This window comes from Pseudomonas sp. JE3303 (assembly GCF_056312565.1).
Genome location: NZ_JBWGIF010000019.1, coordinates 1 through 51622 on the forward strand (window position 1 = coordinate 1; position 51622 = coordinate 51622).

Here is a 51622-nt window from a genome sequence, read left to right on the forward strand (position 1 = left end):
CCGAACTCAGCAGTGAAACGATGCATCGCCGATGGTAGTGTGGGGTTTCCCCATGTGAGAGTAGGTCATCGTCAAGATTCATTTCGCAAAACCCCTATCTGCGCGAGCAGGTAGGGGTTTTGTCTTTGCGGGCGGCTCATAGCTGTTGGTCGATTCCCACAATCGGCCTCAGAACACTAGAATAGAGCCTCGCATCCATTCAGAATCCTTCTATGCCCAACCCTGTCGAACCTCGAACGCTCGCCGATCGGCCACTGGATGACCTGGTCGCCTGTCACGAGTGCGACCTGCTGATGAGCAAGCCGACGCTGCGCAATGACGAGAAAGCCCACTGCCCTCGTTGTGGCTACGAGCTGTTCGCTCATCGTCACAACGTCGTCAATCGCAGCCTGGCCCTGGTGCTCACTGCATTGCTGCTCTACGTGCCGGCCAATTTCCTGCCCATCATGCAACTGCATTTGCTTGGCCAGAGCGCTGACGACACGGTGTGGAGTGGGGTAGTCGGACTCTACAACGCCGGCATGCAGAGTGTTTCCCTGGTGGTCTTCCTTTGCAGCATGGCCATTCCCTTGCTCAAGCTGCTGTGTCAGTTGGCAGTGCTGCTGAGCATCCGCCTGGGCGTAGGGCGCAGCCTCGGCCTCCTGCTCTATCGGATTTATCATCATTTGCGCGATTGGGGCATGCTTGAGGTCTACCTCATGGGCGTGCTGGTGGCGATCGTCAAGCTCGCCGACATGGCCGAGCTCAGCTTGGGCCTTGGCCTTTTGTGTTTTATCAGTCTGTTGCTGGTCCAGGTCTGGCTGGAAGTGGTGATGTCGCCACACCAGATCTGGGTCGCCTTGTCGGGAGAAGATGCGCATGCGGGCGATTGATGCGGGCATTCTGGTCTGCAATGAATGCCATGAACTGAATCGCCAGGAGCCCGAAAGCCGTTCGCAGAGCTGCACCCGCTGTGGCGCGATCGTGCATGGACGCCGGCCGAACAGCATCCTGCGCACATGGGCACTGCTGATTACCGCATCGATTCTCTACATACCGGCCAACGTATTGCCGATCATGACCGTGAGCAGCCTGGGGCAAGGCACCCCGGACACCATCATGTCCGGGGTCATCAGCCTGATGCAGCACGGCATGCTGCCAATCGCGGCGGTGGTGTTCGTCGCCAGTATCCTCGTCCCCACCTTCAAGCTCGTGGGGATCGGCCTGCTGCTGTATTCGGTGCAGCGCCACCAACCGCTGTCCGCGCGCCAGCGGATCTGGATGTATCGGTTCATCGAATTCATCGGGCGCTGGTCGATGCTCGACATCTTTGTCATCGCCATTCTGGTGGCCGTGGTGAATTTCGGCCGGATCGCCAATGTCGAAGCCAATCTGGGCGCTGTCGCATTTGCCAGTGTGGTCATCCTGACCATGTTTGCTGCATTAACTTTTGATCCCCGACTGATCTGGGATAACACGGAGTCGGACGACGACAATGAGTGATTTGCCTAAGGCCAAAACCCGCCCAGCATCCAATTGGTCGGCCATCTGGATTCTTCCCCTGATCGCTCTGATCATCGGCGGTTGGCTGGGCTGGCAGGCCTATCGGGCTGCTGGCGTGAGTATCGAAGTGCGTTTTGAAAGTGGTGAAGGCATCGTCGCCAACAAGACCGAGGTTTTCTACAAAGGCATGTCGGTGGGCAAGGTCAAGAGCCTGGTGCTCGATGCCGAGGGCAGCACCACTGGTGTCATCGCCACCATCGAGATGAACAAGGAAGCCGAACCCCATCTCAATACCGGGACGCGCTTCTGGCTGGTCAAGCCCAGCGTCACGCTCGCCGGTATCACCGGGCTCGAGACATTGGTGTCAGGCAACTACATTGCCGTGAGCCCGGGGGAGGGCGAACCAACCCAGCGCTTCACCGCACTTGCCGTCGCCCCGCCATTGTCCGACAGTACCCCGGGGCTGCATCTGACGCTCAAGGCAGATCGTCTCGGCTCGCTGAACCGCGACAGCCCAGTGTTCTACAAGCAGATCCAGGTAGGCCGGGTGAAGAGCTATCGACTGTCCGAAGACCAGGATACCGTCGAGGTCAAAGTGTTCATCGAGCCTGCCTACGCCAAGCTGGTGCGCAAGCACACGCGATTCTGGAACGCCAGTGGCGTCAGCATCGATGCGAGCCTGTCAGGGGTGAAGGTGCGCAGCGAATCGTTGTCGAGCATCGTTGCCGGGGGTATCGCCTTCGCCACCCCCGAGCATCGCAAGGACAGCCCTGCTACCGATCCAAGCCTGCCGTTCCGTCTTTATGAAGACTTCGATGCGGCGCAGGCGGGCATCCGCATCAGGGTCAAGCTGACTGACTTCGAAGGCCTGCAGGCTGGGCGTACGCCAGTGCTCTACAAGGGCATCCAGATCGGCTCGTTGAAAACCCTGAAGATAGACAGCGACCTCAGCAGCGCCATGGCCGAGATCACGCTTGATCCGCTGGCCGAGGACTACCTCGTCGACGGTACCCAGTTCTGGGTGGTCAAGCCATCCATCTCGCTGGCTGGCATTACCGGTCTGGAAGCCCTGGTGAAAGGTAACTACATCGCTATCAGGCCGGGTGACAAGGGTGCCTTGCCTCGGCGCGAGTTCGAGGCGCGGGCCAAGGCGCCGCCTCTGGACCTGAAGTCACCGGGTCTGCACCTGGTGCTGTCCGGCGAAAACCTGGGTTCGTTGGATGTGGGCAGCCCTGTGCTCTACCGCCAGGTCAGGGTGGGTAGCGTGCAAAGCTACCAGTTCGCCAAGAACAGCAAGCGTATCCTCATCGGGGTGCATATCGAGCCGGAGTACGCCAACCTGGTTAACGGCTCCACGCGGTTCTGGAACGCCAGCGGAATAACCCTGACAGGCGGGCTGTCGGGTATCCAGGTCAAGAGTGAATCCCTGCAGAGCCTCATGGCCGGGGGCATCGCGTTCGAGACGCCCGAGCAGAATGTCGCCCTGAAACGGCGTATTCCTCGTTTCCGTTTGCATGAAAGTCAGGATGCAGCGAATCGTACCGGCACGTCCATCACCATTCGCGTAGACCGTGCTGACGGACTCAAGCCGGGAACACCCATCCGCTTCAGGGGGCTGGATGTCGGCCAGGTCGAAAGCGTGGACCTGACTCAGGACCTGCAAGGCGTACTGCTGCGTGCCCGCATCACTGAAGTGCCGGAGCGCATCACTCGCCAAGGCACGCGCTTCTGGGTGGTCAAGCCAGCCCTGGGCCTGGTGCGTACCGAGAACCTTGAGACGCTGGTGACTGGACAGTACCTCGAAGTGCAGCCCGCAGCCCGGAGTGGGGGAGTGCAACGTGAGTTCACCGCCCTGAACCAGGCGCCAGAGCTCAAGGAAGAACCCGTCGGCTTGCCGCTCACGCTGAGTGCGCCACGCCGGGGCTCGATCAAGCCTGGAGTGCCCGTGACCTACCGCGAAGTGGCGGTCGGCAAGGTAACCGGCTTCGAGCTGGGACAGACCGCGGACCGTGTACTCATCCACGTGCTCATCGAGCCACGCTACGCAACGTTGGTTCGCGGGGGCAGTCGCTTCTGGACCAGCAGCGGCTTCGGCTTCGATTTCGGGTTGTTCAAGGGCGCTTCGGTGCGTACCGAATCACTCGAGACCTTGATTGAAGGTGGTATTGCGTTCGCTACGCCTGATGGCGAGAAGATGGGTAACCCTGCCCGGCCGCAGCAGACGTTTGCCCTGTTCGACAAGCCGGAAGAGGAGTGGCTGATCTGGGCGCCGAAGATTTCGATCGCACAGTAAGGCGATGACTGCGGGCCCTTGAATCCGGGGCCTGCAGTCAAGGTTGTCTGTTCAGCAAGAGACTGTTTTTCCCGATAGCAAATCGCAGGCAATAAAAAACCGACCCTAAGGTCGGTTTTTTAACAAGCGTGTCGCTTAGGCAGCTGCAGTTTCTTTCAGCGCCTTGATGTGGCCATTCAGACGGCCTTTATGGCGAGCAGCCTTGTTCTTGTGGATGATGCCTTTATCGGCCATACGGTCGATAACTGGCACAGCCAGGATGTAAGCAGCTTGCGCTTTTTCGGCGTCTTTTGCGTCAATGGCCTTGACTACGTTTTTGATGTAGGTACGGACCATGGAACGCAGGCTGGCGTTGTGGCTGCGACGCTTCTCAGCCTGTTTTGCACGTTTCTTGGCGGAAGGTGAGTTGGCCACCGTCGAGCTCCTTGAAAGACTTTTGGATAAATAGCGAACAAAATAGGCCGCGAATCATGCCGATCAGTAGACCGGTTGTCAAGGCCAGCTGCAGAGATCTGCCGAGTGGTCCTGATGCAGAGTGGAAAGATTCCTTTCTGCGCCGTGACCTGTACACTCGGGAGTTTTGGCTCCCCTGCAATGAGCGGGAGAGTATCGCATACTCGGGCGCTGCCTGGCAGCGCTCTCTGTCTTCAGGCTGAAACTTTTCCATGAACCTGCTCAAATCCCTGGCCGCAGTCAGCTCTATCACAATGATTTCCAGGGTTCTGGGCTTTGTTCGGGACACGATCCTTGCACGGATTTTCGGTGCCGGAGTCGCCACCGACGCCTTTTTCATCGCGTTCAAGTTGCCAAACCTGCTGCGCCGCATCTTTGCAGAGGGTGCTTTTTCCCAGGCCTTCGTGCCGATCCTGGCCGAGTACAAGACCCAGCAGGGCGAGGAAGCGACCCGCACATTCATTGCGTATGTCAGCGGGTTGCTGACCCTGGTGCTGGCGGTGGTCACCGCGCTGGGCATCCTGGCCGCCCCCTGGGTGGTATGGGTCACGGCGCCAGGGTTTGTCGACGATGCAGAGAAGTACCAGCTGACCACCGACCTGCTGCGGGTGACCTTCCCCTATATATTACTGATCTCGCTGTCGTCGCTGGTGGGCGCCATCCTCAATACCTGGAACCGTTTCTCGGTCCCTGCGTTCACGCCGACCTTGCTCAACGTGGCGATGATCGGCTTCGCGGTATTCCTCACGCCCTACTTCGACCCGCCCATCATGGCGCTCGGCTGGGGCGTGCTGGCCGGCGGCCTGGCGCAGCTGCTGTACCAGCTGCCACACCTGAAGAAGATCGGCATGCTCGTGCTGCCACGCCTGAACCTGCGCGATACCGGTGTGTGGCGTGTGCTCAAGCAGATGCTGCCGGCCATCCTCGGGGTGTCGGTCAGCCAGATCTCGCTGATCATCAACACCATCTTCGCCTCGTTCCTGGTGGCGGGCTCGGTGTCCTGGATGTACTACGCCGATCGCTTGATGGAGCTGCCCTCCGGGGTGCTGGGCGTGGCCCTGGGCACTATTCTGCTGCCAACCCTGGCCAAGACCTATGCCAACCGCGACCGGCATGAGTATTCGCGGATTCTCGACTGGGGCCTGCGCCTATGTTTCCTGCTGGTGCTGCCGTGTACCCTGGCCCTTGGGATTCTTGCCGAGCCGCTGACCGTCGCGCTGTTCCAGTACGGCAAGTTCACCGCCTTCGATGCCGCCATGACCCAGCGCGCGTTGATCGCCTATTCGGTGGGTCTGCTGGCGATCATCCTGGTCAAGGTACTGGCACCGGGTTTCTACGCACAGCAGAACATCCGCACGCCGGTGAAGATCGCCATCTTCACGCTGATCTCCACGCAGTTGCTCAACCTGGTGCTGGTCGGCCCGTTGCAGCACGCAGGCCTGGCCCTGGCCATCAGCATTGGCGCCTGCCTCAATGCCGGCCTGCTGTACTGGAAACTGCGCCAGCAGCAGCTGTTCCAGCCCCAGCCGGGCTGGGGCCTGTTCCTGCTCAAGCTGGTACTGGCCGTCACCCTGATGTCGGCAGTGCTGCTGGCGGGCATGCATTACCTGCCAGCCTGGGAGGAGGGCGGCATGCTTGAGCGTTTCATGCGCCTGGGTGCCTTGATCCTGGCCGGCGTGGTGACCTATTTCGGATGCCTGTTCCTGTGCGGTCTGCGCCCACGGCATTTTGCGCGCAAGGCCCTGCACTGAGGCGAGTGCGGGGTCAGGCGTCGGTTTTTCGCATTCCACACGCCGCTGTGGTGCTGCTGCCTGTCGTCAGCGCCCGGGTGTGGTTATAATCGACCACTTTATGAGCAAGAAGCGCGTTATGCAGCTGGTTCGAGGTCTTCACAACCTGCGCCCCGAGCATCGGGGCTGTGTCGCCACCATTGGCAACTTCGACGGGGTTCACCATGGCCACCAGGCAATCCTGGCGCGTCTGCGCGAGCGTGCGCGGGAGCTCGGGGTGCCCACCTGCGTCGTCATCTTCGAGCCGCAGCCGCGCGAGTACTTCGCACCGGACACCGCGCCGGCCCGTCTTGCACGCCTGCGCGACAAGATCGACCTGCTCGCCGCCGAAGGCATCGACCGGGTGCTGTGCCTGGCCTTCAACCAGCGGCTGAGCAAGCTGAGCGCCCGGGCGTTCGTCGAAGCCATCCTGGTCAAGGGCCTGGGTGTGCGTCACCTTGAGGTCGGCGATGATTTCCGCTTTGGCTGCGACCGCGCGGGCGACTTCGCCTACCTCGTCGAGGCTGGACGCGAGCACGGCTTCAGTGTCGAAGCCGCGCGCACCGTCGAAGAGGACGGCCTGCGAGTCAGCAGCACCGAAGTGCGCAAGGCCCTGGCCGCCGGTGACTTCGCCCTGGCCGCGCACCTGCTGGGCCGTCCGTACCAGATCAGCGGCCGGGTGCTGCACGGTCAGAAGCTCGCCCGTCAGCTGGGCACGCCGACCGCCAACATCCAGCTCAAGCGCCGCCGCGTGCCGCTCAGCGGGGTCTACCTGACCAGCGCCGAGATCGACGGCAAGGTCTGGCCGGGCGTTGCCAACATCGGGGTCAGGCCCACCGTCGCAGGTGACGGGCGGCCACACCTCGAAATACATCTCCTGGATTTCGCCGGCGATCTTTATGGCCGGCGCCTGACGGTGGACTTCCACCAGAAGCTGCGTGAAGAGCAGCGTTTCGCCTCTCTGGAGGCGCTAAAGTCGGCGATCGATGCGGATATCGCCGCCGCACGTGCCCATTGGCACGCTCAACCGCTAACGAAGAGCCTGAAATGACCGACTACAAAGCCACGCTTAACCTTCCGGACACCGCCTTCCCCATGAAGGCCGGCCTGCCTCAGCGCGAACCGCAGATTCTGCAGCGCTGGGACAGCATTGGCCTGTACCAGAAGCTGCGCGAGATTGGCAAGGATCGTCCGAAGTTCGTACTGCACGACGGCCCGCCCTATGCCAACGGCAAGATTCACATCGGTCATGCGCTGAACAAGATCCTCAAGGACATGATTGTCCGTTCCAAGACCTTGTCCGGTTTCGACGCGCCTTACGTTCCGGGTTGGGACTGCCACGGCCTGCCGATCGAGCACAAGGTCGAAGTGACCCACGGCAAGCACCTGAGCCCCGACCAGACCCGCGAGCTCTGCCGCGCCTACGCCGCCGAGCAGATCGAAGGGCAGAAGACCGAGTTCATCCGCCTGGGCGTACTGGGTGACTGGGACAACCCGTACAAGACCATGGAATTCGCCAACGAGGCCGGTGAAATCCGCGCCCTGGCCGAGATGGTCAAGCAGGGCTTCGTGTTCAAGGGCCTGAAGCCGGTCAACTGGTGCTTCGATTGTGGATCGGCCCTGGCCGAGGCCGAGGTCGAGTACGCCGACAAGAAATCCCAGACCATCGACGTCGCCTTCCCGATCGCCGATGCCGACAAGCTGGCCGCCGCCTTCGGCCTGGCCAGCCTGTCCAAGCCAGCCTCGATCGTGATCTGGACCACCACCCCGTGGACCATCCCGGCCAACCAGGCGCTCAACGTGCACCCTGAGTTCGCCTATGCCCTGGTCGACACCGGCGAAAAACTGCTGGTAATCGCCGAAGAGCTGGTCGAGTCGTGCCTGCAGCGCTACGGCCTGGAAGGTTCGGTCGTGGCCACCGCACCGGGTTCGGCACTGGAGCTGATCAATTTCCGTCATCCGTTCTACGATCGCCTGTCGCCGGTGTACCTGGCCGACTACGTCGAGCTGGGCGCGGGTACCGGGGTCGTTCACTCGGCGCCTGCCTATGGCGAAGACGACTTCGTGACCTGCAAGCGCTACGGCATGGTCAACGACGACATCCTGACCCCGGTGCAGAGCAACGGTGTGTACGTGCCGTCGCTGGAGTTCTTCGGCGGCCAGTTCATCTGGAAAGCCAACCCGGCCATCGTCGAGAAGCTGGGCGAAGTCGGTGCTCTGCTGCACACCGAGACCATCAGCCACAGCTACATGCACTGCTGGCGCCACAAGACCCCCCTGATCTACCGCGCCACCGCGCAGTGGTTCGTCGGCATGGACAAGCAGCCGAGCACCGGCGAGCCCCTGCGCGAGCGTGCGCTCAAGGCCATCGAAGAGACCAGGTTCGTACCGGCCTGGGGCCAGGCGCGCCTGCACTCGATGATCGCCAACCGTCCTGACTGGTGCATCTCGCGCCAGCGCAACTGGGGCGTGCCGATCCCGTTCTTCCTGAACAAGCAGACCGGCGAGCTGCATCCGCGCACCGTCGAGCTGATGGACGAAGTGGCCAAGCGCGTCGAACTCGAGGGCATCGAAGCCTGGTTCAAGCTGGACGCCGCCGAGCTGCTGGGTGATGAAGCCGCCGAGTACGACAAGATCACCGACACCCTGGACGTGTGGTTCGACTCCGGTACCACCCACTGGCACGTGCTGCGCGGCTCCCACGATATCGGCCACGCCACCGGCCCGCGTGCCGACCTGTACCTGGAAGGTTCCGACCAGCACCGTGGCTGGTTCCATTCCTCGTTGCTGACCGGTTGCGCGATCGACAACCACGCGCCGTACCGCGAGTTGCTCACCCACGGCTTCACCGTGGACGAGAACGGCCGCAAGATGTCCAAGTCGCTGGGCAACACCATCGAGCCGCAGAAGGTCAATGACACCCTGGGTGCCGACATCCTGCGCCTGTGGGTCTCGGCCACCGACTACTCGGGCGAGATGGCCGTGTCCGAGCAGATCCTGCAGCGTAGCGCCGACGCCTACCGGCGTATCCGCAACACCGCGCGCTTCCTGCTTTCCAACCTGTCGGGCTTCGACCCGGCCCGCGACCTGCTGCCGGCCGAAGACATGCTGGCGCTCGACCGCTGGGCGGTCGACCGTGCGCTGCTGCTGCAACGCGAGCTCGAAGAGCACTACAGCGAATACCGGTTCTGGAACGTGTACTCCAAGATCCACAACTTCTGCGTGCAGGAGCTGGGCGGCTTCTACCTCGACATCATCAAGGACCGCCAGTACACCACCGGCGTCAACAGTGTCGCGCGCCGCTCGTGCCAGACCGCGCTGTACCACATCAGCGAGGCACTGGTGCGCTGGATCGCACCGATCCTGGCCTTCACCGCCGACGAGCTGTGGCAGTACCTGCCGGGCGAGCGCAACGAGTCGGTCATGCTCAACACCTGGTACCAGGGCCTGACCGAGCTGCCGGAAGGCATCGAGCTCGACCGCGCCTACTGGGACCGCGTGATGGCCGTCAAGGCTGCGGTCAACAAGGAACTGGAGAACCAGCGCGCGGCCAAGGCCATCGGTGGCAACCTGCAGGCCGAAGTGACCCTGTTCGCCGACGACGCCCTGAGCGCCGACCTCGACAAGCTGGGCGACGAGTTGCGCTTCGTGCTCATCACCTCTGCCGCCAGCGTGGTGCCGTTCGTCCAGGCGCCTGCCGAAGCCGTGGTGACCGAGGTCGAAGGCCTCAAGCTCCAGGTGGTCAAGTCGGGTCATGCCAAGTGCGGCCGTTGCTGGCACTTCCGCGCCGATGTCGGCGCCAATCCGGAGCATCCGGAAATCTGCACCCGTTGCGCTGAAAACATCAGCGGCCAGGGCGAGGTGCGCCACTATGCCTAACCCCGCTGCCGGGCGCTTCGGGCGCCTTGCCTGGCTCTGGCTGAGCGTGCTGGTACTGGTCCTCGACCAGGCCAGCAAGCTCTACTTCAACAGCAACCTGAGCATGTACCAGCAGATCGTGGTCATCCCCGACTACTTCAGCTGGACGCTGGCCTACAATACCGGGGCTGCGTTCAGCTTCCTGGCCGACAGCTCCGGCTGGCAGCGCTGGTTGTTCGCGATGATCGCCCTGGTGGTCAGCGCGGTGCTGGTGGTATGGCTCAAGCGCCTGGGACGTAACGAGACCTGGCTGGCCGTCGCCCTGGCCCTGGTGCTGGGCGGCGCGCTGGGCAACCTGTACGACCGCGTCGTGCTGGGCCATGTCGTCGACTTCATCCTGGTCCACTGGCAGAACCGCCATCACTTCCCGGCCTTCAACCTGGCCGACAGCGCTATCACTGTCGGCGCAATAATGCTGGCGCTGGATATGTTCAAGAGCAAGAAGTCCGAGGAAGCCGTCAATGACTGATACCCGCATTGGCCAGAACACCGAAGTGACACTGCACTTCGCGCTGCACCTGGAAAACGGCGACACCGTCGACAGCACCTTCGACAAGGCCCCGGCTGTGTTCAAGGTCGGCGACGGCAACCTGCTGCCTGGTTTCGAGGCTGCCTTGTTCGGCTTCAAGGCCGGCGACAAGCGCACCGTGACCGTGGCGCCTGAAAACGCCTTCGGCCAGCCCAATCCGCAGAACGTCCAGGTCATGCCGCGCACGCAGTTCACCGACATGGAGCTGTCCGAGGGCCTGCTGGTGATCTTCAACGACGCCGCCAATGCCGAGCTGCCTGGCGTGGTGAAAGCGTTCGACGACGCCCAGGTGACCATCGACTTCAATCACCCACTGGCTGGCAAGATCCTGAGCTTCGAGGTGGAAATCCTCGAGGTCAGGGCGTTGTAGGCCTGGAGCCGAGCATGCAAATCAAACTCGCCAACCCCCGCGGCTTCTGCGCAGGGGTGGACCGGGCGATCGAAATCGTCAACCGGGCGCTGGAAGTCTTCGGCCCGCCGATCTACGTGCGCCACGAAGTGGTGCACAACAAGTTCGTGGTCGAAGACCTTCGCGCCCGCGGCGCCATCTTCGTCGAGGAACTTGACCAGGTGCCGGATGACGTCATCGTCATCTTCAGCGCCCACGGCGTGTCCCAGGCCGTGCGCCAGGAAGCGGCCGGCCGTGGCCTGAAGGTGTTCGACGCGACCTGCCCGCTGGTGACCAAGGTGCATATCGAAGTGGCCAAGTACAGCCGCGACGGCAAGGAGTGCATCCTCATCGGTCACGCCGGCCACCCGGAGGTCGAGGGCACGATGGGGCAGTACGACGCCAGCAATGGCGGCTCCATCTACCTGGTCGAGGACGAGAAGGATGTCGCCACCTTGCAGGTGCGTGATCCGGACCGCCTGGCCTTCGTGACCCAGACCACCCTGTCGATGGATGACACCAGCCGTGTCATCGACGCCCTGCGCGCGCGCTTCCCGAATATCGGCGGCCCACGCAAGGACGACATCTGCTACGCCACCCAGAACCGCCAGGACGCCGTCAAGCAACTGGCCGACGAGTGCGACGTGGTGCTGGTCGTCGGCAGCCCCAACAGCTCCAACTCCAACCGCCTGCGTGAGCTGGCCGAGCGCATGGCGACTCCGGCCTACCTCATCGACGGTGCCGAAGACCTGCAGCGCAGCTGGTTCGACGGTGTCGAGCGGATCGGCATCACTGCCGGTGCCTCGGCGCCGGAAGTGCTGGTGCGCGGGGTCATCGCGCAGCTTCGCGAGTGGGGCGCGACGGGGGCCGAGGAGCTCGACGGGCGCGAGGAGAACATCACCTTTTCCATGCCCAAGGAGCTGCGGGTCCGCTCGCTGATCTGAGGCCATGCCTGCGCAACCGGCGTGCACCTGCACGCCCTCGCGCAGGCTGATCCTCCCGCTGGGCGCCACGACTATCCGGTAGTGGCTGTCTCCCTCCAGGCCACAGACGTGCAGCGTCCCGTTCTGGACACCGCCGCGCGCGGGGAAGGGGAGGCCCAGGCCGTTGAACCTGACCTGTCTGGCAACGGGCTGATTGCCGACGATGGTCAGCCGCCGCGAATGCCGTTTCTCCCGCAGCAACTGCTGCTCCCCTGCCAGCAGGATGCGCCAGCCTGCCCCCCAGTCCTCCTGCAGCGCTTCCACCACGACCACCCGGTTTTGCAGGACCGCATGGCTGCGCGCAATGCGCAGTGCCTGGGCGAGGTCTTGGGCGGCTGTTCGCTGTTGTAGCTCCATGCTCATGAGCGTGTAGGACGGTATTCCTATCAGTGTCAGCAGGCCCATCAGGGCCAATCCCGACATCAGCTGTATCAGTGTTGCTCCCTGTTGCCACACCGTGCATTCCTCCTGGGAAGTGCTTCGCTATAGCTTCCGTAGCCATGGACATGAGGTCCAGTCGGCAGGAAGGGCGGTTGCCCATGGAAAAATCGCAGGAGGCGCCATGAACTCGATCCGCCAGCGTGGAATGACGCTGCTTGAAGTGCTGATGACCCTGGTGGTGCTTTCGCTGGGGGTGTTTTCAACCGCAGCGCTGCAGGTGCGGGCGCTGCAGATGACCGACGAGGCCGGGCGCAGTAGCCAGGCAGCCTGGCGATCCAGCAGCGCCTTCGAGCGCACGCTGGCGCCTGCCCGATGAAGAACCAGCAGGGCTTTGGCCTGCTGGAGGTCAGTCTGTCATTGGCCCTGGGGCTGCTGTTGCTGGTAGCCGGTGGGCAGGTACTGGTATCCGCCTACCCGTCGTGGCAGCTGCAGCATGCCTCGGCGCGCTTGCAGGAGGACGCCCGCCTGGTGCTGCAGCGTCTCGCCCATGACCTGCGCATGACCGGCATGTTTGGCTGTCTCCGGCTCGAAAACGATGATTATCGTGCGCCAGGGGCTGCACAGGCCTTCGCCCGGCCGTTGCGCATCGTCCAGGACAGCGATGGACGCCTGCTGAGCCTCGAGCTGGTGGGCGGACAGTTGGCGGGGGATAGCGGCAGGCCGGACTGGGTTCTGGTGAGCGATTGCAGCACCTGGGCCCAGGTGCGTGACAAGGATCACGTACCCGGCCCCCATGAGCTTGCCTTTCCGATTCGCCGCCAGGTGTATCGGCTGGAGGGGGACCGGCTGCTGCTGGCGGGCGGAGGGCGTACCGCCGCGCTCATCGAGCAGGTGCGCGATATGCGGGTGTCGCGCGAGCGGCTGGGGGAGCACGAACGGTTGAACGTGCAACTGACCTTGTTCGACCCGCTGCAGCGTATCGAGCAGCGGTATGACATGGGTATTAGCCTGCGCAACCGGTTGCCAGGTCCGTGAGCAGGCAGCGGGGCGTCATCCTGCTGGCAAGCCTGGTGCTGATGTTAGCGTTGGGCCTTCTCGGTGCCTCGGCCTTGCAGGGCGCGTTGTTGCAGGAGCGCATGGCGGGCAATCTGGCCATGAGCCTGCGCGGGCTCGAGCAGGCCGAGGCGACCCTGGCGCTAGCTGAGACGCAGTTGCTGCTGGCACCCCCTGCGCCTTGCACCCTGTGCCTACCGCCAGTGGATGCGCATGACGATGCCGCCCGTCCAAGCCAGCCTTGGCAATCGACCAGGGACGGCTTCTACCTGCTACAGAATCTCGGCCCCAGCCTGCGTGCCGTGCACAGGCCAATCGGCAGGCCGGTCACCCTGTTCCGTATTACCGCGGTCAGCCGCGCGACTTCAGGGCGGCAGGTGCTCGAAAGCATCGTTGCCTTGGAAGAGGGCGGGGCGCCTGTGAGAATCATGTGGCGCCAGCGGCTCAGGGAGGAATGAGATGCAACCTGCGCAGCGAGGCCTGAGCCTGATCGAATTGTTGCTTGTCGTTGCCGTCGTCGGCATGCTGGCGGGCATTGCCTACCCCAGCTACAGCGACCAGGTCAGGCGTGCAGCGCGCACCGAGGCCATCGGCATGCTGCATGACAGTGCCTTGCGCCTGGAGCGCCATTATTTCCGCACCGGCCAGTACGCCGACAGCCAGGCCCAGGTGACGCCATTGCCCCTTGGCAGCCGATACTACCGGCTGGTGGCGGAGCGCGGCGGCGACGCCTTTCGTCTGATTGCCCGGCGGCTGCCGCACGCGATGATGGAGCAGGATCGCTGCGGTGATTTCGCGCTCGACCAGGCAGGGGTGCAAGGCAATCAGGGCGCGAGCGGCGACACAGCGGGTTGCTGGGGAAGCTGAAGGCTGAATGACGATTTACTTCAGGTGTTGGATCGACAGATGAGCAAGCAAGTAGTGATTGTCGGGGGCGGGGTGATCGGCCTGCTGACAGCGTTCAACCTGGCAGCCCAGGTCGACCGGATAGTGGTCTGTGACCAGGGCGAAGTGGGGCGCGAGTCGTCCTGGGCGGGTGGCGGTATCGTCTCGCCGCTGTACCCCTGGCGCTACAGCCCGGCGGTGACGGCGCTGGCGCACTGGTCACAGGATTTTTATCCACAGCTGGCCGAGCGTCTGTACGCCAGTACCGGTGTCGATCCCGAGGTGCACACTACCGGGCTGTACTGGCTGGACCTGGACGACGAAGCCGAGGCCCTCGCCTGGGCGGCGCGTGAAGGGCGTCCGCTGCGGGCCGTGGATATCTCGGCGGCCTATGACGCGGTGCCTGTGCTCGGTGCTGGCTTCAAGCGGGCGATCTACATGGAAGGTGTGGCCAACGTGCGCAATCCGCGCCTGGTCAAGTCGCTCAAGGCGGCGCTGCTGGCGTTGCCCAACGTCACCCTGCGCGAGCACTGCCGGATCAGCGGGTTCACCCGGGACGGCGAGCGCATCACCGGCGTGCAGACCGATGAAGGGCTGCTGGCTGGCGATGCGGTGGTGCTCAGCGCTGGCGCCTGGAGTGGCGACTTGCTCGCTACCCTGGGGATGGAGCTGCCGGTCGAACCGGTCAAAGGCCAGATGATTCTCTACAAGTGCGCCGAGGACTTCTTGCCGAGCATGGTCCTGGCCAAGGGCCGCTATGCGATACCGCGACGCGACGGTCACATCCTGGTGGGCAGCACGCTGGAACATGCGGGCTATGACAAGACCCCGACCGAGCAAGCCCTGGAAAGCCTCAAGGCCTCGGCGATCGAGCTGTTGCCAGCGCTTGCCGATGCCACGCCGGTAGCGCACTGGGCGGGTCTGCGGCCGGGTTCGCCCGAAGGTATCCCGTATATCGGCGAAGTGCCGGGTCATCCCGGCCTGTGGCTGAACTGCGGTCATTACCGCAACGGCTTGGTGCTGGCGCCGGCGTCATGTCAGCTGTTCTGTGATCTGCTGCTGGGGAACACGCCGATCATCGATCCCGCACCCTACGCGCCTGCGTAGCAGGGCACGTCAGGACGCATGGCCTCAGCGTTGCTGCCCCGGCCCTTGCTCCAGGTGCGCCTGGCTGCAATACCACTGGCTACCCTGGCACAAGGCCCGGTCACCGGGCAGGTGCACGCCGCAATGGGCGCAGCGGACCATTTTCAGCGGGTCGTCGAGAGTGTTGTCCTGGCGGGTTTCTTGGCTGATCTTGAACTTGCGCCACAGCCAGAACGCGGCGGCGATCAGGGCGATCCAGAAGAGTAGGCGAACCATGGTGTCCAGCTTGTCTAAATGAAGAGCAGACAGTCTAGGGCGCGGCCATGAAAAAAGGGAGGCCCAGGCCTCCCTTTATCTGATGCGCGTAGAGTCAGTCGAACAGACCAAAGGTCATGTAGCTGAACCACGAACGGTCCTGCTCGGCTTCCTTCGGACCTTCCGGCTCGATCGGATTGCCGTCTTCGTCCTTGGGCAGCAGCTCTCGCGGAATCTCGGACTTGGCGTCTTCGTACTGCTTGATCACGTCCTGGTTGGCACGGGTCTCGCCCGGCGGCAGTGGCGTCTCGGACTCGATCAGGCCCAAGGTGGCCTTGGAAAGCCACGAGCGGTTGTCCGCCTCGCCCTGTTTGGGCACGAACTCGCCATCGACCAGGCTAGGGTGGTCAGGGTAGTTGAGCTTGAGGGTCTCGAGGCTGGTGGCGGCGAGTTCGTCCAGGTGCAGGTGCTGGTACGCCTCGGTCATCACGGCCAGGCCGTCGCCGACCGATGGCGTCTCCTGGAAGTTCTCGACCACGTAGCGGCCACGGTTGGCTGCGGCGACGTAGGCCTCGCGGGTCAGGTAGTAGTCGGCGACATGGATCTCGTAGGAAGCCAGCAGGTTGCGCAGGTAGATCATGCGCTGCTTGGCGTCGGGCGAGTAGCGGCTGTTCGGGAAACGGCTGGTGAGCTGGGCGAACTCGTTGTAGGAGTCGCGCGCGGCACCCGGGTCACGCTTGGTCATGTCCAGCGGCAGGAAGCGCGCCAGCAGGCCGCGGTCCTGGTCGAACGAGGTCAGGCCCTTGAGGTAGTAGGCGTAGTCGACGTTCGGATGCTGCGGATGCAGGCGGATGAAACGCTCGGCGGCGGACTTGGCGGCCTCGGGCTCGGCGTTCTTGTAGTTGGCGTAGATCAGTTCCAGCTGCGCCTGGTCGGCGTAGCGGCCGAACGGATAGCGCGACTCCAGGGCCTTCAACTTGCTGGTGGCGCTGGTGTAGCTGTGGTTGTCCAGATCGGCCTGCGCCTGCTGGTACAGCTCGGCTTCGCTCAGGTTTTCGTCGATGACTTCCTTCGAAGAACACGCAGCGGTCAGTCCAAGGATGGCGATCAGCAGCAGGTGTTTCACTTGCATGGCGGCTTGCGTCCCTTTGACGGCCGCTGTCTTGGGCGGTGCCGTCCTGTTATGATGAGCGCCCCGGTGTAACCGTCGGGGCAAAAGAAGCCGTATTTAACCACAAGCGTGCAGTCGAAACCAAAGGCTGTGCCGCCCGCTGATTCGAGCATGTCCGAGATCATTCAACTTAGTGCAGAAGTGCCATACGAACTGGGCGGTCAACGCCTGGACCAGGTGGCCGCCCAATTGTTCGCCGAGTACTCGCGTTCACGCCTGTCCTCCTGGATCAAGGAGGGCCGCCTGACCGTCGATGGCGCCGTCCTGCGTCCGCGCGACATCGTCCACGGCGGCTCGCTGCTGGCCCTGGAGGCCGAGCACGAGGCCCAGGGCGAGTGGGTGGCCCAGGCCATCGAGCTGGATATCGTCTATGAAGACGACCATATCCTGGTCATCAACAAGCCGGCAGGCCTGGTGGTGCACCCCGCGGCGGGCCACGCCGACGGCACCTTGCTCAATGCCCTGTTGCACCACGTGCCAGACATCGTCAACGTGCCGCGCGCGGGCATTGTCCATCGCCTCGACAAGGACACCACCGGTCTGATGGTGGTCGCCAAGACGTTGCAGGCGCAGACCAACCTGGTCGCGCAGCTGCAGAGCCGCAGCGTCAGCCGGATCTATGAGTGCATCGTCATCGGCGTCGTCACCGCAGGCGGCAAGATCAATGCACCGATCGGCCGTCATGGTGGCCAGCGTCAGCGCATGGCCGTGACCGAGGGCGGCAAGCCGGCGGTCAGCCACTACCGTGTACTCGAGCGCTTCCGTTCGCACACCCATGTGCGCGTCAAGCTCGAGACGGGGCGTACCCACCAGATCCGCGTGCACATGGCCCACGTCAACTTCCCGTTGGTCGGCGACCCGGTGTATGGCGGGCGCTTCCGCATTCCGCCGGCGGCCAACCCGTCGATGGTCGATGCGCTCAAGACCTTCCCGCGCCAGGCGCTGCATGCGCGCTTCCTTGAGCTCGATCACCCCGAGACCGGCAAGCGCATTGGCTGGGAATCGGCACTGCCCGACGACTTCGTCTGGCTGCTGTCGCTGCTCAAGCAGGACCGCGAGAGCTTCGTCGGGTGAACGGCCTGGCGCAGTCGCTGCTGTTTCCCGACTGGCCGGCCCCGGCCTCGGTAGGCGCCTGCGTCACCACCCGTGCAGGCGGTATCAGCCTGCCGCCCTACGACAGTTTCAATCTCGGTGACCATGTCGGCGACCAGCCGGCTGCCGTGGCCGAGAACCGTCGCCGCCTCAGCGAGACCTTCGGGATTCAGCCGGCATGGCTCAAGCAGGTTCACGGCCTGGAGGTGTCCGACGCTGATCCCTCCACGGTCGCGGAAGCGGATGCCAGCTGGACGTCCACTCCCGGCATCGCCTGCACGGTGATGACCGCCGATTGCCTGCCCGTGCTGTTCTGTGACCGCGCCGGTACCCGCGTGGCCGCTGCTCACGCTGGCTGGCGCGGGTTGGCCGGTGGCGTACTGGAGTCCACCCTGGATGCCCTGGGCGTGCCCCCCGAAGACGTGCTGGTCTGGCTTGGACCGGCGATCGGTCCGCACGCCTTCGAGGTCGGTCTTGAAGTGCGCGACGCTTTCACTGCCGTTCATCCGGCCGCCGCCGCCGCGTTTGTTGCAGGCGATCGCCCTGGCAAGCTGATGGCGGACATCTATGCCCTGGCACGCCTGCGCCTGGCCGCACGCGGTGTGACTGCGGTATACGGCGGCGGGCTATGCACCGTCAGCGATCCACGCTTCTTTTCCTATCGGCGCACACCGCAAGGTGGCCGTTTCGCATCATTGGTGTGGCTGGAGCCGCGCTGATCCCTCTTGACTCCGGTCAACCCCGCTAAGCTTGAATCTTGCGCAAACAACCCAATCTATTGGGTTATCTCTGGCAGGTTTCTTCATCAGGTGTGTCCATCGCTCCGACCTGCCCATTATAGGAAGGTAAGTTATGCGAATAGACCGTTTGACCAGCAAACTGCAACTCGCGTTGTCCGATGCCCAGTCCCTGGCTGTCGGCATGGACCATCCGGCCATCGAGCCAACGCACCTGTTGCAATCCTTGATCGACCAGCAGGGCGGCTCGATCCGTCCGCTGCTGATGCAGGTCGGCTTCGATATCAACAGCCTGCGCAAGGCGTTGACCAAGGAGCTGGACCAGCTACCCAAGATCCAGAACCCGACCGGCGACGTCAACATGTCCCAGGACCTGGCGCGCCTGCTCAACCAGGCCGACCGCCTCGCCCAGCAGAAAGGTGACCAGTTCATCTCCAGCGAGCTGGTGGTGCTCGCGTCCATGGACGAGAACAGCAAGCTCGGCAAGCTGCTGCTCGGCCAGGGCGTGAGCAAGAAGGCCCTGGAAAACGCCATCAGCAACCTGCGTGGCGGCGAAGCGGTCAATGACCCCAACGCCGAAGAGTCCCGCCAAGCCCTCGACAAGTACACCGTCGACCTGACCAAGCGCGCCGAAGAGGGCAAGCTCGACCCGGTGATCGGCCGTGACGACGAGATTCGCCGCACCATTCAAGTCCTGCAGCGCCGCACCAAGAACAACCCGGTGCTGATCGGTGAGCCTGGGGTCGGCAAGACCGCCATCGCCGAAGGCCTGGCCCAGCGCATCATCAATGGCGAAGTGCCGGATGGCCTCAAGGGCAAGCGCCTGCTGTCGCTGGACATGGGCGCCCTTATTGCAGGCGCCAAGTTCCGCGGCGAATTCGAAGAGCGCCTCAAGGGCCTGCTCAACGAGCTGTCCAAGCAGGAAGGGCAGATCATCCTGTTCATCGACGAGCTGCACACCATGGTCGGCGCAGGCAAGGCCGAGGGCTCGATGGATGCCGGCAACATGCTCAAGCCAGCCCTGGCGCGGGGCGAACTGCACTGCGTCGGCGCGACCACGCTGAACGAGTACCGCCAGTACATCGAGAAAGACGCGGCGCTGGAGCGGCGTTTCCAGAAGGTGCTGGTCGAGGAGCCGAGCGAGGAAGACACCATCGCCATCCTGCGTGGCCTCAAGGAGCGCTATGAGGTGCACCACAAGGTGGCCATCACCGACGGCGCGATCATCGCCGCGGCCAAGCTCAGCCATCGCTACATCACCGACCGCCAGCTGCCGGACAAGGCCATCGACCTGATCGACGAGGCCGCCAGCCGCATCCGCATGGAGATCGACTCCAAGCCCGAGGTGCTCGATCGCCTGGAGCGTCGCCTGATCCAGCTCAAGGTCGAGTCCCAGGCCTTGAAGAAGGAAGAAGACGAAGCGGCCAAGAAACGCCTTGAAAAGCTTACCGACGACATCGCTCGTCTGGAGCGTGAATACTCCGACCTTGAAGAGGTCTGGGCCGCCGAGAAAGCAGAAGTGCAAGGCTCGGCGCAGATCCAGCAGAAGATCGAGCAATCGCGCCAGGAGCTCGAGGCCGCCCGCCGGCGTGGTGACCTGAGCCGCATGGCCGAGCTGCAGTACGGTGTGATCCCCGACCTGGAGCGCAGCCTGCAGATGGTCGACCAGCACGGCAAGGCCGAGAACCAGCTGCTGCGCAACAAGGTGACCGAGGAAGAAATCGCCGAGGTGGTCTCCAAGTGGACCGGTATCCCCGTCTCCAAGATGCTCGAGGGCGAACGCGAGAAGCTGCTGAAGATGGAAGGCCTGTTGCACCAGCGAGTGATCGGCCAGGAAGAGGCGGTGGTCGCCGTGTCCAACGCCGTGCGCCGCTCGCGTGCCGGTCTGTCGGACCCTAACCGTCCGAGCGGCTCGTTCCTGTTCCTCGGCCCGACCGGGGTGGGCAAGACCGAGCTGTGCAAGGCGCTGGCGGAGTTCCTGTTCGACACCGAGGAGGCCATGGTGCGTATCGACATGTCCGAGTTCATGGAGAAGCATTCCGTGGCCCGGCTGATCGGCGCGCCGCCAGGCTATGTCGGCTACGAGGAGGGCGGTTACCTGACCGAGGCGGTACGGCGCAAGCCTTACTCGGTAGTGCTGCTCGACGAGGTCGAGAAAGCGCATCCGGATGTGTTCAACGTGTTGCTGCAGGTACTGGAAGATGGTCGCCTGACTGACAGCCATGGCCGTACCGTCGATTTCCGCAACACCGTGATCGTGATGACCTCCAACCTGGGCTCGGCGCAGATCCAGGAGCTGGTCGGTGATCGCGAGGCGCAGCGCGCGGCGGTGATGGATGCAGTGGGTGCGCACTTCAGGCCGGAGTTCATCAACCGGATCGACGAAGTGGTGGTGTTCGAGCCCCTGGGCCGCGAGCAGATCGCCGGTATCACCGAGATCCAGCTGGGCCGCCTGCGTAGTCGATTGGCGGAGCGCGAGCTGAGCCTGGAGCTGAGCCCCGAGGCGTTGGACAAGCTGATTGCGGTCGGATACGACCCGGTCTACGGCGCGCGTCCACTGAAACGTGCGATCCAGCGCTGGATCGAGAACCCGTTGGCGCAGTTGATCCTGTCGGGCAAATTCGTGCCTGGGACGCCGATCACGGCCAAGGTCGAAGGGGAGGGAATCGCCTTCGCCTGACCGGTTTTGTGGGGGCGGGCCATCCCGCTCCCACAACTTCTTGAACCCGTTGAAATTTTTCTTTGCATTTTGCGCCAAGTGCTTTTAATATGCGCCCCGCTGTCACCCAACATGCAGAACCAGCAACATCGGATTCTAAAAACAATTTGCAAATCAGTTAGTTAAATGCAAATTGGGGGTTGACAAGGGTTTTGAAGGTTGTAGAATAGCGCGCCTCAGAGACATGAACGCAGCGATGCACAAGGTCGAAGAGTCGAGGCAGTAGCGATACAGCATTCGAAGCTTGCAGTAAAAGTTGTACGAGTATCAGTTCCGCGATAGCTCAGTCGGTAGAGCAAATGACTGTTAATCATTGGGTCCCTGGTTCGAGTCCAGGTCGCGGAGCCAACTCGGGGTGTAGCGCAGTCCGGTAGCGCGCCTGCTTTGGGAGCAGGATGTCAGGAGTTCGAATCCCCTCACCCCGACCATTTTTTTGGGTCGTTAGCTCAGTTGGTAGAGCAGTTGGCTTTTAACCAATTGGTCGTAGGTTCGAATCCTACACGACCCACCATTTTCGAGTCCTTCCCGGGATTTGGATCTTAAAAGACTGAAGCGCCATTCGCGCCCAGTCGCTGAAAAAAGGCGCCTTTGTTGGTGCCTTTTTTTTACCGGGGTGTAGCGCAGTCCGGTAGCGCGCCTGCTTTGGGAGCAGGATGTCAGGAGTTCGAATCCCCTCACCCCGACCATATTGTAGAAAAAAGGGCATCTCTCACGAGATGCCCTTTTTTTTGGTTCGGATTTAGTACGGTCCATATCCAGGCGGTTCGCAATGCCGAACCGCCTGGATCAGGTCAATGCAATTTCAGACGAGGCTCCGTGCCACGCCCGATACGGCTGCCCAGCATCAGCATCATGGTGCGGAAGAAACCGTACAGCGCCATCTGGTGCATGCGGTACAGCGATACATAGAACATCCGCGCCAGCCAGCCCTCGAGCATCACACTGCCCGTCAGGTTGCCCATCAGGTTGCCCACTGCCGAGAAACGCGACAGCGATACCAGCGAGCCGTAGTCCTTGTACTCATAGGTCGGCAGCGCCTTGCCTTCCAGGCGGGCCGCAAGGCTCTTGGCAAGCATGGATGCCTGCTGGTGCGCGGCCTGCGCCCGAGGCGGGACGTTGCGGTCGCTGCCCGGCTGCGGGCACGCGGCGCAGTCGCCGAAGGCAAAGATGTCATCGTCCAGCGTGGTCTGCAGGGTAGGGCGCACCACCAGCTGATTGATGCGGTTGGTCTCCAGGCCATCGATGTCCTTGAGGAAGCCCGGTGCACGGATACCGGCCGCCCACACCTTCAAGCTGGCCTGGATCACGTCACCATTGGCGGTCTTGAGGCCCTCGGCGCTCACTTCGCTGACCGCGGCATTGGTCATCACCGTCACGCCCAGCTTCTCGAGGGTCTTGTGCACCGGCACGCTGATGCGCTCGGGTAGCGCTGGCAATACCCGCGGGCCTGCCTCGATCAGGGTGATGTGCATGTCCTTGGGCTGGATGCGGTCCAGGCCATAGGCAGCCAGTTCGTGAGCCGCGTGGTGCAGTTCGGCAGCCAGTTCCACACCGGTGGCACCAGCTCCCACGATGGCCACGCTGATCTTCGCGCTGGCCTGGTCGCCAGCATGGGCACGCAGGTAATGGTTGAGCAACTGCTGATGAAAACGCTCGGCCTGCTTGCGGGTGTCCAGGAACAGGCAATGCTGCGCCGCGCCCAGGGTGCCGAAGTCGTTGGTGTTGCTGCCTACCGCGATCACCAGCGTGTCGTAGCCCAGGGTGCGCGCGGGCAATAGCTCGCGGCCCTCTTCATCGAGGGTCGCAGCCAGTTGGATCTGCTTGGTTTCCCGGTCCAGCCCGCTCATGCGCCCAAGCTGGAACTGGAAGTGATTCCACTTGGCCTGGGCAACATAGTTGAGCTCGTCTTCAGACGAGTTCAGCGAGCCTGCGGCCACCTCGTGCAGCAGAGGCTTCCAGATGTGCGTCAGGTTGGAGTCGACCAGGGTGACCTCGGCCTTGCCGCGCTTGACCAAGGTCTTGCCCAGGCGGGTCGCCAGTTCCAGGCCGCCGGCGCCGCCGCCGACAATCACGATGCGATGAGTCATGGGAATATCTCATAAGGTTTACGGAATTCGGGTCCTGAGTGGCCGGCCGCGTGGGGCGGGCGGATCGGGCGAGCGCGAGGCAGCTCATAGCACCAGGTGACTCAGGAGGCGGCTCAACAGACCCAGACCGATGGTCACGGCCACCACCAGCACAAGGAGCAGCCAAGGCCTGAAAGGCTTGCGCTCGACTTGACGCTGGGGGGCACGCAGGTACTCATCGACACGACGCTGATCATCAGGATTCAGGCGGCTGGTCATGGTGGGCCTCGTCAGATAGACGCATGTGACTGTAGAAACGCTACAGGGTTCGTCCAAGGGCTTGATAACGAATGCGAATGCTTTGTATCGCTGGCGTCGAGTCTACGCCATCCGCAGGCAGCGCGGCAGTGGCTCAAAGGCTGATTCCGACATCGAAGACAATGCTGCGCCCCAGGTTGCCCCGCAGGAAATCCGGTGCATCGGGGTGAGCGAACAGCACCCGCGCAAAGGTCGGGCCGACCAGTGACAGCGACCGCCAGCCCTGGCGCAGGTACTCGGTCGGTGGCGGAAAATGGCTGTTGAGGTCGAGCACCTCGCGCTTGAGGCTGGAGAAGGCAATGATGTCCAGCTCCCCCAGGTCCAGTCCTCGTTCGAGGTAGTTGTGCGCCTTCTTGCGCAAGGTCGGCGCCAGCCGCTGCAGCAGTTCCTGGGCGCTGATCCGGCGCGGGCGGGCTTCGCGGCGCACCAGCTGGCTCAGGGAAAAGGCACTGCGGCGGCGCTGCAGCTCTTCACGCCATTCGTCGTTGAGCCGGCGGCCCTCGTCCAGCACGAAGAACACCTCGAAGGCCGCATCGCGAAACAGCACATCCGGCGGCTCCTGCCCGGCAGCGGCAAAGTCTTCGGCGCGGTAGGGGATGTTCAGGCCTTGCAGCAGGCGCTGGCACACCCAACGTTCACGCTCCCATTTGCGCGCATTGGATAAGAAAGCATTGGCCTGTTCGGCCTGGATGGTAAGCAGGCGCAGGTAGTCTGAGTCGTCCATGCAGACAAGCTTAGCCGCAAACGCGCCCGCGCTAGACTCAAGCCAACACAACAGGCATCGGAGGACGCAGGCAGTGATCAGCGCTCAGGTCTTGTCCCACACCAGCCTGACCCTCGGCTGGGTGGGGTACGTGCCGCTGCTGTTATGGGCGGCGACGCGCACTGGATGGGTCGAGCTGTTCAGCGACAGCCGCCGCCAGCATGTGCTGTTTGGCGCGGTTTTCGCGCTGTTTGCGTTGTGGTTGGTGCGGCGGGACTTCGACACAGGCGTGTCCTATCACCTGATCGGCATGACCGCGGTCACGCTGCTGCTCGACTGGCCGCTGGCGGTGATCGGCGGGTTGCTGGCGCAGGCTGGGCTGCTGGCGATGGGGCGCCAGGACTTGGCGGCGCTGGGCGTGAATGGCTTGCTGCTGATCGGCTTGCCGGTGCTGGTGACCGAAGCCTGCGCCATCCTTGTGGAGCGCGCGCAGCCGCGCAATCCGTTCGTGTATATCTTCTGCTCGGGATTCCTGGCTGCGGCATTGGCGGCTTTGCTCTGCCTGATGGCCGGGCTCGGGCTGCTGTGGCTGGACGGCAGGTTCGCCATGCCCGAGTGGATCGAGGATTTTGTCGGTTACCTCTGGCTGATGATCTTTCCGGAGGCCTTCATCAACGGCATGGTGGTCAGCGCGCTGGTGGTGTTCTGCCCCGAATGGCTCGAAACCTTCAACCGCACCCGCTACCTGCAGGCGCCGGGGAAGGATGACGAGCCCAGGGAGTGATCAGTGCTTAATGGCGGGGGTCGAGCTCGCCGGAGAACAGTTCATCCTCGGCATCCGGTGCAACCGGGATCTTGTGCTCCTCCGACGCCCAGGCGCCCAAGTCGATCAGTTTGCAGCGATCGGAACAGAATGGCCGGAACGCGCTGGCCGCGCTCCATTCAACAGGGGCGCCGCAGGTCGGGCAGTCAACGGTCATGGGCTGGCTCATGGCTGGCCTCCTCGTAAAGTCAGGTAAAAATGATGCAGGCGATCGATCTGGTCGTGCAGCGCTGCGAGGTCGCGGTCATTGACCACCACATCGTCGGCATGGCGCAGGCGCTCTTCGCGGCTGGTCTGGGCCTTCAGAATGGCCTGGACCTGCTCGGGGCTGGTCTGGTCGCGGGCGAGGGTGCGCTGCACCTGCAGTGCCTCGGGCGCATCGATCACCAGCAGACGGTGGGTTTTCTTGTGCTGGCCGGACTCGATCATCAAAGGCGAGACAAACACCGCATAGGGTGATTCTGCCTTGGCCAGGTAACTGAAGATCTCCTGACCGATCAGCGGGTGCAGCAGTTGCTCCACCCACAGCCGCTGCGCCGGGTCGGCGAAGATCAGCTCGCGCAGTGCACCACGGTTGAGCTGGCCGTCCTCGAGCAGCAGGCCAGCGCCAAAGCGCTCGACCAGGCTGGCCAGGGCAGGGCGGCCTGGCTCGACCACCCAGCGCGCCGCCTGGTCGGCATCGACAAGGTGCACGCCCAGTTCGACGAAGCGCTGCGCGGCCGCGCTCTTGCCGCTGCCGATGCCGCCGGTGAGCCCGAGTATCCAAGGGGTGAATGCCGCTGTGGTCATGAAAATCCGATCAGTTGCAGGTAGAAGGTGCTTATTTCATCACCCCAGAGCAGCGCAATCCAGCCCGCAATGGCCAGATAGGGTCCGAAAGGCATCGCCGTGCCCATCGACGCGTTGCGCCAGCGCAGCAGGCACAGGCCTGCCAGCGCGCCCACCACCGATGACAACATCAAGGTCAGGGGCAGCACTTGCCAGCCGCCCCACGCGCCGATCAGCGCCATCAGCTTGAAGTCGCCGTAGCCCATGCCGTCCTTGCCGGTGACCAGCTTGAACAGCCAGAACACCGACCACAGGCTGAGATAGCCGAATACCGCGCCCCATAGCGCCTGGTCCAGCGGCACGAAAAGCCCGAAGGCATTGACGATCAGCCCCAGCCAGAGCATCGGCAGCACCAGTGTGTCCGGCAGCAGCTGGTGCTCGATGTCGATCAGGCTCAGGGCCAGCAGGCACCAGCCCAGGAGCATCAGCGCCAGCGTCTGCAAGGTCGGACCGCCTTGCCAGGCAGCCAGCAGCGTCAGTGCCGCGCAGCCCAGCTCCACCAACGGATAGCGCACACTGATCTTTGCCCGGCAGGCCGAGCAACGCCCGCTCAGGGCGAGGTAGCTGAGCAGCGGAATGTTTTCCCACGCGCGGATGCGGTGGCCGCAATGAGGGCAGTGCGAGGCCGGCAGGCACAGGTTGAGCGGCTCATGCGTCTGGGTCGGCAGGCCCAGTGCTTCCTGGGCTTCGCGCTGCCACTGGCGGTCGAGCATGATGGGCAGGCGATGAACCAGCACATTGAGAAAGCTGCCCACGAGCAGGCCGAGCACTGCGGACATCGATAGAAAGAATACTGGCTGGTCGGCCATCGCAATCCACAGGTTCATTCAGATCAGGTTACCCAGCTGGAATATCGGCAGGTACATGGCGACCACCAGGCCGCCGACCACAATGCCAAGGACCAGCACAATCGCGGGTTCGAGCAGGCTGGTCAACTGCTCCAGCGACTGGCTGACCTGTTCCTCGTAATGGCAGGCCGCGCGCCCGAGCATGGTATCGAGGGTCCCGCTGCTTTCGCCGATCGCGCACATCTGCACCAGCAGCGGGGTGAAGGCGCGGTCCTCGGCCATCGCCAGGCTCAGGCCCTGGCCGTTGCCCATGGCCTGGCGCAGCCGCAGTATCGCCTGCTCGTGCAGGGCATTGCCGCTGGCCGCCGCCACCGTGCCCATGGCATCGAGCAGCGGCACGCCGGCCGTGTAGGCCGTGGCCAGGCAGCGGGCGAAGCGCGCCAGCGCGGCGTGGGTGATCAAGGGGCCGAAAACGGGCACCCGCATGATCCTGCGCAACAGCCACAAGCGGGCCGCAGGGTGGCGCTGGTAGAGCCAGCGCCCGCCTAGAAGCCCGCCAACGATGATAAACACCAACGTTCCGGCATGGCGGCCCAGCCCTGTGGATAAATCGATGACCCATTGGGTGAACGCCGGCAGGGCACTGCCGAAGCCGTCGAACAGCGTCTGAAAGCGCGGCACCACCTCAAGCAGCAACAACGCCGAAACGCCCAGTCCCGTCAGCAACAGCAGCGCCGGGTACATCATCGCCTTGCGCAGCCGCTTGCGCAGGGCCTGGCGCTGCTCGAGCATCCCGGCGAGCTGCTCGAGCTGGATATCCAGCGTGCCGGACTGCTCGCCCACCCTCACCAGGTTGCAATACAGCCTGTCGAACCAGCGCGGTTCCCGCTGCATGGCATCGGCCAGGTTCTGCCCCGCGCCCACCTGGCGTTCCAGGTGCGCCAGCAGCCGCGCCATGCTGGCGCTGCAGCCACTGCGGCGCATCACCTCGAAGGCCTGCAGCAACGGCACTCCCGCCTTGAGCAATGTCGCAAGCTGGCGGCTGAATCCTGCCGGATCGGTAGTTTCCCGGCGCAGCGGCAAGCGCCAGACCCTACCGCCGGCGACCTCCACTCGCGCCACCCTGATCCCCTGACGCTCCAGCCCGGCGCGCACCAGCGCCAACGTGCGGCCTTCGCGTCGACCCGTGACCCGCGCGCCGCTCGCGTCTGTTCCTTGCCAGGCGTACTGGCGTGATCCATTGCTCATGCAGAAATCCTTTCCGCTGGTTGCGACAAGCCCGGTAACAGCTGCGACCGGGCACATGTCCGAGGTGCTCACTAGAGTAGTTCCAGCGACCGCGGCGCACCGCCCGGCAGGGTGACAAAAGGTGTCTGTTCAGGCCTACTGCGCCGCTGCCGCCGGAGCGTCGCAGACTGGTTCCCCGGCATACCCGTACCAACAAGGAAAGCGTAATGAAAGGGCAACGCGGCATCACCCTGATCGAACTGATGATCGTCGTAGCGATCATCGGCATCCTGGCGACCATCGCCATCCCCATGTACACCGACAACCAATCGCGCACCAAGGCCGCGGCGGCCCTGGTCGAGATCTCCGCGCTCAAGACCGCCATGGACCTGCGCCTGAACGCCGGCAAGGACGTGCCCGACGTCGCCGCCCTCGGCGGCAAGCCCGCCACCGCCCACTGCGCCACCACCGCCACAGGCGTCGCCGCGAGTGGCACCGGCAGCATCGCCTGCACCCTCGTCGACGCCCCCGGCAACGTCCTCGGCAAGACCCTCACCCTGACTCGCGCCAGCACCGGCTGGACCTGCACCAGCAACATCGAGGAAGACCTCGCCCCAGCAGGTTGCAAGGCCCCGTGAGGCAACGGTAATAGCTGTTAGGAAACAGGGGTTTGCGTAACTGCCACGGCAGTGGTACGTTTCGCAACACGCCGGTGTAGCTCAGTCGGTAGAGCAGCGCACTCGTAACGCGAAGGTCGCAGGTTCGATTCCTGTCTCCGGCACCATGTTCAGCCAAAGCCCGCCTTGTGCGGGCTTTGTTGTTTTTGTGTGGTTCGCTTGGTGTGTCGTGGTCCAGCTAGCCGCCAGATCGTGTGTAGGCAGGCTTCGATCTGGCCGCGAAATATTTCGGTTTTCCAAATTTGGGAAGTATCCTACGAGCGCTGCTGAATTTTCCGATTGTGGGGGAAGCTGCATCGGGACTAATTTCCTCGAGTCGTCACCACCTTTGGCGACCGGGTGTGAGAGCCCGTGTAGATATTTCAGCAAGCTTTATGGCAGCTGTGCGCGGGCAGACCTCGGTCTGGCCGGGTTTCCTATATCTACCGGTCTCTCACCCCGCGTATGGCTGCCACCCTCATCCTGTGAGAGGGATCTGGGGGACAGCTCCTGTTAGATATAGGAGTCAAGTCATGAAAAAGATCGTCCCCGACCCACCCCGCAACCTCATCACCACTTCGCACTACACCCTCCACAACCACCTGACCCCTGAGGATTCACTCGTCATCGCCAGCGAACTGCTGCGTGGTGCCTATGAAACCACCGACGAATATTGCAGCACGCACTTCAAGGAGCCCGGGGAGGGCATGCTGGTGAACGTATTGCACTCTACCGAAACGGCCAAGGCGTTGATCGAGCACGCGCTTGCCAAGATGCAGGTCTCTGAGGCCCAGGAGGTGACATCATGAGCGGGTCAGCCAAGACTGCAGGCGTTACCACCTTCATTACTACCGAGAATCCACCCATGGACTTGTTCCGCATCAATCCAGGCGTTCCCCGCGACTATGCGTTGGAGCAGGTTTCGACCTTACTGGGCTGCGGGCACAAGCTGATCGAGGCCGGGGCGGTAGACAACGATGGCGACATGATCTGGTCGGCGTATTACCTGAGCGGGTTCGCGAAGGCGATCGTCAAGGATATGGAAGTGGGCAGGATGAAAAGCGAAGCTTCATCCAAGGCATAAACCTTCTACACCAAAGGCACCGGCTTAAAGCCCGGCACAGTAACTGTAGGGGCTTGCCCGCGTTCACGGGCAAGCCCGTGCCATCCACCGTGTAGCTGCCATCAAGTAACCCTGCTCATGAAAAGCAGCGGTAACAGATGTCGTGTTAACAGGTTTTTTGAACTGTAAACCAATGCGGTTAACGATTCAAAAAAGAGGTTAACAAGGTAAGGGCATACCGTTTGAAGGGTGCAACGTCGTGTGGTCTCTCGAGGCTGCTTTGCAGCCCCTCGCAAGGCGCCTCGAGCTCACTGGACGGTTCGCCACGATCCCTCCTTCTTGGGCGCCCGAGGCTGGATCTTGGGGAGCCGTTGCGCGGGCATCGTCGCCGGTGAGCCGGCCGCTATAAAGCCTGTGCTGCACTCCACGAAATTCGACCAAGCGTCATGACCCTGCCAAGCCAAGCGTTTAAGTTTTCGCGCCAATGAATGTTTCTCAGGAGGAGGCCACGCATGTCCAGTCATCCCGACAGCACTGAAATCGCCGAGTGGTTCGCCACATTCGGGATCGACGCGGTGGCCTACAGCGTCTGCTCCATCGACGTCACCACCGAGCCCCCAGGGCATTGGTTCTACAAGCGCAACCAGCTGCGGCCCGAGAGTCTCAAACTCGATCTGTCCATTCCTTCCAACGGTAACTGGCGCGTGCACCTGTCGCGCCACGACAATCTGTTCGATATCCAGTGGCGCCCTGACGACAGCCTCTGGGTCGAGTCCCAGCAACTGCGATACCGCAAGCTGATCAAGTGGCCACGGCTTCGCAGCCTCATGGACTTCCCGCTGCTGGCCGGGCAGTTGGAGCAATGCCTCGAGGTGCGCTTTTTGCGCCATGCCAATTTCAGCGCGCGCCTGCTGGAGCCAGAAGCGCTAGCACTCAACTCAAACATTCGCCAATGGTTGGCACCCTGTGCCGACACCTTTGGCTGCTACCGAAAGACGCAGCCGGACTAATGCGGCCGCTAATGGATTTTGCGCAGTCTCTTGAATCATTGTTAGAAACAGACCTGAACCGCTGGCACCTCCTGGATCTCGTCAGCGCACTCGGGCTCCCCGACTGCTGGATCGGTGCGGGCTTCGTGCGTAACGCGGTCTGGGACCATCTGCATGGCCGCCCTCCGTCTGCACCCTCTGGCGATGTGGATGTGCTGTGGTTCGATCCTGATCAGGTGAACCCAGCTGTAGACCGGCGACTGGAGTGGGTCTTGGGAGAATGGGCGCCTCAGATCAAATGGTCGGTAAAGAACCAGGCCCGGATGCATCTGCGTAACGGCGATCCGCCCTATAATTCCACCGCCGATGCCATGTGCCATTGGCCTGAGACTGCAACTGCGGTGGCAGTGAGGCGCTCGGGAGCGAAGAAGTGCGACGTGCTGGCGCCGCTGGGGCTGGAGGATTTGTTCGGGATGGTGCTTAGGCCGACCCGGCACTTCGTGGGGCTCAAGCGAGGGGAATATGAGGCACGGGTCAGCAGCAAGGGGTGGCTGGAGCATTGGCCGCGTCTGCGATGTCTGGATTGAGATCGACCAGTGTCCTGGTTGTGCGCAATTCAAATCGTACTGGGGAGTGCTGGAGCTGCATTCGTCTAATGACATTAAGCAAGATTGATGGGACTGGAGGAATGAATGTCTGCCTTACTTACCCGCGCTGACCAGGCCGTCTCCGCTACGGCCATGGCTGGAACGTTTGAAGCACGGCTGAACGAAGTAACCAGTGGTGAAACCACTCACTTGCTGATTATTGAGGACAACGCGCCTGCTGCGGTGCTGATGGGGATCGATGCCTATGAAGCCATGCAGAATGAGCTCATGGATTTGCGTGCCGAGCGTCTTGCTGCCGAGCGTATGCTCAGCCTGGAGGAAGAAAGAGCCGTGAATATTGAAGCGATGGAGTCTCGCTTCAGTTAAGAACCAGTGATCCGGCCTCGGAGGGGGCGGCCTGAAGGTAGTACGCGAGCGTAGTGCTTAAGCAACGTTCGCCAAGCTCGGCAATGCTGTCCCGGGATCTTAGTGATCCGGCAGCCGTCGCGGCTGTAATCATCCCTGAATCCGCTACCATAGCGCCTCATTTCGAGCGGGCACCCTTGCCCGGTCTGACAGGGAGGTTGTGGATGTCTTTGCGTGACAGTGGTTTTGTGGGGTTTCGTGCGGTTTTTGCGTTGGCTGGTGTCATTGCGATGGCAGGCTGCACTGCGCTGCAGGGCGATCAATACCGGTTTCCAGAATCTGGCGAGCCTTCGGCAACCATCAAGATGCCCTATGAAAATGGCATAACCCTGCAGGCCATGAGTTTCAGTGACTCAGGTTGCTATTCGGGCTGGACGGCGATCCCGCGCAAGGGCGATCACTTCGAGGCGCCGGTGGTGCCGGGCAAGCCGTTGGTGATCACGTTCTGGCAAGAGGCTGCTCGCCAGACGTGCAAGCTGCCGTTCAAGCTGACACCGCAGGAAGGTGGGGTCTACACGTTGAAGTCGCGGTCGAGCATGTCGGTCGAAAAGATCATCCCGCTGTATGACACTTACAGGTATGAGTGTGGGCTGGAGGTGGTCAAGCAGGAGAAAGGGCGGGAGACGACCGAGGTGGTGAAGCCGTTGATGGTGAAGACTGGGTTTGCGTGTATTCGGTTTCAAGAGTAGGGGGCGTTGCTGGATTAGCCAGATTTGTGAGTGGCCGCGCGGCGGGCGTGAAGCATTTATCTGAGGTGCCTGGAGGACGGTGGTAGCAGGTTTTACGCGCCCTTCGGGCCCGTTTCGCGACACGAGGCCGTATCTACAACGATCTGAGCTGAATCGTTAGGTATGGGCAATTTCCTGCTGGCAAGCCCAAGCCGCATCTTCTCCAACTGGTCCTCCTGCCCCCCAGGCAACACGCAGGGCAACAGGTCGGCCACCCACGCAAACCCGGTCTTGTCATACAGCGCACGCGCGGCCTTGTTGGACTTGAGAACCGTCAGCTCGATCGCCTCGAAACCCAGCCGCTTCCCGTGCTCGATCACGGCGTGCAGCAGGGCGCCATACCCGCGGCGGCGGTAGCCGTGCTTCACCTGCATGCCCAATACCCCGATCAACGGGCTACCGCTCTTGCGACAGAAACTCTCCGGATAAGCCTCGGCCGAGGCGAGGATGACGCCGTCCTGTTCGATCACATACAACGGCCAGTCATTCGCGACGACTTGCGCAAGCGCCCGGGCGACGGCGTGCTTGGGCGGAGGCGTGGCGCGCGATGAGAACAGGCCTTCGGCAGTCACTTCGCAAAACAGGTCGTAGAAACTCTCCAGGTCATGGAGGCTGATCGCGCGTACTTGCATGGGGCTCACCGTTATCCGTAGCGGTCGGCCGAGATTACTCGATCGGACGGACTGCGCAAAAGCGGGTAGCACAACGTCGGGGGGCCGCTACAGTGAAACCGTGTCATCCCATCGGAGTTTCCGCCATGCGTAACCTGATCGCCATCGCCCTGCTGCTCGGCAGCACCGCCGCCGTCGCTGCCACTGAATGCACCACCGCCGAGCGCAGTACCTGGCAGGACCCGGAGCAGTTCCAGGCCAAGCTCAAGGAGCAGGGCTACCGCATCAACAAGTTCAAGGTCACCAAGGGCAACTGCTACGAGATCTACGGCTTCGACAAGGATGGCCGCAAGGTCGAGATCTACCATGACCCGGTCACCGGCAAGGCGGTCAAGACCGAGATCGAGGACTGATGCCCGGCGCCACGGTGCGCCTCTGGGACCCGCTGCTACGCGTGTGCCACTGGTCCCTGGCGGTGGTGTTCTTCTCGAATTATTTCTTCAACGAGGAAGGGGACGACTGGCACCAGTGGCTGGGCTACTACGCGTTCGCCTGCCTGGTGGTGCGGCTGGTATGGGGGTTTGTCGGATCGCCCAGCGCGCGCTGGTCAGACTTCTGGCCGACGCCGACTCGCCTGCTGGCCCATGGGCGGGCGCTGGTCCGTGGCCAACCGTATCATCGCATGGGGCACACGCCCATCGGTGCGCTGGTGATGGTGCTCATGATGAGCTGCATCGCCGGGCTCGGCCTGACCGGCTGGCTGTCCCAGGAAGTGGACGCACTCTGGGGCGCGGACTGGCCGATGGACCTGCACGCGTTTTTCGCCAATTCGCTGCTGACGCTGGTCTGCGTGCATGTGCTGGCGGCCATCGTCGAAAGCGTGCGCCTGCGCGAGAACCTGCCGCTGTCGATGCTGACAGGACGGCGTCGCCTGCCTGAAAAAGACCCGCCTCCCTGAGCCGGTGCGACTTTTGAAGCCCGCCCGCAACCCTTAAGATGTGTCCGATAGCGTGCGGGTGTAGTCTCACCCTCTATTCAACGGTACACCGCCAGCCACGGCGCGCGTGCCCTGCCTAAACACCTGAAGAGGTACAGACATTGGCCATCATTCATCCTAAAGTCCGCGGTTTCATCTGCACCACGACTCACCCGAAGGGCTGTGAGCTCAATGTCCGTGACCAGATCGAAGCCACCCGCAAGCTGGGCGTGCGCGAGGATGGGCCGAAGAAGGTCCTGGTGATCGGTGCTTCCAGCGGCTACGGCCTGGCGGCACGCATCACCGCTGCTTTCGGCTTCAAGGCCGACACCCTGGGCGTGTTCTTCGAAAAACCCGGCACCGAGACCAAGCCAGGCACCGCCGGCTGGTACAACGCCGCCGCCTTCGACAAGTTCGCCAAGGCGGAAGGCCTGTACAGCAAGTCGATCAACGGTGACGCCTTCTCGGACGAAGCCCGCGCCAAGGTCATCGAGCTGATCAAGAACGAAATGGGCGGCCAGGTCGATCTGGTCATCTACTCGCTGGCGTCCCCTGTGCGCAAGCTGCCGCAGACCGGCGAACTGGTGCGCTCGGCACTCAAGCCGATTGGCCAGCCGTACAAGTCGACCGCCATCGACACCAACAAGGACACCATCATCGAGGCGTCGATCGAGCCTGCATCCGACCAGGAAATCGCCGACACCGTCACCGTGATGGGTGGCCAGGACTGGCAGCTGTGGATCGACGCCCTGTCGGACGCGGGTGTGCTGGCTGACAAGGCGCGCACCGTTGCCTTCAGCTACATCGGTACCGAAATCACCTGGCCGATCTACTGGCATGGCGCCCTGGGCAAGGCCAAGCAGGACCTGGACGAAACCGCCAAGCGCCTGGACCAGAAAGTCGGCGGCGGCGCCAACGTAGCGGTGCTCAAGTCCGTGGTCACCCAGGCCAGCTCGGCCATCCCGGTGATGCCGCTGTACCTGTCCATGGTCTTCAAGATCATGAAAGAGAAGGCCGTCCACGAAGGCACCGGCGACCAGCTCAACCGCCTGTTCCGCGATCGTCTGTTCCGCGAAGACGGCGCGCCAGCCGAGGTCGACGAAGAAGGCCGCCTGCGCCTGGACGATTGGGAGCTGCGTGACGACGTGCAGGATGCCTGCAAGGCCCTGTGGCCACAGGTGACCACCGAGAACCTGTTCGAGCTGACCGACTACAAGGGCTACAAGCGCGAGTTCCTGAATCTGTTCGGCTTCGAGCGCAACGACGTCAATTATGACGAAGACGTTGCAACCGACGTACGGTTTGACTGCATTGAACTCTAAGTAAGTCTATGACCGTGCAGGCCTTTTTAGTGACTGCACGGTCCTGGCTCCCAACTGTTAACGGCTTGTAACAATTTTTTCGCTGGCGCATTGCCATGCTACGCTGGCCCTGATCTATACCGCTCTTATTGGCTTGGCAACTTCGCCATGGCTTGGGAGGCAGTATGGGTAAACTGAAAAAAATACAAGAAAGACTCAGGCAAAAAGGTCTGCGTCGAACCTTCGACACTTTCGTCGAACGCTACGTGTTCTTCCATTGGGAATTGCTCTGGATGGAACGCGATCTGGTCACCCCGGTAGGGCCTCATGCCCTCAGGGACCATCCCCCCGTAAAACGAGTCGACATCACCACGCAGAACGCCGATGCGTTCGCCCGGCACTTCGGTGATCGGGTCGAAACCATGCGCGAACTGGCGGCCGAAGGCCACACCGGCCATATGTACCTGGACGAGCGGGGCGATGCCATCGCCTTTATCTGGGCAAGCGTGCGCGACTACCACGACAGCCATTACTACGGTTGCACCTTCCCGGTGAAGCCTGGCGAGTTCTTCGAGTTTGGTGGCGAGATGATTCGCCGGTTCTTCGGCAGCCGGCTTTCGGCCGATGCGCAGATCGCGCTGTGGGACACGATGCGCGCCAAGGGCTGCAACAAGGTGGTGGATGTCGTCGAGACCCACAACGTGCCCGCGATGAAGCTGCACTTGCGCATGGGGTATCACGAACAGGGACGCGTGACCCATGTCTATGGCCTGTTCGGCCGCTGGAAGTTCTTCCGCGAAACCCGCTATCAGGGCTCGCGCCTCGACGTGCTGCGCAAGGAACGTGCGCTGCGTGTAGTGCCCACTCCTGAAGGGGCGGCCTGAGCCATACCCCTTACTTCGTTTCGCCCACTTGCCGCCGATGGCCACGGCCTCGGCGGATCCGCGGGTCTCCTAGCCGAGTCGCTGAAGCGGCTGCTGCGCAAACTTCACGCCGGCCAGGCCATGGGCGATGAGGGCGCGGATATTGCCGTGGTCAGTGCCTTCAGGCGTCGCCACGACGCTGCGGTAGTGCTCGCCAAAGGCCTGCAACGCTTGCTGGTCGCTCAGGCCCTCAAGCAGGGCCATGCCCAAGGTCTTGCAGGAACCTTCGTTTTGCCCGGCGGCGTTTTCCACGCTGCCGTTGGTGAAGGCCTGGGGCTGGTAGCTGTAGTGCCTGGCAATGAATGCCAGGGTATCGGCAAAGAGGTGTTCGCCGCTGGCGAGGCTGTTGCGCAGGGTATCGAGATCAGACACGAGGTTTTCCTTGGTCGAACGCCGCTTGCTGCTCGGCGCTGGCTTCTTTCTGGTATTGGGCTTTCCACTCGGCGTAGGGCATGCCGTACACCGCTTCGCGGGCGTCATCCAGGCTGACGTCGATCTGCCGGTCATCGGCCGCGGCCTTGTACCACTTGGACAGGCAGTTGCGGCAGAAACCGGAGAGGTTCATCAGGTCGATGTTCTGCACATCGGTACGGTTGCGCAGATGGTCGACCAGGCGCCGGAACGCGGCGGCTTCGAGTTCGAGCTGTTCTTGCGGAGTCATGGGTTTCCCTCAGGCAATGCGGTTCTTCAGATGGCGGCCACCGTTGATGACCACCTGGCTGCCGGTGCTGTACTGGCTTTCGAGCAGGAACATCACCGCCTCGATCAGCGGACGGGCGCCGGGCTCGAACTCCAGCAAGGCTTTTTTCAGCGCGTGTTCGCGGTAGGCCTCGTCACCGTCTTCCTTGAAGATCAGCAGGCCGGGCAGGATACCGTTGACGCGAATGGAGGGTGCGTACTTTTCGGCGAACGACAGCACCATGTTCTGCAGGGCGGCCTTGGTGGCGGCGTAACCGATATGGCTCTTGCTGCCACGCGAGGAGGTCTCGTCGCAGATGTGGATGATGTCGGCTTTTTCCACGCGGGCCAGCTGGTCGCCCAGCGCCAGGTTGAGGTGGTAAGGCGCCTCGACATGCAGGCGGAACATGGTGTCGAGGTTGCCGAGGCCATCATCGAGCCACAACGAAGCGTTGTGGATGATCGCCCGCAGGCCGTCGTAGTTGCGCTGCAGATGGTCGATCAGGGCCAGGCGGTCGGCCTCCCGGCACAGGTCGACCTGGAACGGGATGATGTTCGGGTGTGGCGCATGCGCACTGGCACTGCGGCTGGCGCTGACCACCATATGGCCGGCCTGTGCCAGTTCGAGGGCCAGGGCCAGCCCGACACGCTGGCTGGCACCGGTAACGAGAATTGGGCTGTTCATGTTCGGGCGGTCAACTTATACGGCTGCTCGTGAATGCCCAAAGCATACCCGAACTGCACCGCCTTGCGCGCCCTTGCTCAGCGGCTGCGCAGCCCGCGCGCGTTGTCCTCTGCCGTGACCGGGCTGGCGTTGAGCCAAGGTGCCAGCAGACGGGTCGACAGCGGGATGAACAGGTACACCATCAGGGGCGTCAGTCCAAGGGTGCTGAGCAGTATGCGCGGTACCAGGTCCAGCGCGCCCAGCCAGTGGCCGAACAGTACATTGAAGAGCACCGACACTGGGAAGAACGCCAGCCAGATGGCCACGGCCTGCTTCCAGCGCGGCGGGCGCTGTACCAGCGGTGTGCCGAACCAGCCATCGAGGCTGCTGACCCGCTGTTCGTGCGGACGCTCGAACAAGCCGTTGCCCCGTTGCAGCCAGGTGCGGCGCGAGGCCGAATGTTCCCAGGCGTGGAGAGTCTGTTCGCTGGTGAAGCGGAAGATGATCTGAAACTCGTCGCCACCGGCGGGCGGAGCGAGGATGCCCGAGCCGAGATAGCCGGGAAAGTCGGTGGCCAGCTGCTCGCCTTCATGCAGCCAGGACAACAGCTCCTGGTAGCGGCCATGGGCGGCGCGGCGCGAAACCATCATGGTCACGGGTGGGGTAGACATCGTGTATCTCCTGGCAACGGGGGCAAGGCGGGTAGCCTGCCCCTTCTACGCCGCCCGGGGTGGTGGGCGGCGTTGGCATGCATGCAAGAATCGGGCGCGGATTATGGCGGTTATTTCGCGGCCTGCAAGGGCCAACGGATGAACGCCCGCCGACCGTTGTCATGCCGGGTTCGGGATTTCCGGCGTAGAATGCCGATTCGTACAAGGCCAACCCGGGTTTCTGCCAATGAACGAACAGGCTGCCGCGTCACTAGTCGCCAGCGATCTTGACCATGAACTGCTGTTTCCGATCCGTGAAGTCGCTCGGCTGACGGGCGTCAACCCGGTCACGCTGCGCGCCTGGGAGCGCCGATATGGGCTGATCCAGCCAAAACGCACCGAAAGCGGGCACAGGCTCTACTCGCAATCCGATATCGATGATGTACACAGCATTCTCGGCTGGCTTGACCGTGGGGTTGCCGTGAGCAAGGTTGGCCGGATTCTGGCCCGCGACCGCACGCTGGAAATCAGTGGGGCGCCGGCGCTCGGTCCGGAGCAGCACGCGCGCAGCCAGGCCCAGGTGCGTGAGGCAGTGCGTGCGTTCGACACCACGCGGCTGGAACAGCTCTACGGCCTGGTGTTTGCCAGCCATACGCTGGCGCAGGTCTTCGAGGCGGTGTTCATGCCCGTCTGGGTTGCCTTGCGCCGTGAGCGCGCCGGCTTCGGGCAGACCAGCGAATGGCTGTTTCTCGACCACTTCCTGCGTGCACGCGTGCTGCAGCGCCTGCACCTGGCGCGGGATACCCAGGCCAAGAGTGTGGTGCTTGCGCCGTTGGACGAGCATGTGCCCGAGCTTGAATTGCTGGTCGCGGGCCTGCTGCTGGGCGGCGACGAGGTGAGCGTGACGGTGCTGGCGCCAGGGCAGCCGCTGGATGAGCTTGCACTGGTGTGCGAGCGACTGTCGCCCGCAGCCCTGGTACTGTTTGCCAATCGTCCGCCAACCGCCGGTCTGGGGCGGCGCCTGTCGCGCCTGGTGCTGTCGCTGGATTGCCCGCTACTGCTGGCTGGCGAGACGGCCGAGATGGCCCACGAGAGCCTCGCCGGCACCCAGGTGGGATGCCTTGGCGCTGGCGCGGGACAGATCCGCCGTCGCTTGCAGCAGAGCCTGGCCGGTCATTTCGATACTTGAGCGTGTAGCGCTGGGTGAGCCAGGCGGTGGGCCTGGAGAATGAATTCACGCAGGGATTCGGTCTCTTCAGGCAGCGTGCGGCTCAGGTCGTAGGCGGCCAGGTGCGGGCCGATACTGCGGCGCAATACGCCCTGGACCTTGATCGACGGCATGCCTTCGGGAGCAAAGTTCAGGCTGAAGTCGGACGGCGCCTGGTCCATGCCGCGCAGTTCCAGCAGCACACCCTTGAAGGAAATATCACGCACCCAGAGCCCGCTCGGCTTGCCCCGGTCATCGAGCAGTGGCGCTGGGGTTTCCAGCGACAGGCGCCACGGGCGAAGGGTGGGTCCGTCCTCGAAGATGTCGGGTGAGCCCAATTGCAGATGAAGGGCGTGGAATTCGTCCTCGACCAGTTGCAGCGGAAAGCTCAGTTGCTGGTTGTTGTACTGCGCCTGCAAGGTCACCTGCTCATTGGCCACCAGGCGGGTCAGCAGATCCTTGAGCTGGCGGTCTCCATTGACCAGCAAGGTCGACATCGGGTCGGCCAGGTTCAGTTGCGGCGAATGCTGCATGTTCTGGATGAAGTCCAGCTCGTCCTGGTTGAGAAGGGCATCAGCTTGCATGGTCGAACTCTAAAGTGACGATCGGTGGGGGTGATTGCTCACCGCAATGGCTGCGACGATTGCGGATTGCGAGAGCCGCTTTCGAATTCCGCGAGACGGGTGCGTGCTTCTGCCAGCTCACGCTCCAGCTCTACCTGTCGGGTGACATCCTTCTGGATACCGATGAAGTAGGTGCGCTGGTCGGCGGCGCGGCGGACCGGCGTGATCGACAGCTCGTTCCAGAAGGCGCTGCCGTCCTTGCGGTAGTTGCGCAGCACTTCCCGGCAGGGCTTGCCCTCGGCCAAGGCCCGTTGGATTCGGAAGCGGGACAGCTGGTCGCGGTCGTCGCCCTGCAGGAAACGGCAATCCTGGTAAAGGATCTCGCTCGCCCCGTAGCCGGTCAGGCGCTCGAAGGCTTCGTTGACATAGATGAGGATCATGTCATCACCTTCCAGTTCGGCGACCACAATGCCGTCGTTCGAGGCATCGACCATGGATTGCAGCAATTGCGCGTTGATCATGTGCGGGTCATCGTTGAGGAGACGTTGGTATTAAAGACCGCAGACACGGCCTTTTGCCACTGACGGGTGCTAGTATCCTACGTTTTTACTCAGTATCGGAATCCTCTGATGAAAGTCGTCATTCTTTCAGGCTCCGTGTATGGCACCGCCGAAGAAGTTGCGCGCCACGCCGAAGCACTCCTCAAGACGGCCGGCCTCGAAGCCTGGCACGCCGTACGTGCCACCGTGGAGGACGTGCAAGGATTTGCCCCTGAGGCTTTTCTGGCGGTGACCTCGACCACCGGCATGGGCGAACTGCCCGACAACCTCATGCCGCTGTTCAGCGGCATCCGCGATGTGCTGCCTGCCCAATGGCGCGGCTTGCCGGGCGCGGTGATTGCCCTCGGTGACTCCAGCTATGGCGATACGTATTGCGGTGGCGGCGAGCAGCTGCGTGAGCTGTTCGCCGAGCTGGGCGTGCGTGAGGTGCAGCCGATGCTGCGCCTGGACGCCAGCGAGACCGTCACCCCCGAAACCGACGCCGAGCCCTGGCTGGCCGAGTTCGCCAGCGCCCTCCAGGCCTGATCCCGCTTCTCGTGATGGTGGTCCTGACGCAGTTGCTCTGGTGCAGCACGCCAGGACCACCATCCGACGCTTGACTCGCAAGGCCATCAAGCTGGCTGCCAAGGCGATGCTCTGCTTTGCGACTGCTGTCTAGACTGAAGCACCAAGAGAGAGCACACGTATGTGCCGAGGTGTATGCAATGACCGCAGCCCTAGCCTTGCTTGATTCCCATGTTTACCCACCACCGGGACTACTCTGATGCCTTTGGCCGAAATTCCATTGTGCGTCTGGCGTACCCGGGGTCAGAATTTTTCTTTCCGGGGCCAGAGCATTCGCTACTGGACGGCAGGGCAGGGAGAGCCTTTGCTGTTGCTTCACGGTTTTCCTACCGCCAGCTGGGATTGGCATTACCTGTGGGCGCCGCTGGCCCAGCGTTTTCGGGTGATTGCCTGCGACATGCTGGGTTTCGGTGATTCCGCCAAGCCGCTCGATCACCACTACAGCTTGCTGGAGCAGGCCGACCTGCAACAGGCGCTGCTCGCGCATCTGGGCGTCAACCAGCCGGTCCATCTGCTGGCCCATGACTACGGCGGCAGCGTCGCCCAGGAGTTGCTGGCCCGGCACCACGAGAGGCTTGCCGATGTGGCCAGCTGCGTGTTCCTCAATAGCGGCCTGTTTCCCGAAAGCTCACAGCCGCTGCTGATCCAGAAACTGCTGCTCAGCCCACTCGGCTGGCTGGTCGCGCGCTCGTTCGGGCGCGATGACCTGGTGCGCAATGTTTCCCAGGTCTACGGACCCTGCACGCACCCCAGCGAAAGCGCGCTGGATGACTACTGGAGCCTGCTGGTCTCCAACCGCGGCACCCGCGTGCTTCACAAGCTGATCGGCTACCTGCCCGAGCGCAGCAGGCATCGCGAGCGCTGGGTGGGCGCGCTGCGCCGGGAGGGTGTGCCGCTGCGGCTGATCAATGGCGTGGTCGATCCGCTGTCCGGGGCGCACATGCTAGAGCGCTACCAGCAACTGGTGCCCGATGCCGACACGGTGCCGTTGCAAGGCATCGGCCACTACCCGCATACCGAGGCACCGGTACAGGTGTTGCGGCATTACCTGGCTTTTCGTGAACAGCCCTTGAGCTATATCCCGCAGAAGGTCGCCTGGTCATGAGCAGGCGATCATCGCCTGGCCTTATCGAGCGGCATTCAGACTGAGTGCGCTTGATTGTCCGCCACACACTGCTGGCGGACACTCGTTGTTCCCGTCCTTTGCCTGGAGCCCTTGAGCATGAGCGAGCCGGTAGATCTGCAAGATAAAGTGGTCATTGTCACCGGTGCCGGGGGCGGCCTTGGCCGTGCCCATGCGCTGCTGTTTGCCTCGCGGGGCGCCAAGGTAGTCGTCAACGACCTGGGCGGCTCGACCCACGGCGAGGGCGCCAACGCCTCGGCGGCCGACCGTGTGGTGGCCGAGATACGCGAGGCGGGTGGCAGCGCGGTATCGAACCATGATTCGGTCACCGATGGCCAGCGCATCGTCGAGCAGGCGCTGGACGAGTTCGGGCGCATCGACGTGGTGGTGAACAACGCAGGCATCCTGCGTGACAAGACCTTCCACAAGATGGATGACAGCGACTGGGACCTGGTTTATCGCGTGCACGTCGAAGGCGCCTACAAGGTGACCCGCGCCGCCTGGCCTCATCTGCGCGAGCAGGGCTGGGGCCGGGTCATCTTCACCGCCTCGACTTCTGGCATCTATGGAAACTTCGGCCAGTCCAACTACGCCATGGCCAAGCTCGGCCTCTACGGCCTGACCCGCACCCTCGCCCTTGAAGGGCGCAAGCACGGCGTCCTGGTCAACGCCATCGCCCCCACCGGCGGTACCCGCATGACCGAGGGCCTGATCCCGCAGCAAGTATTCGAACGTCTCAAGCCTGAACTGATAAGCCCGTTGGTGGTGTTTCTGGGCAGCGAACAATGCCAGGACAGCGGCGAGCTCTTCGAAGTGGGCGGCGGCTGGATCGGCAAGGTGCGCTGGGAGCGCAGCCTGGGCGTCGGCTTCGACCCACGCGAAGGATTCACCCCCGAGCAAGTGGCTCACCGCTGGCAGCAGATATCGGACTTCACGGACGCAGTGCATCCGCAGGACAGCCTGGAAGCGCTGCAGGAGATGATGGCGAACCTGGGCAAGTATCCGCTGGGCTGAATGGCCGTACGTTGCGATCGCCCATAAAAAAGGCCGCTGCAAACGCAGCGGCCAACTGAGACGTTAGATCAAGGAGCTACAAAATCAACGTCGGTGCACCTTGCAAGGCCCGAAGAGCGGGGGGAGTGCCTTCGTGCCGTGCCAGTGAGCCCAGAATAAGGGCTTGATCCTGAAGGAAAAATACCCGCCCGTGACAATCACTTTTACCGGTGGGGTAACAGTATCGTCATGGCGCCTCGTAACCCATGCGCCAACTGGTGGCCTGTGCTGCGGCCAGGAGGCGTTCGGCGGCTGGGCCCTGTTCGTCGGCATGGAAGATCGAAGTGGGCCCGACCACGGTCATCACTGCCGCTACCTGGCCCATGGCGTTGAACACCGGTGCCGACAACGCGTCCACGCCAGGCATCAGCAAACCATGCACATGGTGCAGGCCGCGCTCGCGGATACCTTCCAACAGCGGCGCATAGTGCTCGGCGGTCTGCCCCAGTTGCGCCAGCTCGGCATCGCGCAGCTCCACGGTTTCGCGCTGTGGCAGGTAGGCGGCGAACACCAGGCCGGTGGAGGAGCTCAGCAGGGGCAGCACCGAGCCGATCTGTGTCACTACGGTAACCGCACGCACCGCTGGCTCGATGCTCACCACCGTCGCTCCCAGGTTGCCCCAGACCGCGATGAAGCAGCTCTCGTTGATGTCGTCCCGCAGTTGTGACAGCGGCAGCGCGCCCACCTTCAGCACGTCCATCCCGCCCAGCGCCGCCAGCCCGACGCGCAGGGCCTCGCGGCCCAGTGCGTAGTGGTTGGTGGCCGGGTTCTGCTCGGCGAACCCGCTGGCGATCAGCGCTTGCAGGTAGCGGTGGACCTTGCTCGCCGGCATGTCGACATGCTCGGCCAGGCGCGACAGCGAGGTGGAGGGCGAGAGCTGGGCCAAGGCCTTGAGGATATCGGTACCGACCTCCGCCGAGCGGACCTTCTGCTTGCCGTTGTCGGTGGGTGAGCTGGCCTTGGCCATGGAGTAAGCATCCTGGAATCGAGTGGGCGTCTTTATAGCTTGACGCACCCTGGCAATCAAATTACGTTATTCGTAATCTGATTACGATAAAAACAATGCAGACCTCCCGGAGGCGCAGATGAACCGCGACACGTCCCTCGTCACCTACCAGAGCGGATTTGGCAACGAGTTTTCCAGCGAAGCCTTGCCTGGCGCCTTGCCGGTCGGGCAGAACTCGCCGCAGAAGGCGCCCTACGGCCTGTACGCCGAGCTGTTTTCAGGCACCGCGTTCACCGTGCCCCGCAGCGAAGTCCGCCGTACCTGGCTCTACCGCATTCGTCCCTCGGCATTGCACCCGCGCTTCGAGCGCCTGGAACGGCAGCTGGCGGGCGGTCCGTTGGGAGCGGTCACGCCCAACCGTCTGCGCTGGAGTCCACAACCCATGCCGACCGAGCCTACCGACTTCATCGACGGGTGGGTGGCAATGGCGGCCAATGCCTCCCCCGAGGAGCCGGCCGGTATCAGCGTCTTCACCTATTGCGCCAATCGTTCGATGGAACGGGTGTTCTTCAACGCAGACGGTGAGCTGTTGCTGGTGCCCCAGCAAGGCCGCCTGCGCATCGCGACCGAGTTGGGCGTGCTGGAAGTCGAGCCGCTGGAAATCGCCGTGCTCCCCCGTGGTCTGAAATTCCGCGTCGAGTTGCTCGACGGCGAGGCCCGTGGCTACATCGCCGAAAACCACGGCGCCCCGCTGCGCCTGCCTGACCTCGGCCCGATCGGCAGCAATGGCCTGGCCAACGCGCGAGATTTCCTGGCACCGGTAGCCCGTCATGAAGAAACCGACGCCCCGGTACAGCTGGTGCAGAAGTTTCTCGGTGAGTTGTGGGGCTGCGAGCTGCAGCATTCGCCGCTGGACGTAGTGGCCTGGCACGGCAACAACGTGCCGTACAAATACGACCTTCGCCGTTTCAACACCTTGGGTACCGTCAGCTTCGATCACCCGGACCCGTCGATCTTCACCGTGCTCACCTCGCCAACCAGCGTGCCGGGCATGGCCAACCTCGATTTCGTTATTTTCCCGCCGCGCTGGATGGTGGCCGAAAACACCTTCCGTCCGCCGTGGTTCCACCGCAATCTGATGAACGAGTTCATGGGCCTGATCCACGGCGCCTACGACGCCAAGGCCGAAGGGTTCCTGCCGGGCGGCGCGTCGTTGCACAGCTGCATGAGCGCCCACGGGCCGGACGCGGAAACCTGCAGCCGAGCGATCGCCGCAGAACTCGCACCGCACAAGATCGACGACACCATGGCCTTCATGTTCGAGACCAGCCAGGTGCTGCGTCCAAGCCGCCATGCCCTTGACTGCCCGCAACTGCAGGCCGACTACGACAGCTGCTGGGCGACCCTGCCGAGCACCTTCAACCCGAACCGGAGCTGATCCATGAACCCCATCGCCACTGCCCGCAGCTGGGTCGAACACGCCAACGGCCACGCTGACTTCCCGCTGCAGAACCTGCCGCTCGGCATCTTCAGCCGCCCAGGCGAAGCGCGGCGCTGCGGCGTGGCCATCGGTGATGCCATCCTCGACGTTGAAGCGGTGCTCGATGGCGGGTTGTTCGAGGGGGAGGCGAAACGTGCGGTGCAAGCGACTCGCGGCGGCGCCCTCAATGACTTTTTCGCCCTCGGTCGCGAAGCCCGCGTCGCCCTGCGCGAGCGGCTGCTGGTACTGCTCGGCGACACCAGCGAGCACCAGGGCGCACTCAAGCCTGCGCTGTATCCGGCCAGCGACTGCCAGATGCACCTGCCGGCGCGCGTGGGCGACTACACCGACTTCTATGTCGGCATCCAGCACGCCACCAATGTTGGCAAGCTGTTCCGCCCGGACAACCCGTTGCTGCCGAACTACAAATACGTGCCGATCGGCTATCACGGCCGCGCCTCGACCCTGCGCCCCTCGGGTACCGATGTGCGCAGGCCCAAGGGCCAGACGCTGCCGGTCGGGCAGACCGAACCGACGTTTGGCCCGTGCGCACGGCTGGACTATGAGCTGGAGCTCGGCATCTGGATCGGCCAGGGCAACGAGATGGGCGACAGCATCCCCGTGGCCGAGGCCGGCGAGCACATTGCGGGACTGTGCCTGCTCAACGATTGGTCGGCGCGCGATATCCAGGCCTGGGAATACCAACCGCTCGGGCCGTTCCTGTCCAAGAGCTTCATCACCAGCGTCTCGCCCTGGGTGGTGACGGCCGAAGCCCTGGAGCCGTTCCGCTGCGCCCAGCCCGCTCGACCCGAAGGTGATCCGCAACCGCTGGCATACCTGTTCGATGCCCGTGACCAGGCCAGCGGCGCGTTCGACATCGAGCTCGAAGTACTGCTGCTCACCGAGCGCATGCGCGAACAAGGTTTGCCTGCCCACCGCCTGACCCTGAGCAATACCCGCAGCATGTACTGGACTGCGGCCCAGCTGGTGGCCCATCACAGCGTCAATGGCTGCCAGCTGCAACCGGGTGACCTGTTCGGCACGGGCACGCTGTCGGGCGCCGGTCCAGACGCTTGCGGCAGCCTGCTGGAGATCACCGAAGGCGGCAAGCTGCCGGTTGAACTGGCCAGTGGCGAGGTGCGCAGGTTCCTCGAGGACGGTGACGAGGTCGTCCTGCGTGCCCGTTGCACGCGCGATGGGGTGGCCAGCATCGGCTTCGGCGAATGCCGCGGCATTATTCGTCCGGCACGTTGAGAGGGCAGGGCGATGGAGCTCTTTACCTACTACCGTTCCACGTCTTCCTACCGGGTGAGGATTGCCCTGGCGCTCAAGGGACTGGATTACCGGGCAGTGCCGGTCAATCTGCTCAAGGGCGAGCAGCGCGGCGCCGATTATCTCGCCGTCAATCCGCAGGGGAGGGTGCCGGCGCTGCGTACTGACAGCCACACGTTGCTGGTGCAGTCACCCGCCATCATCGAGTATCTGGAAGAGGCCTATCCACAGCCCGCGCTGCTGCCAGCGGATGCCGGACAGCGCGCCGCGGTGCGCGGGGTGGCGGCGCTGATCGGTTGTGATATCCATCCGCTGCACAACGTGAGCGTGCTCAACCAGCTGCGTCAGCTGGGGCACGACGAGGTCCAGGTCAGCCAGTGGATAGCCCACTGGATCAGCCAGGGGCTGGGCGCGGTGGAACAGTTGATCGGTGATCAGGGCTATTGCTTCGGTGACTCGCCCGGGCTGGCCGACCTGTACCTGATCCCGCAACTCTACGCCGCCGAGCGTTTCAGTATCGACCTGGGCAGCTATCCACGTATCCGCCGCGTAGCCGCGTTGGCCTCGCAGCACCCCGCGTTCATCCAGGCACACCCAGCGCGCCAGCCTGATACGCCAGCTCAGTGAACCGAGCGGGTTGGCGCCGGTAGCTTGCCGAGTCGCTCGCTCAGGCGCAGGCGCTGGATCGGGTCCTCTGTCAGCAGCAACGCATGCTCCAGGTCGAAACGTTCGGCCTGGGGGCAGTCCAGATGCTGGTACAAAGTGGCACGGGCCAGGTAGTCGCTGACCACCACGGGCCCCAGTTGCATCACCCGCTCGGCATCGATCAATGCGGCCAGGTCATTGTCATTGCTCGAATGCAGCTGACGGAGGTTGCGTGACAGCCGTTGGAGCATCTGCATGGGGCTTGCGGTATGCAGATGCTCGGCGCTCAGCTGGATCTGCGGGCCAAATTGCCGGCCGAGCAGTTCCCGGCAGTCGCTGGGGTAAAGCCTGCGTCCGCCGCAAGGGTCGAGCAAGTGGTCGGCGCCAGGCACCCGCAGTAAAAAATGACCAGGAAAATTCACGCCTTCCAGCGGAATGGACAGGCGCCGGGCAAGCTCCATCACCAGGATTGCCAAGGCCAGGGGCTGGCCTCGGCGGCGCACTAGCACCTTGTCCAGCAACGCGGCTTGCGGGCGCAGCGGATGGTATTCATCCTGCTGGAATCCCAGGGCGTTGAGTTGGCGCAGCAACGGCTGGGCCAGCTCGGCCAGTGGCAGCATCGGCAAGGCGGCGCTTATGGCTTGCTGCAGTTCCTGGACCCGGGTGAGGCAGGCGGAGATGTCGACACTGTGATCATGCTCGGCAGCAATCCAGAGGGCAGCTTCCAGCAGATTGACAGGCTCGCTTTCCAGGCAGGCCAGACAGGCTTGACGTGGGTTCATGGGGAAATCTCCGCTCTAGCTTTTGTTGTAGCTTGGGCGCGGGTTTTCGTCCAGTGGTCCCTTCAGGGCCGGGCGTCTTCCCGGGCCGTGCCTATACTGAGGAGAGACTCATCGGGGGAGCCCGTCGATGTTCGCGCTCATGCAAAGCACCCGCACCCAATCCATCCACCTGTGGACAGACCCGGCCACCGGCCTCAAGGCCGTGGTAGCGATCCACAGCGAGCACCTGGGCCCCGCCATGGGTGGCTGCCGCTACCTGCCATACGCCGATGATGCCAGCGCCATGACCGACGCCATCAGCCTGGCCCAGGGCATGAGCTACAAGGCGGCGCTTGCGGGCTTGGCGTATGGCGGCGGCAAGGCGGTGATCATCCGCAACCCCCATGTGGAGAACCGCGCGGCGCTGTTCGAAGCGTTCGGGCGCTTTGTCGACACCTTGCAAGGACGTTTCATTACCGCCGTGGACAGCGGCACCTCGACGCTGGACATGGACTGCATCGCCCAGTCCACCCAGCATGTCACCAGCACCACCGCCTCCGGCGATCCCTCGCCGCATGCGGCCATGGGCGTGTTCGCCGGTATCCGTGCCACGTCCATGGCGCGGCTGGGCAGTGACAACCTCGAAGGCTTGCGGGTGGCGGTGCAGGGCCTGGGCAATGTCGGCTATGCCCTGGCCGAGCAGTTGCACGCGGCAGGAGCCGAGCTGTTGGTCAGTGACCATGACCCAGGGCGGGTGCAACTGGCGATGCAGCAGTTCAATGCCCACCCGGTGGCCAATGAGGCCTTGATCAGCACGCCGTGCGATATCTTCGCGCCCTGCGGGGTTGGCCCGGTGCTGACAGGCCAGAGCGCGATGCAACTGCGCTGCGCGGCAGTGGCCGGGGCGGCCAACAACCAGTTGACCACGCTGCAGGTTGCCGACCAGCTGGAGAGCCGCGGCATCCTGTACGCCCCTGACTATGTGATCAACGCGGGCGGGCTCATTTACGTGGCGCTCAAGCACCGTGGCGAGGACATCGGCACCATCACCGCGCACCTTGCACGCATCCCCCTGCGGCTCACCGAAGTGTTCGCCCACGCCCAGGCGGAACGCCGCTCCCCAGCCCGCGTGGCGCAGATGCTTGCTGAACGCCTGCTGTACGGTTGACCTGCGTCAGTCTGCCGATCCAGCGTCGAGCAGTTCGGCCAGCGCATCGGGCTGGCTCTTGAAGGCCCGCGCGAACACGTCACGGTTCTTCGCCATGTAGATACCGGCTTCCTCAACCTGCTGTTCGCTCAGCGAAGGCACGGCTTTTTGCAATACCTCGGCCAGCCGTTCGGCCAGTTCGAGCATCTTGTCGTGACGGTCTGCTTCGGCCTTATCCACGAACAAGCGCTCCGGGTCGCGGCTGCTGCGGTATACCACTTCGACGGCCATTCATCACCTCATGTGCCTTTATTGCTGGTTGATCAGTGTTTAGCTGTATTTATATACAGTATTCCGGATTCGGCCCGCACCTGCAAGCCGCTGTTCGTGTTTTCTCTCCGTTCGGCCCCTCACAGCGTAGCCGCCACGTGCCTTGCGGCAATCGGTCGCCTTCTCACGAGAGGGCCTGGCCCTTTAACTGCATGGCACAAAAGCCGTCACTTCGATGGCGCACCATCCTTCATGTCGTATCGGGGAGTAGGAAACTTGAACATCAAATGGGCAGAAAAGCTGCGCAAGGGCCTGCACGGCTCGGCCGACTCGCTCGGCAATCTGTGCGTGGAGTCCTTCCATTACCTGGCCTTGTTCGGCATTGGCGGCATCACCGCCTGGGCCGCGGTCGTGACCTTCTTCGAGATGCTCGACAAGGGTGGCGTGAATGTCGACGACATCCTGCTCCTGTTCATCTACCTGGAGCTGGGCGCCATGGTGGGCATCTACTTCAAGACCAACCACATGCCGATCCGCTTCCTGCTGTACGTGGCGATCACCGCGCTGACCCGCCTGCTGATCGGCGACGTCTCGCACCACAAGGCACCCGACGTGGGACTGCTGTACCTGTGCGGGGGGATTCTGCTGTTGGCGTTCGCCATTCTGGTGGTGCGCTATGCCTCTTACCGCTACCCCTCGACCAAGGTGATCGATGCCAACGGGCGGGAGCTTGAAGAGGGCAAAGAGGCGGGCGGTAGTTAGTTAGCGCTCACGAAGCAGGGCCGGGCAGTTCAATGGCAGGGCGCGCAGGACCCTGGATTCGCGGCGGGGTGCCGCGAAGGCTGTGCGCTTTGCTAGGAAACAGCGACATGACTCAAAGCGGAGCTTACGAGCAGTTCATCCATTCGGTCCGCCTGCGCTTGACCGACAGCCTCCAGGGACACGGGCTGGACCCGGACCAGGTGTTCATCAATGAAGTCGAGGATGTAGTCGGCTCGAGTGTCATCAACTCCAGGAGCCTGGTGCTGGAAGCCGTGGCCTGGGTCGAGCGGGGCGAAGAGCCGACTTACGATCCGGGGCTGTTCGGCGTGTTCAGTGCGGCGCATTCGTTCCAGCCGGAACACCGGGTGAGCAGCCTGCGCCTGTCGGATTTCGAAAAGATGATCCGCCGGTTGCTGGACGCGCCGCCCGGCGTTTGAGGCTCACGCAGGAGGCAGGGACCCGCAACGGGTTCCTGTTGCGGACCTGGCCAGCGAGGCGAGCATTTCCACGGCATTGTCACCTTGCTCTATCGCCATGCCGAAGCGGATGCTCTCGATGAGGCGCTGCAGGCGCGCGGGATCATTGCGCTGGGCTTCGGAAATCAGCCGTTTGACCACCACGCCTTCGTCATTTGAAAGGGTCAGCATGATGCTTCCATCCAGCCGCTCGATGCTCAGGTTGACGCGGTATTGCGGCGCGAAGGCATCGCTGATCATGTCGAAGGGATTGGTCATGGGATAGGCCAGGTCTGGAATGTATGTAGGGAAACTGACAGGTCCAGGGCGGGCTTGGTTCAGGTAGGGCGACGAGCTGTGTGCAGTTGCAGTGACTTCGCAAGACTGGAACAGGGAGCGGGCCAGCCCGCTCCCCTGGTCTGGATCAGCCCTCCAGTTCGCTCTCGGGCTGTTGGTGCGGCAATACGCTGCGCTTGCTGCGCAACTTGCCATACAAGTGATCCAGCGCGTTGTTGAGTTTGTTGGCCGCGCCCTCGACCGCCTGTTCCAGCGACGTGGCGGTATGGTTCACGGAAATCGGCTGATGGCCCTTGGGCCGCGCCTCCAGCTGGCAGC

At 63.1% G+C, this 51622-nt stretch carries 61 protein-coding genes, 5 tRNA genes, 1 rRNA gene and 1 pseudogene (1 of these 68 cut by a window edge); 45 read left to right on the top strand and 23 right to left on the bottom strand.

Features of this window, described 5'->3' with window-relative positions:
• From rrf to AC0ZZU_RS22685, 4 genes are all read left to right on the top strand, one after another.
• Positions 1-77, top strand: a 5S ribosomal RNA gene (rrf, locus tag AC0ZZU_RS22670); the annotation flags it as partial.
• Positions 78-212: 135 nt separating this feature from the next.
• On the top strand, positions 213-872 hold the full coding sequence (locus AC0ZZU_RS22675; RefSeq protein WP_476343511.1) for a paraquat-inducible protein A: 660 nt from the start codon (positions 213-215) through the stop codon (positions 870-872).
• Positions 859-1482 carry a paraquat-inducible protein A gene (locus AC0ZZU_RS22680; RefSeq protein ID WP_476343512.1) on the top strand — a complete coding sequence of 208 codons (624 nt, stop codon included), beginning with the start codon at positions 859-861 and terminating at the stop codon, positions 1480-1482. The genes AC0ZZU_RS22675 and AC0ZZU_RS22680 overlap by 14 nt, the downstream gene beginning before the upstream one ends.
• A complete protein-coding gene (locus tag AC0ZZU_RS22685; RefSeq protein ID WP_476343513.1) occupies positions 1475-3775 on the top strand; it encodes a PqiB family protein in 2301 nt (766 codons plus the stop codon). Before AC0ZZU_RS22680 ends, AC0ZZU_RS22685 begins: the two co-directional genes overlap by 8 nt.
• Positions 3776-3910: 135 nt before the next feature.
• Here AC0ZZU_RS22685 and rpsT read toward each other — a convergent pair whose 3' ends face one another.
• Entirely contained in the window at positions 3911-4189 is a 279-nt protein-coding gene (rpsT, locus tag AC0ZZU_RS22690) for a 30S ribosomal protein S20 (protein ID WP_158459828.1), read from the bottom strand.
• Positions 4190-4440: 251 nt separating this feature from the next.
• Here rpsT and murJ point away from each other — a divergent pair, with 251 nt between their 5' ends.
• The 6 genes from murJ (at position 4441) to ispH (ending at position 11776) form a co-directional block, all read left to right on the top strand.
• Positions 4441-5979, top strand: coding sequence for a murein biosynthesis integral membrane protein MurJ (gene murJ / locus AC0ZZU_RS22695; protein ID WP_476343514.1), 1539 nt, complete (start codon positions 4441-4443; stop codon positions 5977-5979).
• Positions 5980-6097: 118 nt separating this feature from the next.
• Positions 6098-7048, top strand: coding sequence for a bifunctional riboflavin kinase/FAD synthetase (gene ribF / locus AC0ZZU_RS22700; RefSeq protein ID WP_476343515.1), 951 nt, complete (start codon positions 6098-6100; stop codon positions 7046-7048).
• A complete protein-coding gene (ileS, locus tag AC0ZZU_RS22705; protein WP_476343516.1) occupies positions 7045-9876 on the top strand; it encodes an isoleucine--tRNA ligase in 2832 nt (943 codons plus the stop codon). Before ribF ends, ileS begins: the two co-directional genes overlap by 4 nt.
• A complete protein-coding gene (lspA, locus tag AC0ZZU_RS22710; protein WP_476343517.1) occupies positions 9869-10384 on the top strand; it encodes a signal peptidase II in 516 nt (171 codons plus the stop codon). Before ileS ends, lspA begins: the two co-directional genes overlap by 8 nt.
• On the top strand, positions 10377-10814 hold the full coding sequence (fkpB, locus tag AC0ZZU_RS22715) for an FKBP-type peptidyl-prolyl cis-trans isomerase (protein ID WP_158459833.1): 438 nt from the start codon (positions 10377-10379) through the stop codon (positions 10812-10814). The genes lspA and fkpB overlap by 8 nt, the downstream gene beginning before the upstream one ends.
• 14 nt (positions 10815-10828) lie before the next feature.
• Positions 10829-11776 (top strand): 4-hydroxy-3-methylbut-2-enyl diphosphate reductase, encoded by a 948-nt coding sequence (ispH, locus tag AC0ZZU_RS22720; protein WP_158459834.1) that lies wholly within the window; start codon positions 10829-10831, stop codon positions 11774-11776.
• A 114-nt stretch (positions 11777-11890) separates the two neighbouring features.
• Here the strand turns inward: ispH and AC0ZZU_RS22725 are convergent.
• Positions 11891-12238, bottom strand: a pseudogene (locus AC0ZZU_RS22725) (GspH/FimT family pseudopilin); the annotation flags it as partial.
• 139 nt (positions 12239-12377) lie between these two features.
• On the opposite strand from AC0ZZU_RS22725, the gene AC0ZZU_RS22730 reads away from it, so the two are divergent.
• Genes AC0ZZU_RS22730 through thiO form a run of 5 tightly spaced genes read left to right on the top strand, consistent with a single transcriptional unit; the run spans position 12378 to position 15241 of the window.
• Positions 12378-12572 carry a type IV pilus modification PilV family protein gene (locus tag AC0ZZU_RS22730; RefSeq protein WP_476343518.1) on the top strand — a complete coding sequence of 65 codons (195 nt, stop codon included), beginning with the start codon at positions 12378-12380 and terminating at the stop codon, positions 12570-12572.
• The gene (locus AC0ZZU_RS22735; protein ID WP_476343519.1) at positions 12569-13231 is read left to right on the top strand and encodes a PilW family protein; all 663 of its coding nucleotides are present in this window, start codon (positions 12569-12571) and stop codon (positions 13229-13231) included. The genes AC0ZZU_RS22730 and AC0ZZU_RS22735 overlap by 4 nt, the downstream gene beginning before the upstream one ends.
• Entirely contained in the window at positions 13228-13707 is a 480-nt protein-coding gene (locus AC0ZZU_RS22740; protein ID WP_476343520.1) for a pilus assembly PilX family protein, read from the top strand. Before AC0ZZU_RS22735 ends, AC0ZZU_RS22740 begins: the two co-directional genes overlap by 4 nt.
• Before the next feature lies 1 nt (position 13708).
• The gene (locus AC0ZZU_RS22745; RefSeq protein ID WP_476343521.1) at positions 13709-14116 is read left to right on the top strand and encodes a type IV pilin protein; all 408 of its coding nucleotides are present in this window, start codon (positions 13709-13711) and stop codon (positions 14114-14116) included.
• Between the two features lie 39 nt (positions 14117-14155).
• Complete coding sequence (gene thiO, locus AC0ZZU_RS22750; protein WP_476343522.1) at positions 14156-15241, top strand: glycine oxidase ThiO; 1086 nt, start codon at positions 14156-14158, stop codon at positions 15239-15241.
• Positions 15242-15265: 24 nt separating this feature from the next.
• On the opposite strand, the gene AC0ZZU_RS22755 is transcribed toward thiO, so the two are convergent.
• Together AC0ZZU_RS22755 and AC0ZZU_RS22760 are read right to left on the bottom strand one after the other, a co-directional pair.
• Positions 15266-15496 carry a PP0621 family protein gene (locus AC0ZZU_RS22755; protein ID WP_476343523.1) on the bottom strand — a complete coding sequence of 77 codons (231 nt, stop codon included), beginning with the start codon at positions 15494-15496 and terminating at the stop codon, positions 15266-15268.
• A 94-nt stretch (positions 15497-15590) separates the two neighbouring features.
• Positions 15591-16607 (bottom strand): outer membrane protein assembly factor BamD, encoded by a 1017-nt coding sequence (locus AC0ZZU_RS22760; protein ID WP_476343524.1) that lies wholly within the window; start codon positions 16605-16607, stop codon positions 15591-15593.
• A gap of 150 nt (positions 16608-16757) precedes the next feature.
• Between AC0ZZU_RS22760 and rluD the strand changes: the two genes are divergently transcribed.
• The 7 genes from rluD (at position 16758) to AC0ZZU_RS22795 (ending at position 21880) form a co-directional block, all read left to right on the top strand.
• Positions 16758-17720 carry a 23S rRNA pseudouridine(1911/1915/1917) synthase RluD gene (gene rluD, locus AC0ZZU_RS22765; protein ID WP_476343525.1) on the top strand — a complete coding sequence of 321 codons (963 nt, stop codon included), beginning with the start codon at positions 16758-16760 and terminating at the stop codon, positions 17718-17720.
• Positions 17717-18457 carry a peptidoglycan editing factor PgeF gene (pgeF, locus tag AC0ZZU_RS22770; RefSeq protein ID WP_476343526.1) on the top strand — a complete coding sequence of 247 codons (741 nt, stop codon included), beginning with the start codon at positions 17717-17719 and terminating at the stop codon, positions 18455-18457. The genes rluD and pgeF overlap by 4 nt, the downstream gene beginning before the upstream one ends.
• Before the next feature lie 133 nt (positions 18458-18590).
• Positions 18591-21155, top strand: a complete 2565-nt coding sequence (gene clpB, locus AC0ZZU_RS22775) for an ATP-dependent chaperone ClpB (protein ID WP_476343527.1) — start codon at positions 18591-18593, stop codon at positions 21153-21155.
• Positions 21156-21466: 311 nt separating this feature from the next.
• Positions 21467-21542 (top strand) — tRNA-Asn (locus AC0ZZU_RS22780).
• A 3-nt stretch (positions 21543-21545) separates the two neighbouring features.
• Positions 21546-21622: transfer RNA gene (locus AC0ZZU_RS22785), tRNA-Pro, on the top strand.
• A gap of 7 nt (positions 21623-21629) precedes the next feature.
• A tRNA-Lys gene (locus AC0ZZU_RS22790) sits at positions 21630-21705 on the top strand.
• A gap of 98 nt (positions 21706-21803) precedes the next feature.
• Positions 21804-21880, top strand: a tRNA-Pro gene (locus tag AC0ZZU_RS22795).
• A 105-nt stretch (positions 21881-21985) separates the two neighbouring features.
• On the opposite strand, the gene AC0ZZU_RS22800 is transcribed toward AC0ZZU_RS22795, so the two are convergent.
• From AC0ZZU_RS22800 to AC0ZZU_RS22810, 3 genes are all read right to left on the bottom strand, one after another.
• Positions 21986-23281: an NAD(P)/FAD-dependent oxidoreductase gene (locus tag AC0ZZU_RS22800; protein ID WP_476343528.1), complete on the bottom strand. Its 1296-nt coding sequence runs from the start codon at positions 23279-23281 to the stop codon at positions 21986-21988.
• An 84-nt stretch (positions 23282-23365) separates the two neighbouring features.
• Positions 23366-23539: a DUF3094 family protein gene (locus AC0ZZU_RS22805; protein WP_158459845.1), complete on the bottom strand. Its 174-nt coding sequence runs from the start codon at positions 23537-23539 to the stop codon at positions 23366-23368.
• 133 nt (positions 23540-23672) lie between these two features.
• Positions 23673-24302 carry a DUF1780 domain-containing protein gene (locus tag AC0ZZU_RS22810; protein ID WP_476343529.1) on the bottom strand — a complete coding sequence of 210 codons (630 nt, stop codon included), beginning with the start codon at positions 24300-24302 and terminating at the stop codon, positions 23673-23675.
• Positions 24303-24375: 73 nt separating this feature from the next.
• Between AC0ZZU_RS22810 and AC0ZZU_RS22815 the strand changes: the two genes are divergently transcribed.
• The gene (locus AC0ZZU_RS22815) at positions 24376-25065 is read left to right on the top strand and encodes an energy-coupling factor ABC transporter permease (RefSeq protein WP_476343530.1); all 690 of its coding nucleotides are present in this window, start codon (positions 24376-24378) and stop codon (positions 25063-25065) included.
• A 7-nt stretch (positions 25066-25072) separates the two neighbouring features.
• Here AC0ZZU_RS22815 and yacG read toward each other — a convergent pair whose 3' ends face one another.
• Genes yacG through AC0ZZU_RS22835 form a run of 4 tightly spaced genes read right to left on the bottom strand, consistent with a single transcriptional unit; the run spans position 25073 to position 27968 of the window.
• Positions 25073-25273: a DNA gyrase inhibitor YacG gene (gene yacG / locus AC0ZZU_RS22820; protein WP_324121352.1), complete on the bottom strand. Its 201-nt coding sequence runs from the start codon at positions 25271-25273 to the stop codon at positions 25073-25075.
• On the bottom strand, positions 25270-25893 hold the full coding sequence (gene coaE / locus AC0ZZU_RS22825) for a dephospho-CoA kinase (protein WP_476343533.1): 624 nt from the start codon (positions 25891-25893) through the stop codon (positions 25270-25272). Before coaE ends, yacG begins: the two co-directional genes overlap by 4 nt.
• Positions 25890-26759 carry a prepilin peptidase gene (locus tag AC0ZZU_RS22830; protein ID WP_476343535.1) on the bottom strand — a complete coding sequence of 290 codons (870 nt, stop codon included), beginning with the start codon at positions 26757-26759 and terminating at the stop codon, positions 25890-25892. Before AC0ZZU_RS22830 ends, coaE begins: the two co-directional genes overlap by 4 nt.
• Positions 26760-27968 (bottom strand): type II secretion system F family protein, encoded by a 1209-nt coding sequence (locus tag AC0ZZU_RS22835; protein ID WP_476343537.1) that lies wholly within the window; start codon positions 27966-27968, stop codon positions 26760-26762.
• A gap of 206 nt (positions 27969-28174) precedes the next feature.
• Here AC0ZZU_RS22835 and AC0ZZU_RS22840 point away from each other — a divergent pair, with 206 nt between their 5' ends.
• The 8 genes from AC0ZZU_RS22840 (at position 28175) to AC0ZZU_RS22875 (ending at position 32357) form a co-directional block, all read left to right on the top strand.
• On the top strand, positions 28175-28585 hold the full coding sequence (locus tag AC0ZZU_RS22840) for a pilin (protein ID WP_158464911.1): 411 nt from the start codon (positions 28175-28177) through the stop codon (positions 28583-28585).
• 70 nt (positions 28586-28655) lie between these two features.
• Positions 28656-28731 (top strand) — tRNA-Thr (locus tag AC0ZZU_RS22845).
• 405 nt (positions 28732-29136) lie between these two features.
• Positions 29137-29412, top strand: a complete 276-nt coding sequence (locus AC0ZZU_RS22850; protein ID WP_476343539.1) for a hypothetical protein — start codon at positions 29137-29139, stop codon at positions 29410-29412.
• A complete protein-coding gene (locus AC0ZZU_RS22855) occupies positions 29409-29687 on the top strand; it encodes a DUF3077 domain-containing protein (protein WP_476343541.1) in 279 nt (92 codons plus the stop codon). The genes AC0ZZU_RS22850 and AC0ZZU_RS22855 overlap by 4 nt, the downstream gene beginning before the upstream one ends.
• A 491-nt stretch (positions 29688-30178) precedes the next feature.
• Positions 30179-30676: a hypothetical protein gene (locus AC0ZZU_RS22860; RefSeq protein ID WP_476343543.1), complete on the top strand. Its 498-nt coding sequence runs from the start codon at positions 30179-30181 to the stop codon at positions 30674-30676.
• 11 nt (positions 30677-30687) lie between these two features.
• Complete coding sequence (locus tag AC0ZZU_RS22865; protein WP_476343545.1) at positions 30688-31242, top strand: nucleotidyltransferase family protein; 555 nt, start codon at positions 30688-30690, stop codon at positions 31240-31242.
• Between the two features lie 105 nt (positions 31243-31347).
• Complete coding sequence (locus tag AC0ZZU_RS22870) at positions 31348-31629, top strand: type II toxin-antitoxin system Phd/YefM family antitoxin (protein ID WP_476343546.1); 282 nt, start codon at positions 31348-31350, stop codon at positions 31627-31629.
• Positions 31630-31832: 203 nt separating this feature from the next.
• Entirely contained in the window at positions 31833-32357 is a 525-nt protein-coding gene (locus tag AC0ZZU_RS22875) for a hypothetical protein (protein ID WP_476343548.1), read from the top strand.
• 92 nt (positions 32358-32449) lie between these two features.
• On the opposite strand, the gene AC0ZZU_RS22880 is transcribed toward AC0ZZU_RS22875, so the two are convergent.
• The gene (locus AC0ZZU_RS22880) at positions 32450-33028 is read right to left on the bottom strand and encodes an N-acetyltransferase family protein (protein ID WP_476343550.1); all 579 of its coding nucleotides are present in this window, start codon (positions 33026-33028) and stop codon (positions 32450-32452) included.
• Between the two features lie 125 nt (positions 33029-33153).
• Between AC0ZZU_RS22880 and AC0ZZU_RS22885 the strand changes: the two genes are divergently transcribed.
• The 4 genes from AC0ZZU_RS22885 to AC0ZZU_RS22900 all read left to right on the top strand — a co-directional run bounded on the left by AC0ZZU_RS22885 (position 33154) and on the right by AC0ZZU_RS22900 (position 36168).
• Complete coding sequence (locus AC0ZZU_RS22885; RefSeq protein WP_158459858.1) at positions 33154-33420, top strand: PepSY domain-containing protein; 267 nt, start codon at positions 33154-33156, stop codon at positions 33418-33420.
• On the top strand, positions 33420-33965 hold the full coding sequence (locus tag AC0ZZU_RS22890) for a cytochrome b/b6 domain-containing protein (protein WP_476343552.1): 546 nt from the start codon (positions 33420-33422) through the stop codon (positions 33963-33965). The genes AC0ZZU_RS22885 and AC0ZZU_RS22890 overlap by 1 nt, the downstream gene beginning before the upstream one ends.
• Positions 33966-34105: 140 nt before the next feature.
• Positions 34106-35305, top strand: a complete 1200-nt coding sequence (fabV, locus tag AC0ZZU_RS22895) for an enoyl-ACP reductase FabV (protein WP_476343554.1) — start codon at positions 34106-34108, stop codon at positions 35303-35305.
• 164 nt (positions 35306-35469) lie between these two features.
• Positions 35470-36168, top strand: a complete 699-nt coding sequence (locus tag AC0ZZU_RS22900; RefSeq protein WP_476343556.1) for an N-acetyltransferase — start codon at positions 35470-35472, stop codon at positions 36166-36168.
• 69 nt (positions 36169-36237) lie between these two features.
• Here the strand turns inward: AC0ZZU_RS22900 and AC0ZZU_RS22905 are convergent, their stop codons facing one another.
• The 4 genes from AC0ZZU_RS22905 to AC0ZZU_RS22920 form a co-directional block, all read right to left on the bottom strand.
• Complete coding sequence (locus AC0ZZU_RS22905) at positions 36238-36579, bottom strand: HopJ type III effector protein (protein WP_476343558.1); 342 nt, start codon at positions 36577-36579, stop codon at positions 36238-36240.
• Positions 36572-36868: a DUF1244 domain-containing protein gene (locus tag AC0ZZU_RS22910; RefSeq protein ID WP_476343560.1), complete on the bottom strand. Its 297-nt coding sequence runs from the start codon at positions 36866-36868 to the stop codon at positions 36572-36574. The genes AC0ZZU_RS22905 and AC0ZZU_RS22910 overlap by 8 nt, the downstream gene beginning before the upstream one ends.
• A gap of 9 nt (positions 36869-36877) precedes the next feature.
• Positions 36878-37570: a dihydromonapterin reductase gene (gene folM / locus AC0ZZU_RS22915; protein ID WP_476343562.1), complete on the bottom strand. Its 693-nt coding sequence runs from the start codon at positions 37568-37570 to the stop codon at positions 36878-36880.
• 77 nt (positions 37571-37647) lie between these two features.
• Entirely contained in the window at positions 37648-38220 is a 573-nt protein-coding gene (locus AC0ZZU_RS22920; protein ID WP_476343563.1) for an antibiotic biosynthesis monooxygenase, read from the bottom strand.
• Positions 38221-38446: 226 nt separating this feature from the next.
• Between AC0ZZU_RS22920 and AC0ZZU_RS22925 the strand changes: the two genes are divergently transcribed.
• Complete coding sequence (locus AC0ZZU_RS22925) at positions 38447-39388, top strand: MerR family transcriptional regulator (protein ID WP_476343565.1); 942 nt, start codon at positions 38447-38449, stop codon at positions 39386-39388.
• Here the strand turns inward: AC0ZZU_RS22925 and AC0ZZU_RS22930 are convergent.
• Both AC0ZZU_RS22930 and AC0ZZU_RS22935 read right to left on the bottom strand, forming a co-directional pair.
• The gene (locus tag AC0ZZU_RS22930; RefSeq protein ID WP_476343567.1) at positions 39373-39990 is read right to left on the bottom strand and encodes a hypothetical protein; all 618 of its coding nucleotides are present in this window, start codon (positions 39988-39990) and stop codon (positions 39373-39375) included. The genes AC0ZZU_RS22925 and AC0ZZU_RS22930 overlap by 16 nt on opposite strands.
• 38 nt (positions 39991-40028) lie before the next feature.
• A complete protein-coding gene (locus AC0ZZU_RS22935; RefSeq protein WP_476343569.1) occupies positions 40029-40490 on the bottom strand; it encodes a PAS domain S-box protein in 462 nt (153 codons plus the stop codon).
• 108 nt (positions 40491-40598) lie between these two features.
• Here AC0ZZU_RS22935 and AC0ZZU_RS22940 point away from each other — a divergent pair, with 108 nt between their 5' ends.
• From AC0ZZU_RS22940 to AC0ZZU_RS22950, 3 genes are all read left to right on the top strand, one after another.
• Positions 40599-41054, top strand: coding sequence for a flavodoxin (locus AC0ZZU_RS22940; protein ID WP_476343571.1), 456 nt, complete (start codon positions 40599-40601; stop codon positions 41052-41054).
• A 238-nt stretch (positions 41055-41292) separates the two neighbouring features.
• Positions 41293-42198: an alpha/beta fold hydrolase gene (locus AC0ZZU_RS22945; protein ID WP_476343573.1), complete on the top strand. Its 906-nt coding sequence runs from the start codon at positions 41293-41295 to the stop codon at positions 42196-42198.
• 117 nt (positions 42199-42315) lie between these two features.
• Positions 42316-43230, top strand: coding sequence for an SDR family oxidoreductase (locus AC0ZZU_RS22950; RefSeq protein ID WP_476343575.1), 915 nt, complete (start codon positions 42316-42318; stop codon positions 43228-43230).
• A 226-nt stretch (positions 43231-43456) separates the two neighbouring features.
• Here AC0ZZU_RS22950 and AC0ZZU_RS22955 read toward each other — a convergent pair whose 3' ends face one another.
• Positions 43457-44236 (bottom strand): IclR family transcriptional regulator, encoded by a 780-nt coding sequence (locus tag AC0ZZU_RS22955; RefSeq protein WP_476343577.1) that lies wholly within the window; start codon positions 44234-44236, stop codon positions 43457-43459.
• A gap of 118 nt (positions 44237-44354) precedes the next feature.
• Here AC0ZZU_RS22955 and hmgA point away from each other — a divergent pair, with 118 nt between their 5' ends.
• The 3 genes from hmgA to maiA are packed head-to-tail and all read left to right on the top strand — an operon-like array spanning position 44355 to position 47594.
• Positions 44355-45653 carry a homogentisate 1,2-dioxygenase gene (gene hmgA, locus AC0ZZU_RS22960; protein WP_476343579.1) on the top strand — a complete coding sequence of 433 codons (1299 nt, stop codon included), beginning with the start codon at positions 44355-44357 and terminating at the stop codon, positions 45651-45653.
• 3 nt (positions 45654-45656) lie between these two features.
• Positions 45657-46949: a fumarylacetoacetase gene (fahA, locus tag AC0ZZU_RS22965; protein WP_476343581.1), complete on the top strand. Its 1293-nt coding sequence runs from the start codon at positions 45657-45659 to the stop codon at positions 46947-46949.
• A gap of 12 nt (positions 46950-46961) precedes the next feature.
• Positions 46962-47594 carry a maleylacetoacetate isomerase gene (maiA, locus tag AC0ZZU_RS22970; protein ID WP_476343583.1) on the top strand — a complete coding sequence of 211 codons (633 nt, stop codon included), beginning with the start codon at positions 46962-46964 and terminating at the stop codon, positions 47592-47594.
• On the opposite strand, the gene AC0ZZU_RS22975 is transcribed toward maiA, so the two are convergent.
• Positions 47588-48394 (bottom strand): SirB1 family protein, encoded by an 807-nt coding sequence (locus tag AC0ZZU_RS22975; RefSeq protein ID WP_476343585.1) that lies wholly within the window; start codon positions 48392-48394, stop codon positions 47588-47590. The genes maiA and AC0ZZU_RS22975 overlap by 7 nt on opposite strands.
• A gap of 127 nt (positions 48395-48521) precedes the next feature.
• On the opposite strand from AC0ZZU_RS22975, the gene AC0ZZU_RS22980 reads away from it, so the two are divergent.
• Positions 48522-49541, top strand: a complete 1020-nt coding sequence (locus AC0ZZU_RS22980; RefSeq protein WP_476343587.1) for a Leu/Phe/Val dehydrogenase — start codon at positions 48522-48524, stop codon at positions 49539-49541.
• Positions 49542-49547: 6 nt separating this feature from the next.
• Here AC0ZZU_RS22980 and AC0ZZU_RS22985 read toward each other — a convergent pair whose 3' ends face one another.
• Positions 49548-49811 carry a YebG family protein gene (locus AC0ZZU_RS22985; protein ID WP_476343588.1) on the bottom strand — a complete coding sequence of 88 codons (264 nt, stop codon included), beginning with the start codon at positions 49809-49811 and terminating at the stop codon, positions 49548-49550.
• A 255-nt stretch (positions 49812-50066) separates the two neighbouring features.
• On the opposite strand from AC0ZZU_RS22985, the gene AC0ZZU_RS22990 reads away from it, so the two are divergent.
• Positions 50067-50552 carry a phosphate-starvation-inducible protein PsiE gene (locus tag AC0ZZU_RS22990; protein ID WP_476343590.1) on the top strand — a complete coding sequence of 162 codons (486 nt, stop codon included), beginning with the start codon at positions 50067-50069 and terminating at the stop codon, positions 50550-50552.
• A gap of 107 nt (positions 50553-50659) precedes the next feature.
• Positions 50660-50989, top strand: a complete 330-nt coding sequence (locus AC0ZZU_RS22995; RefSeq protein WP_476343592.1) for a hypothetical protein — start codon at positions 50660-50662, stop codon at positions 50987-50989.
• A 3-nt stretch (positions 50990-50992) separates the two neighbouring features.
• Here AC0ZZU_RS22995 and AC0ZZU_RS23000 read toward each other — a convergent pair whose 3' ends face one another.
• Positions 50993-51286 carry a DUF3509 domain-containing protein gene (locus tag AC0ZZU_RS23000; RefSeq protein ID WP_476343594.1) on the bottom strand — a complete coding sequence of 98 codons (294 nt, stop codon included), beginning with the start codon at positions 51284-51286 and terminating at the stop codon, positions 50993-50995.
• A gap of 145 nt (positions 51287-51431) precedes the next feature.
• On the bottom strand, positions 51432-51622 hold the 3' portion of the coding sequence (locus AC0ZZU_RS23005) for an HPF/RaiA family ribosome-associated protein (RefSeq protein WP_476343595.1). Its footprint extends 169 nt past the window's final position; 191 of the gene's 360 nt are visible here — the last part of the coding sequence; its start codon lies off the right edge, out of view — the gene reads right to left on this strand; it ends in the stop codon at positions 51432-51434.

What these genes read in the sequence shown, in the direction of transcription:
- AC0ZZU_RS22675 (WP_476343511.1), top strand. Translation starts at nt 213, where the DNA reads ATGCCCAACCCTGTCGAACCTCGAACGCTCGCCGATCGGCCACTGGAT.
- AC0ZZU_RS22680 (WP_476343512.1), top strand. Translation starts at nt 859, where the DNA reads ATGCGGGCGATTGATGCGGGCATTCTGGTCTGCAATGAATGCCATGAA.
- AC0ZZU_RS22685 (WP_476343513.1), top strand. Translation starts at nt 1,475, where the DNA reads ATGAGTGATTTGCCTAAGGCCAAAACCCGCCCAGCATCCAATTGGTCG.
- murJ (WP_476343514.1), top strand. Translation starts at nt 4,441, where the DNA reads ATGAACCTGCTCAAATCCCTGGCCGCAGTCAGCTCTATCACAATGATT.
- ribF (WP_476343515.1), top strand. Translation starts at nt 6,098, where the DNA reads ATGCAGCTGGTTCGAGGTCTTCACAACCTGCGCCCCGAGCATCGGGGC.
- ileS (WP_476343516.1), top strand. Translation starts at nt 7,045, where the DNA reads ATGACCGACTACAAAGCCACGCTTAACCTTCCGGACACCGCCTTCCCC.
- lspA (WP_476343517.1), top strand. Translation starts at nt 9,869, where the DNA reads ATGCCTAACCCCGCTGCCGGGCGCTTCGGGCGCCTTGCCTGGCTCTGG.
- fkpB (WP_158459833.1), top strand. Translation starts at nt 10,377, where the DNA reads ATGACTGATACCCGCATTGGCCAGAACACCGAAGTGACACTGCACTTC.
- ispH (WP_158459834.1), top strand. Translation starts at nt 10,829, where the DNA reads ATGCAAATCAAACTCGCCAACCCCCGCGGCTTCTGCGCAGGGGTGGAC.
- AC0ZZU_RS22730 (WP_476343518.1), top strand. Translation starts at nt 12,378, where the DNA reads ATGAACTCGATCCGCCAGCGTGGAATGACGCTGCTTGAAGTGCTGATG.
- AC0ZZU_RS22735 (WP_476343519.1), top strand. Translation starts at nt 12,569, where the DNA reads ATGAAGAACCAGCAGGGCTTTGGCCTGCTGGAGGTCAGTCTGTCATTG.
- AC0ZZU_RS22745 (WP_476343521.1), top strand. Translation starts at nt 13,709, where the DNA reads ATGCAACCTGCGCAGCGAGGCCTGAGCCTGATCGAATTGTTGCTTGTC.
- thiO (WP_476343522.1), top strand. Translation starts at nt 14,156, where the DNA reads ATGAGCAAGCAAGTAGTGATTGTCGGGGGCGGGGTGATCGGCCTGCTG.
- AC0ZZU_RS22755 (WP_476343523.1), bottom strand. Translation starts at nt 15,496, where the DNA reads ATGGTTCGCCTACTCTTCTGGATCGCCCTGATCGCCGCCGCGTTCTGG.
- AC0ZZU_RS22760 (WP_476343524.1), bottom strand. Translation starts at nt 16,607, where the DNA reads ATGCAAGTGAAACACCTGCTGCTGATCGCCATCCTTGGACTGACCGCT.
- rluD (WP_476343525.1), top strand. Translation starts at nt 16,758, where the DNA reads ATGTCCGAGATCATTCAACTTAGTGCAGAAGTGCCATACGAACTGGGC.
- clpB (WP_476343527.1), top strand. Translation starts at nt 18,591, where the DNA reads ATGCGAATAGACCGTTTGACCAGCAAACTGCAACTCGCGTTGTCCGAT.
- AC0ZZU_RS22800 (WP_476343528.1), bottom strand. Translation starts at nt 23,281, where the DNA reads ATGACTCATCGCATCGTGATTGTCGGCGGCGGCGCCGGCGGCCTGGAA.
- AC0ZZU_RS22805 (WP_158459845.1), bottom strand. Translation starts at nt 23,539, where the DNA reads ATGACCAGCCGCCTGAATCCTGATGATCAGCGTCGTGTCGATGAGTAC.
- AC0ZZU_RS22810 (WP_476343529.1), bottom strand. Translation starts at nt 24,302, where the DNA reads ATGGACGACTCAGACTACCTGCGCCTGCTTACCATCCAGGCCGAACAG.
- yacG (WP_324121352.1), bottom strand. Translation starts at nt 25,273, where the DNA reads ATGAGCCAGCCCATGACCGTTGACTGCCCGACCTGCGGCGCCCCTGTT.
- coaE (WP_476343533.1), bottom strand. Translation starts at nt 25,893, where the DNA reads ATGACCACAGCGGCATTCACCCCTTGGATACTCGGGCTCACCGGCGGC.
- AC0ZZU_RS22830 (WP_476343535.1), bottom strand. Translation starts at nt 26,759, where the DNA reads ATGAACCTGTGGATTGCGATGGCCGACCAGCCAGTATTCTTTCTATCG.
- AC0ZZU_RS22835 (WP_476343537.1), bottom strand. Translation starts at nt 27,968, where the DNA reads ATGAGCAATGGATCACGCCAGTACGCCTGGCAAGGAACAGACGCGAGC.
- AC0ZZU_RS22840 (WP_158464911.1), top strand. Translation starts at nt 28,175, where the DNA reads ATGAAAGGGCAACGCGGCATCACCCTGATCGAACTGATGATCGTCGTA.
- AC0ZZU_RS22850 (WP_476343539.1), top strand. Translation starts at nt 29,137, where the DNA reads ATGAAAAAGATCGTCCCCGACCCACCCCGCAACCTCATCACCACTTCG.
- AC0ZZU_RS22855 (WP_476343541.1), top strand. Translation starts at nt 29,409, where the DNA reads ATGAGCGGGTCAGCCAAGACTGCAGGCGTTACCACCTTCATTACTACC.
- AC0ZZU_RS22860 (WP_476343543.1), top strand. Translation starts at nt 30,179, where the DNA reads ATGTCCAGTCATCCCGACAGCACTGAAATCGCCGAGTGGTTCGCCACA.
- AC0ZZU_RS22865 (WP_476343545.1), top strand. Translation starts at nt 30,688, where the DNA reads ATGGATTTTGCGCAGTCTCTTGAATCATTGTTAGAAACAGACCTGAAC.
- AC0ZZU_RS22870 (WP_476343546.1), top strand. Translation starts at nt 31,348, where the DNA reads ATGTCTGCCTTACTTACCCGCGCTGACCAGGCCGTCTCCGCTACGGCC.
- AC0ZZU_RS22875 (WP_476343548.1), top strand. Translation starts at nt 31,833, where the DNA reads ATGTCTTTGCGTGACAGTGGTTTTGTGGGGTTTCGTGCGGTTTTTGCG.
- AC0ZZU_RS22880 (WP_476343550.1), bottom strand. Translation starts at nt 33,028, where the DNA reads ATGCAAGTACGCGCGATCAGCCTCCATGACCTGGAGAGTTTCTACGAC.
- AC0ZZU_RS22885 (WP_158459858.1), top strand. Translation starts at nt 33,154, where the DNA reads ATGCGTAACCTGATCGCCATCGCCCTGCTGCTCGGCAGCACCGCCGCC.
- AC0ZZU_RS22890 (WP_476343552.1), top strand. Translation starts at nt 33,420, where the DNA reads ATGCCCGGCGCCACGGTGCGCCTCTGGGACCCGCTGCTACGCGTGTGC.
- AC0ZZU_RS22900 (WP_476343556.1), top strand. Translation starts at nt 35,470, where the DNA reads ATGGGTAAACTGAAAAAAATACAAGAAAGACTCAGGCAAAAAGGTCTG.
- AC0ZZU_RS22910 (WP_476343560.1), bottom strand. Translation starts at nt 36,868, where the DNA reads ATGACTCCGCAAGAACAGCTCGAACTCGAAGCCGCCGCGTTCCGGCGC.
- folM (WP_476343562.1), bottom strand. Translation starts at nt 37,570, where the DNA reads ATGAACAGCCCAATTCTCGTTACCGGTGCCAGCCAGCGTGTCGGGCTG.
- AC0ZZU_RS22920 (WP_476343563.1), bottom strand. Translation starts at nt 38,220, where the DNA reads ATGTCTACCCCACCCGTGACCATGATGGTTTCGCGCCGCGCCGCCCAT.
- AC0ZZU_RS22925 (WP_476343565.1), top strand. Translation starts at nt 38,447, where the DNA reads ATGAACGAACAGGCTGCCGCGTCACTAGTCGCCAGCGATCTTGACCAT.
- AC0ZZU_RS22930 (WP_476343567.1), bottom strand. Translation starts at nt 39,990, where the DNA reads ATGCAAGCTGATGCCCTTCTCAACCAGGACGAGCTGGACTTCATCCAG.
- AC0ZZU_RS22935 (WP_476343569.1), bottom strand. Translation starts at nt 40,490, where the DNA reads ATGATCAACGCGCAATTGCTGCAATCCATGGTCGATGCCTCGAACGAC.
- AC0ZZU_RS22940 (WP_476343571.1), top strand. Translation starts at nt 40,599, where the DNA reads ATGAAAGTCGTCATTCTTTCAGGCTCCGTGTATGGCACCGCCGAAGAA.
- AC0ZZU_RS22945 (WP_476343573.1), top strand. Translation starts at nt 41,293, where the DNA reads ATGCCTTTGGCCGAAATTCCATTGTGCGTCTGGCGTACCCGGGGTCAG.
- AC0ZZU_RS22950 (WP_476343575.1), top strand. Translation starts at nt 42,316, where the DNA reads ATGAGCGAGCCGGTAGATCTGCAAGATAAAGTGGTCATTGTCACCGGT.
- AC0ZZU_RS22955 (WP_476343577.1), bottom strand. Translation starts at nt 44,236, where the DNA reads ATGGCCAAGGCCAGCTCACCCACCGACAACGGCAAGCAGAAGGTCCGC.
- hmgA (WP_476343579.1), top strand. Translation starts at nt 44,355, where the DNA reads ATGAACCGCGACACGTCCCTCGTCACCTACCAGAGCGGATTTGGCAAC.
- fahA (WP_476343581.1), top strand. Translation starts at nt 45,657, where the DNA reads ATGAACCCCATCGCCACTGCCCGCAGCTGGGTCGAACACGCCAACGGC.
- maiA (WP_476343583.1), top strand. Translation starts at nt 46,962, where the DNA reads ATGGAGCTCTTTACCTACTACCGTTCCACGTCTTCCTACCGGGTGAGG.
- AC0ZZU_RS22975 (WP_476343585.1), bottom strand. Translation starts at nt 48,394, where the DNA reads ATGAACCCACGTCAAGCCTGTCTGGCCTGCCTGGAAAGCGAGCCTGTC.
- AC0ZZU_RS22980 (WP_476343587.1), top strand. Translation starts at nt 48,522, where the DNA reads ATGTTCGCGCTCATGCAAAGCACCCGCACCCAATCCATCCACCTGTGG.
- AC0ZZU_RS22985 (WP_476343588.1), bottom strand. Translation starts at nt 49,811, where the DNA reads ATGGCCGTCGAAGTGGTATACCGCAGCAGCCGCGACCCGGAGCGCTTG.
- AC0ZZU_RS22995 (WP_476343592.1), top strand. Translation starts at nt 50,660, where the DNA reads ATGACTCAAAGCGGAGCTTACGAGCAGTTCATCCATTCGGTCCGCCTG.
- AC0ZZU_RS23000 (WP_476343594.1), bottom strand. Translation starts at nt 51,286, where the DNA reads ATGACCAATCCCTTCGACATGATCAGCGATGCCTTCGCGCCGCAATAC.